54 protein-coding genes and 1 tRNA gene (2 of these 55 running past the window's edge) are annotated in these 57172 nt (G+C 48.9%); 26 read left to right on the top strand and 29 right to left on the bottom strand.

Annotated elements, in window-relative coordinates; all coding sequences use genetic code 11:
- Together uvrC and H6F68_RS23850 are read left to right on the top strand one after the other, a co-directional pair.
- Nucleotides 1–840, top strand: the final stretch of a protein-coding gene (gene uvrC / locus H6F68_RS23855; protein ID WP_190562817.1) for an excinuclease ABC subunit UvrC. 1044 nt of this gene lie to the left of the window's left edge; 840 of the gene's 1884 nt are visible here — the last part of the coding sequence; its start codon lies off the left edge, out of view; it ends in the stop codon at nt 838–840.
- Between the two features lie 926 nt (nt 841–1766).
- Nucleotides 1767–1955, top strand: coding sequence for a replication restart DNA helicase PriA (locus H6F68_RS23850; RefSeq protein WP_190438540.1), 189 nt, complete (start codon nt 1767–1769; stop codon nt 1953–1955).
- 53 nt (nt 1956–2008) lie between these two features.
- Here H6F68_RS23850 and rlmN read toward each other — a convergent pair whose 3' ends face one another.
- On the bottom strand, nt 2009–3121 hold the full coding sequence (rlmN, locus tag H6F68_RS23845) for a 23S rRNA (adenine(2503)-C(2))-methyltransferase RlmN (protein ID WP_399315068.1): 1113 nt from the start codon (nt 3119–3121) through the stop codon (nt 2009–2011).
- 306 nt (nt 3122–3427) lie between these two features.
- Between rlmN and lgt the strand changes: the two genes are divergently transcribed.
- The 4 genes from lgt to H6F68_RS23825 all read left to right on the top strand — a co-directional run bounded on the left by lgt (nt 3428) and on the right by H6F68_RS23825 (nt 6483).
- Nucleotides 3428–4348 (top strand): prolipoprotein diacylglyceryl transferase, encoded by a 921-nt coding sequence (gene lgt / locus H6F68_RS23840; RefSeq protein WP_199300266.1) that lies wholly within the window; start codon nt 3428–3430, stop codon nt 4346–4348.
- 298 nt (nt 4349–4646) lie between these two features.
- Nucleotides 4647–5462, top strand: coding sequence for a precorrin-4 C(11)-methyltransferase (gene cobM, locus H6F68_RS23835; RefSeq protein WP_190562815.1), 816 nt, complete (start codon nt 4647–4649; stop codon nt 5460–5462).
- An 89-nt stretch (nt 5463–5551) separates the two neighbouring features.
- The gene (locus H6F68_RS23830) at nt 5552–6031 is read left to right on the top strand and encodes a flavin reductase family protein (protein ID WP_190438536.1); all 480 of its coding nucleotides are present in this window, start codon (nt 5552–5554) and stop codon (nt 6029–6031) included.
- A 98-nt stretch (nt 6032–6129) separates the two neighbouring features.
- The gene (locus tag H6F68_RS23825) at nt 6130–6483 is read left to right on the top strand and encodes a phenylpyruvate tautomerase MIF-related protein (protein WP_190562813.1); all 354 of its coding nucleotides are present in this window, start codon (nt 6130–6132) and stop codon (nt 6481–6483) included.
- 35 nt (nt 6484–6518) lie between these two features.
- Here H6F68_RS23825 and H6F68_RS23820 read toward each other — a convergent pair whose 3' ends face one another.
- The 4 genes from H6F68_RS23820 to H6F68_RS23805 all read right to left on the bottom strand — a co-directional run bounded on the left by H6F68_RS23820 (nt 6519) and on the right by H6F68_RS23805 (nt 9229).
- Nucleotides 6519–6983 (bottom strand): hypothetical protein, encoded by a 465-nt coding sequence (locus H6F68_RS23820; RefSeq protein WP_190562811.1) that lies wholly within the window; start codon nt 6981–6983, stop codon nt 6519–6521.
- A gap of 97 nt (nt 6984–7080) precedes the next feature.
- Entirely contained in the window at nt 7081–7461 is a 381-nt protein-coding gene (locus H6F68_RS23815) for a hypothetical protein (RefSeq protein ID WP_190562809.1), read from the bottom strand.
- Between the two features lie 153 nt (nt 7462–7614).
- Complete coding sequence (locus H6F68_RS23810) at nt 7615–8559, bottom strand: type II secretion system F family protein (RefSeq protein WP_190562912.1); 945 nt, start codon at nt 8557–8559, stop codon at nt 7615–7617.
- Nucleotides 8560–8647: 88 nt separating this feature from the next.
- On the bottom strand, nt 8648–9229 hold the full coding sequence (locus H6F68_RS23805) for a DUF2808 domain-containing protein (protein WP_190562807.1): 582 nt from the start codon (nt 9227–9229) through the stop codon (nt 8648–8650).
- Between the two features lie 871 nt (nt 9230–10100).
- Here H6F68_RS23805 and H6F68_RS23800 point away from each other — a divergent pair.
- Nucleotides 10101–10619, top strand: coding sequence for a DUF4149 domain-containing protein (locus tag H6F68_RS23800; RefSeq protein ID WP_190562805.1), 519 nt, complete (start codon nt 10101–10103; stop codon nt 10617–10619).
- 116 nt (nt 10620–10735) lie between these two features.
- Here the strand turns inward: H6F68_RS23800 and H6F68_RS23795 are convergent, their stop codons facing one another.
- The 3 genes from H6F68_RS23795 to H6F68_RS23785 all read right to left on the bottom strand — a co-directional run bounded on the left by H6F68_RS23795 (nt 10736) and on the right by H6F68_RS23785 (nt 11982).
- Complete coding sequence (locus tag H6F68_RS23795) at nt 10736–11038, bottom strand: TMEM165/GDT1 family protein (protein ID WP_190562803.1); 303 nt, start codon at nt 11036–11038, stop codon at nt 10736–10738.
- 75 nt (nt 11039–11113) lie between these two features.
- Nucleotides 11114–11569 carry a TMEM165/GDT1 family protein gene (locus H6F68_RS23790; RefSeq protein WP_399315059.1) on the bottom strand — a complete coding sequence of 152 codons (456 nt, stop codon included), beginning with the start codon at nt 11567–11569 and terminating at the stop codon, nt 11114–11116.
- A gap of 56 nt (nt 11570–11625) precedes the next feature.
- Entirely contained in the window at nt 11626–11982 is a 357-nt protein-coding gene (locus tag H6F68_RS23785) for a YkgJ family cysteine cluster protein (RefSeq protein ID WP_190438502.1), read from the bottom strand.
- A 235-nt stretch (nt 11983–12217) separates the two neighbouring features.
- On the opposite strand from H6F68_RS23785, the gene psb30 reads away from it, so the two are divergent.
- Nucleotides 12218–12349, top strand: a complete 132-nt coding sequence (psb30, locus tag H6F68_RS23780) for a photosystem II reaction center protein Ycf12/Psb30 (RefSeq protein ID WP_190438500.1) — start codon at nt 12218–12220, stop codon at nt 12347–12349.
- A 137-nt stretch (nt 12350–12486) separates the two neighbouring features.
- Here psb30 and recJ read toward each other — a convergent pair whose 3' ends face one another.
- The 3 genes from recJ to sbcD form a co-directional block, all read right to left on the bottom strand.
- The gene (recJ, locus tag H6F68_RS23775) at nt 12487–14547 is read right to left on the bottom strand and encodes a single-stranded-DNA-specific exonuclease RecJ (RefSeq protein WP_190562801.1); all 2061 of its coding nucleotides are present in this window, start codon (nt 14545–14547) and stop codon (nt 12487–12489) included.
- Nucleotides 14548–14586: 39 nt separating this feature from the next.
- Nucleotides 14587–15039, bottom strand: coding sequence for a hypothetical protein (locus H6F68_RS23770; RefSeq protein WP_206755554.1), 453 nt, complete (start codon nt 15037–15039; stop codon nt 14587–14589).
- A 201-nt stretch (nt 15040–15240) separates the two neighbouring features.
- Complete coding sequence (gene sbcD / locus H6F68_RS23765) at nt 15241–16548, bottom strand: exonuclease subunit SbcD (RefSeq protein ID WP_399315054.1); 1308 nt, start codon at nt 16546–16548, stop codon at nt 15241–15243.
- Between the two features lie 369 nt (nt 16549–16917).
- Here sbcD and H6F68_RS23760 point away from each other — a divergent pair, with 369 nt between their 5' ends.
- From H6F68_RS23760 to H6F68_RS23750, 3 genes are all read left to right on the top strand, one after another.
- Nucleotides 16918–17202 (top strand): glutaredoxin family protein, encoded by a 285-nt coding sequence (locus H6F68_RS23760; RefSeq protein WP_190562797.1) that lies wholly within the window; start codon nt 16918–16920, stop codon nt 17200–17202.
- 31 nt (nt 17203–17233) lie between these two features.
- The gene (locus tag H6F68_RS23755; RefSeq protein WP_190562795.1) at nt 17234–18724 is read left to right on the top strand and encodes a UDP-N-acetylmuramoyl-L-alanyl-D-glutamate--2,6-diaminopimelate ligase; all 1491 of its coding nucleotides are present in this window, start codon (nt 17234–17236) and stop codon (nt 18722–18724) included.
- A 268-nt stretch (nt 18725–18992) separates the two neighbouring features.
- A complete protein-coding gene (locus tag H6F68_RS23750; RefSeq protein ID WP_190562793.1) occupies nt 18993–20615 on the top strand; it encodes a DICT sensory domain-containing protein in 1623 nt (540 codons plus the stop codon).
- 189 nt (nt 20616–20804) lie between these two features.
- Here the strand turns inward: H6F68_RS23750 and H6F68_RS23745 are convergent, their stop codons facing one another.
- Nucleotides 20805–22475, bottom strand: a complete 1671-nt coding sequence (locus tag H6F68_RS23745; protein WP_190562791.1) for a sensor histidine kinase KdpD — start codon at nt 22473–22475, stop codon at nt 20805–20807.
- 261 nt (nt 22476–22736) lie between these two features.
- Here H6F68_RS23745 and H6F68_RS23740 point away from each other — a divergent pair, with 261 nt between their 5' ends.
- Complete coding sequence (locus tag H6F68_RS23740; RefSeq protein WP_399315051.1) at nt 22737–24170, top strand: TldD/PmbA family protein; 1434 nt, start codon at nt 22737–22739, stop codon at nt 24168–24170.
- 71 nt (nt 24171–24241) lie between these two features.
- Here H6F68_RS23740 and coaE read toward each other — a convergent pair whose 3' ends face one another.
- The 6 genes from coaE to H6F68_RS23710 form a co-directional block, all read right to left on the bottom strand.
- Entirely contained in the window at nt 24242–25027 is a 786-nt protein-coding gene (gene coaE, locus H6F68_RS23735; protein ID WP_190562789.1) for a dephospho-CoA kinase, read from the bottom strand.
- A 119-nt stretch (nt 25028–25146) separates the two neighbouring features.
- A complete protein-coding gene (gene hrcA, locus H6F68_RS23730) occupies nt 25147–26241 on the bottom strand; it encodes a heat-inducible transcriptional repressor HrcA (protein WP_190562788.1) in 1095 nt (364 codons plus the stop codon).
- Nucleotides 26242–26660: 419 nt separating this feature from the next.
- Nucleotides 26661–27017, bottom strand: coding sequence for a rhodanese-like domain-containing protein (locus tag H6F68_RS23725; RefSeq protein WP_190562786.1), 357 nt, complete (start codon nt 27015–27017; stop codon nt 26661–26663).
- 111 nt (nt 27018–27128) lie between these two features.
- The gene (locus H6F68_RS23720) at nt 27129–28268 is read right to left on the bottom strand and encodes a hypothetical protein (RefSeq protein ID WP_190562784.1); all 1140 of its coding nucleotides are present in this window, start codon (nt 28266–28268) and stop codon (nt 27129–27131) included.
- Between the two features lie 204 nt (nt 28269–28472).
- On the bottom strand, nt 28473–30155 hold the full coding sequence (locus H6F68_RS23715) for a GspE/PulE family protein (protein WP_190562782.1): 1683 nt from the start codon (nt 30153–30155) through the stop codon (nt 28473–28475).
- Between the two features lie 162 nt (nt 30156–30317).
- Nucleotides 30318–30617, bottom strand: a complete 300-nt coding sequence (locus H6F68_RS23710; RefSeq protein ID WP_206755553.1) for a hypothetical protein — start codon at nt 30615–30617, stop codon at nt 30318–30320.
- A gap of 222 nt (nt 30618–30839) precedes the next feature.
- Here H6F68_RS23710 and H6F68_RS23705 point away from each other — a divergent pair, with 222 nt between their 5' ends.
- Together H6F68_RS23705 and H6F68_RS23700 are read left to right on the top strand one after the other, a co-directional pair.
- The gene (locus H6F68_RS23705) at nt 30840–32639 is read left to right on the top strand and encodes a DUF3352 domain-containing protein (protein ID WP_190562761.1); all 1800 of its coding nucleotides are present in this window, start codon (nt 30840–30842) and stop codon (nt 32637–32639) included.
- 114 nt (nt 32640–32753) lie between these two features.
- Entirely contained in the window at nt 32754–33485 is a 732-nt protein-coding gene (locus tag H6F68_RS23700; RefSeq protein ID WP_190562759.1) for an alternative oxidase, read from the top strand.
- A 141-nt stretch (nt 33486–33626) separates the two neighbouring features.
- Here the strand turns inward: H6F68_RS23700 and mrdA are convergent, their stop codons facing one another.
- A complete protein-coding gene (mrdA, locus tag H6F68_RS23695) occupies nt 33627–35420 on the bottom strand; it encodes a penicillin-binding protein 2 (protein ID WP_190562757.1) in 1794 nt (597 codons plus the stop codon).
- A gap of 33 nt (nt 35421–35453) precedes the next feature.
- Between mrdA and H6F68_RS29470 the strand changes: the two genes are divergently transcribed.
- Together H6F68_RS29470 and H6F68_RS23690 are read left to right on the top strand one after the other, a co-directional pair.
- A complete protein-coding gene (locus H6F68_RS29470) occupies nt 35454–35588 on the top strand; it encodes a hypothetical protein (protein ID WP_277876153.1) in 135 nt (44 codons plus the stop codon).
- 314 nt (nt 35589–35902) lie between these two features.
- A complete protein-coding gene (locus H6F68_RS23690; RefSeq protein WP_190438459.1) occupies nt 35903–36229 on the top strand; it encodes an STAS domain-containing protein in 327 nt (108 codons plus the stop codon).
- Nucleotides 36230–36253: 24 nt separating this feature from the next.
- On the opposite strand, the gene H6F68_RS23685 is transcribed toward H6F68_RS23690, so the two are convergent.
- Entirely contained in the window at nt 36254–37402 is a 1149-nt protein-coding gene (locus H6F68_RS23685; protein ID WP_190562754.1) for a SpoIIE family protein phosphatase, read from the bottom strand.
- Nucleotides 37403–37610: 208 nt separating this feature from the next.
- Between H6F68_RS23685 and H6F68_RS23680 the strand changes: the two genes are divergently transcribed.
- Complete coding sequence (locus tag H6F68_RS23680) at nt 37611–38039, top strand: anti-sigma regulatory factor (protein ID WP_313930221.1); 429 nt, start codon at nt 37611–37613, stop codon at nt 38037–38039.
- 157 nt (nt 38040–38196) lie between these two features.
- On the opposite strand, the gene H6F68_RS29135 is transcribed toward H6F68_RS23680, so the two are convergent.
- Nucleotides 38197–39012 carry a response regulator gene (locus tag H6F68_RS29135; RefSeq protein WP_190562752.1) on the bottom strand — a complete coding sequence of 272 codons (816 nt, stop codon included), beginning with the start codon at nt 39010–39012 and terminating at the stop codon, nt 38197–38199.
- Between the two features lie 537 nt (nt 39013–39549).
- On the opposite strand from H6F68_RS29135, the gene H6F68_RS23670 reads away from it, so the two are divergent.
- The gene (locus H6F68_RS23670) at nt 39550–40032 is read left to right on the top strand and encodes a hypothetical protein (RefSeq protein WP_190562751.1); all 483 of its coding nucleotides are present in this window, start codon (nt 39550–39552) and stop codon (nt 40030–40032) included.
- A 117-nt stretch (nt 40033–40149) separates the two neighbouring features.
- Nucleotides 40150–40977 (top strand): serine O-acetyltransferase, encoded by an 828-nt coding sequence (cysE, locus tag H6F68_RS23665; protein ID WP_190562749.1) that lies wholly within the window; start codon nt 40150–40152, stop codon nt 40975–40977.
- Between the two features lie 12 nt (nt 40978–40989).
- On the opposite strand, the gene H6F68_RS23660 is transcribed toward cysE, so the two are convergent.
- A complete protein-coding gene (locus tag H6F68_RS23660) occupies nt 40990–41571 on the bottom strand; it encodes an Npun_F5749 family FMN-dependent PPOX-type flavoprotein (RefSeq protein ID WP_190562747.1) in 582 nt (193 codons plus the stop codon).
- Nucleotides 41572–41794: 223 nt separating this feature from the next.
- Here H6F68_RS23660 and nrdJ point away from each other — a divergent pair, with 223 nt between their 5' ends.
- Both nrdJ and H6F68_RS23650 read left to right on the top strand, forming a co-directional pair.
- Nucleotides 41795–44080, top strand: a complete 2286-nt coding sequence (gene nrdJ, locus H6F68_RS23655; protein ID WP_190562745.1) for a ribonucleoside-triphosphate reductase, adenosylcobalamin-dependent — start codon at nt 41795–41797, stop codon at nt 44078–44080.
- 102 nt (nt 44081–44182) lie between these two features.
- The gene (locus H6F68_RS23650; RefSeq protein WP_190438435.1) at nt 44183–44401 is read left to right on the top strand and encodes a hypothetical protein; all 219 of its coding nucleotides are present in this window, start codon (nt 44183–44185) and stop codon (nt 44399–44401) included.
- A 77-nt stretch (nt 44402–44478) separates the two neighbouring features.
- Here H6F68_RS23650 and H6F68_RS23645 read toward each other — a convergent pair whose 3' ends face one another.
- The 3 genes from H6F68_RS23645 to argC form a co-directional block, all read right to left on the bottom strand.
- Nucleotides 44479–44748 carry a GlsB/YeaQ/YmgE family stress response membrane protein gene (locus H6F68_RS23645; RefSeq protein WP_190562743.1) on the bottom strand — a complete coding sequence of 90 codons (270 nt, stop codon included), beginning with the start codon at nt 44746–44748 and terminating at the stop codon, nt 44479–44481.
- A gap of 32 nt (nt 44749–44780) precedes the next feature.
- Nucleotides 44781–45050, bottom strand: a complete 270-nt coding sequence (locus tag H6F68_RS23640) for a GlsB/YeaQ/YmgE family stress response membrane protein (protein WP_190562741.1) — start codon at nt 45048–45050, stop codon at nt 44781–44783.
- Nucleotides 45051–45243: 193 nt separating this feature from the next.
- Nucleotides 45244–46302 (bottom strand): N-acetyl-gamma-glutamyl-phosphate reductase, encoded by a 1059-nt coding sequence (gene argC / locus H6F68_RS23635; RefSeq protein WP_190562739.1) that lies wholly within the window; start codon nt 46300–46302, stop codon nt 45244–45246.
- Between the two features lie 368 nt (nt 46303–46670).
- On the opposite strand from argC, the gene ribBA reads away from it, so the two are divergent.
- The 3 genes from ribBA (at nt 46671) to H6F68_RS23620 (ending at nt 51222) form a co-directional block, all read left to right on the top strand.
- The gene (gene ribBA, locus H6F68_RS23630; protein WP_190562737.1) at nt 46671–48371 is read left to right on the top strand and encodes a bifunctional 3,4-dihydroxy-2-butanone-4-phosphate synthase/GTP cyclohydrolase II; all 1701 of its coding nucleotides are present in this window, start codon (nt 46671–46673) and stop codon (nt 48369–48371) included.
- 35 nt (nt 48372–48406) lie between these two features.
- A complete protein-coding gene (gene trmFO, locus H6F68_RS23625) occupies nt 48407–49810 on the top strand; it encodes an FADH(2)-oxidizing methylenetetrahydrofolate--tRNA-(uracil(54)-C(5))-methyltransferase TrmFO (RefSeq protein ID WP_313930220.1) in 1404 nt (467 codons plus the stop codon).
- A gap of 296 nt (nt 49811–50106) precedes the next feature.
- Nucleotides 50107–51222, top strand: coding sequence for a murein hydrolase activator EnvC (locus H6F68_RS23620; RefSeq protein ID WP_190562735.1), 1116 nt, complete (start codon nt 50107–50109; stop codon nt 51220–51222).
- An 84-nt stretch (nt 51223–51306) separates the two neighbouring features.
- On the opposite strand, the gene H6F68_RS23615 is transcribed toward H6F68_RS23620, so the two are convergent.
- Complete coding sequence (locus tag H6F68_RS23615) at nt 51307–52926, bottom strand: DEAD/DEAH box helicase (protein ID WP_190562733.1); 1620 nt, start codon at nt 52924–52926, stop codon at nt 51307–51309.
- A 396-nt stretch (nt 52927–53322) separates the two neighbouring features.
- On the opposite strand from H6F68_RS23615, the gene H6F68_RS23610 reads away from it, so the two are divergent.
- A tRNA-Arg gene (locus tag H6F68_RS23610) sits at nt 53323–53395 on the top strand.
- A 150-nt stretch (nt 53396–53545) separates the two neighbouring features.
- On the opposite strand, the gene kaiC is transcribed toward H6F68_RS23610, so the two are convergent.
- The 3 genes from kaiC to H6F68_RS29655 all read right to left on the bottom strand — a co-directional run bounded on the left by kaiC (nt 53546) and on the right by H6F68_RS29655 (nt 56525).
- The gene (gene kaiC / locus H6F68_RS23605; protein WP_190438417.1) at nt 53546–55114 is read right to left on the bottom strand and encodes a circadian clock protein KaiC; all 1569 of its coding nucleotides are present in this window, start codon (nt 55112–55114) and stop codon (nt 53546–53548) included.
- Nucleotides 55115–55202: 88 nt separating this feature from the next.
- Entirely contained in the window at nt 55203–55520 is a 318-nt protein-coding gene (gene kaiB, locus H6F68_RS23600) for a circadian clock protein KaiB (protein ID WP_190438414.1), read from the bottom strand.
- 69 nt (nt 55521–55589) lie between these two features.
- On the bottom strand, nt 55590–56525 hold the full coding sequence (locus H6F68_RS29655; RefSeq protein WP_190562731.1) for a circadian clock protein KaiA: 936 nt from the start codon (nt 56523–56525) through the stop codon (nt 55590–55592).
- A gap of 597 nt (nt 56526–57122) precedes the next feature.
- Between H6F68_RS29655 and H6F68_RS23590 the strand changes: the two genes are divergently transcribed.
- Nucleotides 57123–57172, top strand: the start of a protein-coding gene (locus tag H6F68_RS23590; protein WP_199300259.1) for an ATP-binding protein. It continues 3559 nt past the right edge of the window; 50 of the gene's 3609 nt are visible here — the first part of the coding sequence; it begins with the start codon at nt 57123–57125; the stop codon falls past the right edge of the window.

Here is a 57172-nt window from a genome sequence, read left to right as displayed (position 1 = left end):
GGACGCAAAGTTACAATTGTCGCGCCGCAGCGCCAAACCAAAGCTGAGCTAGTTGAAATGGTAGAGCGCAACGCGGAGTACGAGTTAGCCCGAACTCAGCGCTTTGCCGATCGCAATGCTCAAGCGATGTTAGATCTAGCCGAAGTGTTAGATCTGCCTGACATGCCGCGACGGATTGAAGGTTATGACATTTCGCATATTCAAGGTTCCGACGCTGTCGCTTCTCAGGTCGTGTTTGTAGACGGTATACCTGCCAAACAGCACTATCGGCACTACAAAATCAAGAATCCTACTGTGACCACAGGGCACTCGGATGACTTTGCCAGCATGGCAGAAGTGATTCGGCGGCGGTTTCGTAAATATGCCACTGATCCGCAGTTGCCAAGGGTAGGCAATTCAGATTGGCCCGATTTAGTCATGATTGATGGCGGCAAAGGCCAACTCTCGGCTGTAGTTAGCGTACTGCGGGAGCTGAATTTATTAGAAGAGTTGCGCGTGGTCAGTTTAGCGAAAAAGCGAGAAGAAATCTTTTTGCCAGGGGAGTCTTTGCCTTTAACCACAGAAGCAGAACAACCCGGAGTCCAACTGTTGCGTCGTCTTCGGGATGAGGCTCACCGCTTCGCCGTTAGTTTCCATCGCCAGCAACGCAGCGATCGCATGCGCCGCTCTTGCTTAGAAGATATTCCTGGGCTAGGGCATCATCGCCAAAAAGAACTGTTAGCTGCTTTTCGCTCAGTTGACTACATTCGGGAAGCGACCCCGGAACAACTCACAAATGTTTCTGGGATTGGCCCTCAGATAGCTCAGAAAATCTACGACTACTTTCATCCGCAGCCCTAGTTTTCTAGCAAGACGGGTTAAATAAACCTGACCGAACTAGAGTAAGGTCTAGCTCTGCTTAAGTTGTCACTACGTAGCCAAATTGCTGATCGTTGCCTAAATCCTTCTTAAGGAAGAACCATTTTCTTAATTTAGTTTTAATGATTGGTAATAGCTTTATTTGACGCGATCGCTTTGAAGGGTTAGATAAAGTCAGGATCAATATATTCTTTTGAGTTTGCCTTCAAATCTTGCGATTTAGAGGTTAAACATTTGTGCTGACCCAGAAAACTTGTGTTCATTTTCTATAGCAAGAAATCATGACAAAATGCTTGGATCTTCCTGGCAATGCAGTTTGTAGTTTTACTGCCCTTGGCAGCAAGATTGAGGAACAGCTTTGCTCTGCGTAGACGACACCAAAAGACTTATAAAAGCTCAATGCATTATGCTGCTTGAATTATGACGGAACGTGGAGGAGTTTAACTAGGAAACATTTTGTAGTTTTAGTAACAATTGCTTCTATTATTCTCCAATAAAATATTATCCAACGCTCAGTAAACTCATTAAGAAAGTTCATAAACATAAGTAAAATCTCATAAAAAATTCGCAGAATTGTTTAGAGAACTCTGTAATCATCGAAGAAGTTAGTATCGAGCAGTCCCAAATCAACAGCGCTTTTAGCTAATAGCAGTATTGCGGGGATCGCTCTCTCTGTAGGCGATCCCCAAGCTCTGAAATCTAAAATCTAACTAAAGCTTGATTGCCGATCTGCATAAATGCCAACATAATAGAAGAGTCAGGAGACGATGACTTCTGCACTTTTAATCTCAGATTAATTTAGTAAGCTTCGATACATTTTGTTTCGAAAATCTTAGAATTACGAATTTAATTCGTGAACCTTGCCCTTAATCCCTCCTAATTGTTGAGCTAGCTGCGAGAGTATTAAAATGCGTGTTCTAGAAACCTTACAAGTTGTTCGTTGCCCTAATTGTGGTAGTCATGCCGAACGTCATCATCTTTCAGATGATCATTTGACTCGAACCCAATGCCAAACTTGTGATTATTTAATGATTACTTGCACAATCACAGGCAAAGTAATCGAAGCGTATGCTCCTGGCATCTACGCCCGTCATTAGATTTGCACTTGCGATTGCCGCACCGCAATCGCAGCAGCACGGTAGGAGTGACCTTAAGCGATCGCTCCTACTTTTTTTGCCCGCAATTGACCGCAAGCGGCATCTGCTTCCAAACCCCGCGATCGCCGCACACTCGCAGCAATATGATGCTGTTTTAAGCCATTGAGGAAAGCCTGAATCCGCTGTGGGCTAGGGCGTTGATAATCTACTTCACTAATCGGGTTATAAGGAATTAAGTTGACGTGGCTTTGAAAACCTCGTAGATGTTCCGCCAGTTCCACCGCATGTTCTGGGCAGTCATTTAACCCACCCAACAAGATGTATTCAAACGTGACCCGTCGCCCAGTTAGCTGCACATACTCACGGCACTCAGCCAGCAAGTCTTGCAGAGGATACTGTCTCGCACTTGGAATTAGCTGCTCTCTGACTGCTTGATTAGAGGCATGCAAGCTCACGGCCAAAGTGGTTTGTAGCTGGTGTGCTGCTAAACGCCGAATGCGACCCGGAATGCCTACGGTTGAGATGGTCATGGCTCGTTTACCAATGCCCACATCCTCGTTCAGCGATCGCACCGCACCCAGCACATTGTCTACATTGAGCAAAGGTTCGCCCATGCCCATGAACACGATGTTGCTGACTCGTTGTTGAAAGTCTTCTTGAACTGTCAAAACTTGATCGACAATTTCGTGTCGCTCCAGATTACGGAGGAAACCACCTTTACCTGTAGCGCAGAAGTCGCAACCCATCGGACAGCCGACCTGAGAAGACACACAAACAGTCAGACGCTTTTCCGTGGGGATGCCTACGGTTTCAATAATTTGACCATCAGCCAGCCGCAGTAGAAACTTGACGGTGCCATCAGGGGCGGCGGCTCGGTAATGCAACGTCGAGCGCCCTATAGGCACATCAGCGACCGTGGAACGCCATTGCTTGGAGAAGACTGAAATCTCGTCCAGCGATCGCACGCCTTTTTGGTAAATCCATTGGTGTAACTGCTGCCCTCGATAAGCAGGCTGTTGCTGTTGTTTCACCCACTCCGTTAGCTCCGCCACGGAAGCACCTAGCAGGGGGGGTGAAACTACTACAGATGGCATCGGAGTCGCAGTTCCTGATTGACCAACAGTGATAGCCTGTGCCACAGGTTGAGCGGAGTAAATTCTATCCATGCGTTTTCTCAATTTCAGGAGCGACTAGCGTTGTCAACAATTGCAGTTGCGATTCTGACAAACTTTTTATTGTAGAACTTTGGCCTCTCGGTGCTAACTCACGCAACTACATTCTTCCGCTGCCATGTAGGTGAATTAGCTGGTCTAGGGATTTTTATTCTAGCTCAATTGGCCCGTGCAACCTTGGACAGCGCTTTTAATTCAGGCTTCTTGCAGTCAGAATTCCAGGCTAGAGAAGTTGCAGTCCAACTTGGATTCTGCACTCAGGCAGATAAAATCAAGTTTGTAGCTGAATCCTAAAGTCTCATGCCGTTGGATCTGCCGATTTTGTCCCATCTCTGGAGTGGCTGCTATGGGCTTATGGCCTTTGAGTTCAAGTCTCCAGGCCCCATATTAGTTGAGTTGGGACCTCTCACTATTCGTTGGTATGGCCTCTTAATTGCCTCGGCTGTGCTGATTGGGGTCAGCTTGTCCCAAGCTTTGGCGACGCGTCGCCGAGTTGATCCCGATTTGATTGGCGACCTAATTATTTGGTTAGTTGTCGCTGCCATCCCCTCTGCTCGGCTGTATTACGTACTGTTTCAGTGGCAAGAATATGCTCAACGACCAGAAGATATCATTGCCATTTGGAAAGGAGGCATTGCGATTCATGGCGCTATTCTGGGCGGTTTGGTTGCCAGCCTAATTTTCGCCAAGATCAAACGAGTTTCGTTTTGGCAATTAGCAGATTTAGTCGCACCATCTTTGATTTTGGGACAGGCGATCGGGCGGTGGGGCAATTTCTTTAATTCAGAGGCGTTTGGGCGGCCTACGAATTTGCCCTGGAAGTTATTTATCCCTCCCGAACAGCGTCCTATAGGGTATGAGAATGTGGCTTATTTTCATCCCACTTTTTTCTATGAGTCTCTGTGGAACTTTATGGTGTTTGGGATTCTCATCACCTTGTTTTTTCGGGGGCTACGAGGGAAACCTGCGTTGAAGGTGGGGACACTGTTTTTAGTTTATTTGGTCAGTTACAGCTTGGGTCGGTTCTGGATTGAAGGGCTGCGCACAGACAGCTTAATGATTGGCCCGCTTCGAATTGCTCAAATTATTAGTTTGGTGGAAATCAGCATCGGTCTTGCTGGTTTATTTTGGCTCTACCGACTTCGTCGCCCTTTACCGGATGTGGTGGCTGCTCAGGAAACAGAGCCGAAGTTGCGTCAAGAATCGGATCATCTTCCTTAAACTTGGAAATTTAAATAAGAAAAACCCCAGAAGCTGAATGGCTTCCAGGGTTAAATCAGGGTGCATCTACCATTCCATAATCCAACGGCACAGTAGCCAATCCGGATAGTTTGAATTCTGGAGCGATCGCTTTATCAAGTCTTTACGGTTACGCTTTTAGAACCAAGAGCTTGAGGGCACCTGTCCCCAAACCCCCGCTGAGGGACGCAGTCGTCCCTCAGACCCCCTCCAGAGGTAACTTCACGTACGGGGAGGCTCTAGACTGACTCCTCTACAACTAAAGACTGAATCAAGATTTATGACTACGTTTGATATTAATTCTGTTGTCAGCCAACTCCCTGAAACCCAGGATAAATCTGGTCTAGTGCCTGCCGTTTACATTGTCGGGGCGGGTCCGGGTGATCCGGAGTTGCTGACGATTAAGGCGCAAAGGTTGTTGGCGCAAGCGGATGTGATTTTGTTTGCGGATTCTTTGGTACCTCGACAAATTTTGCAGGGTGTGAGAGCTGATGCAGAGTTGATTCGCACAGCTAATAAGACGCTGGAAGAAATTTTGCCGCTGATGGTGGAGCGGGTGCAATCGCAAAAGTCGGTGGTGCGGTTGCATTCAGGGGACCCAAGTTTGTATGGAGCAGTGCATGAGCAGATGCAGGCTTTGGCGGAGGCGGAAGTGCCTTTTGAGGTGATTCCTGGAATTAGTGCGTTTCAGGCGGCGGCGGCGAAGCTGCAAGTGGAGCTAACGGTGCCAGGGTTGGTACAGACAATTATCTTGACTCGGATTAGTGGTCGTACCGAGGTGCCGGAGGCGGAGGAGTTAGCGGGTTTGGCGGCACACAAGGCGAGTCTTTGTCTCTACCTCAGCGCTCGTCATGTGGAAGCATCTCAGGCGAAGTTGATGGAGCATTATGCCGCAGATACCCCGGTGGCAATTTGTTTCCGCATCGGTTGGCCTGATGAAAAAATTCGGGTGGTGCCGCTGAGTGAAATGGCTACGGTGACGCAACAGGAGAACTTGATCCGGACTACGCTCTATGTGATTAGTCCTGCTCTAACAGCAACTCAGGCGCGATCGCGGCTCTACCATCCAGAGCACGATCATCTCTTCCGCCAGTAGGATTCTAGTCAGATTAGAACTGAGCTGTGGTTTTCCTCTCGTGAGTCTGTAATACACTGAGCGATGTAGTGCCAATCAGGTATAGACCCTTGCTAGACGAACAAGCGAAAAAGACAATCCTGCGTAAAATTCCCCACGGGCTCTACATTTGTGGAGTCAAAGAAGGGGAAGAAGTAAATGGCTTTACTGCCAGTTGGGTTATGCAGGCTTCCTTTAAGCCCCCTCTCGTCGTCAACTGTGTCAAACAGGACTCCCGCTCTCACGCCATGATCAAGAGCAGCGGTGTCTTTGTCCTAAGCTTTTTGGAAGCAGGACAGAAAGACCTGGCGCAAAAGTTTTTTCAACCGCAGCGTCGAGTCGGTAACAAGTTCGATGATGTCGAGTTTTACCTCGGAGAAACGGGTTGCCCAATCATTTCCGAAGCTTTGGGATATGTGGAATGCCGCGTAGTTGGTGCGGTCGAGCAAGGCGATCACACGGTTTATGTAGGTGAAGTGATTGCAGCAGGCACTCATCGTGAGGGCGAGCCTCTCTTGCTAGAGAGCACAGGCTGGCAATACGGTGGCTAACACTTTGATTGCTAAGAGGTTGTGAGGGCTGAGTCTTGGGCTTAGCCTAAACAAGCAGCTCATCAGATCGTGAAGTTTAGAATTTTCATATTGTTACTATGCCTTTAATCAAGGTTCAAACTTCTATTTCTGCTCCAAACAAGTCCCAAGTAGACAGCTTACTCAAGCAGTTGTCGGCTGGGCTAGCAAAACATACCGGTAAGCCTGAATCTTACGTGATGACGGCTTTTGAGCCAGAAGTCGCCATGACTTTCGGAGGTACGTCTGATCCTACATGCTACGTGGAGATTAAAAGCGTAGGCACAATGGGACCAACCCAAACCAAAGCGATGAGCCAGGATTTCTCGCAACAAATTGAGCAAGCTTTGGGGATTCCTGCCAATCGCACCTACATTGAGTTTTCTGACGCTAGAGGCTCGATGTGGGGATGGAATGGCTCCACGTTTGGCTAAGGTGAGGCGATCGCTAATTGCACGCTAATTGCACGCTAATTGCGATCTAGTTCTGATTGGTTGAGTTCTCGACACTTTGCCTCTGCTGCCTGAAACGCCTCCAGATAGTCTTTGCCCCCTAACATCGCATCCCCGTAATACTCATAGGGGGCAGGTCCATACACAGGCAGCGGATCGTCCTCTGGATAATCTTCTTTGGCTTCTTCGATCGCAGCTTTCAATTTCTTGACGCTCAAGCGCTGAGCTGGGAAATACCAAATCTCTTCGGGAGCGCGGTTTAGGTGGGGCAACGCGGGATCAACAATAGCATCTTCAACTTCCAGCCAGCAGTGCTCCATTGGCTTGTAGGGTATGCCTGGCAGCACCAGAAATCCTTGCACATAGGCAACTCCTGGAATCAGCAAGGCTGCTTCGTAAGCATTGTCGAAGGAGGTTTTGGCTTTGTGACTAAGTCGCTGAGCAATCTCTTCCGAGAGAGCAGCGTTTAACGGTTTACTCATTCAAACCCTCCTGAGTTTCTCAAACATGGCAGCCCTGCTGGTTGGCAACTAACCCTTGAGAGTGGGTCTAGCTTGGCCCAACTCCATCAATCAAGTCTTAACTTTCAGTTGCAACTTCTGCCTCTGCCTCAGCGGTAGCATTCTCCTCTACTTCTGACTCTGGCTGCACCACAGGCGGCTTCGGCTGAGTAGGTTTTGGTCCCCGCATCAAAGCAGGATTGACCGGAGTTCTGGCGCGATCGTCTTCTTGATCTCTGCCTCTACCTTTTCTTTTGTCTCTGTCGCCGCCTCTACCACTGCCTCTGTCACTGCCTTTATCGTTTCTATCGCTTTTATCGCGTGAAGGCCGACTTCTGCCGCGTTCTTCAGAGTTACGAGTACCCGAATCGGAAGCTTCCGATCCTTGGAACCCTGTTGCATCACTACTGGGATTGTCTGCAACCTGACGTTCAGACTTCTTGATGGGACGTTCTACCATGATTGAGAAATTCTTTTGCTGATGTCGTCTCTTCCACCTGCTAATGTAGCGTACCGTCTACCCCGGCGGATGAGTTTACGGTTTAGTTACCGTGGAAAATTTTTCGCTCTGGCGTTAGATCTGACGGGCGAGAACTCATTGAAGCTGCTCCAGTCAACCTGGTAAGGCATCAAGCAGCGATCGCACCATCTGCATGCCCAATACCAGCACGAACGCTCCCCCCGCTAGCAAGCTCAAGGGACGCAACACTCCCTGAAGCTGCCGAAGTTTTAGCTCTAATTCTCCTTCGTAGTAAGCGGCGAGCTTTTGCAGCATTTCGTCCAAGTTGCCAGTTTCTTCCCCAGTCCGAATCATTTGCAGCGCGATCGCCGGAATCTTGCCTTGCAGACTGCGGCTTAGAGTTTGCCCCCGCGCTATTTGCTGACTGGCGATCGCTAAGGTTTTAGCAAGTTCTGGGTTAGGAATGCGATCGCGAATTAACTCTAAGGCGCTTAGCAATGGCACTCCACAGCTCAAGGGCAGTTCTAGCTCCGTAAAGTACAACATGCTTTGAGCTTCTAGGAGCGGCTTTAGGACAGGCAACCGCCCTAGAGAGCGATACAAGCTCGAAGTTAGCGATCGCGTTCCAAGCAGATAAGCACCAGCTAATAGCAGCCCTGCGGTGGTCCAAAAACCAGGCTGAACCAAAAAATTACGACTACCTTGCGACAAGACCACGAGCAGCAACACCAAACTGCTCACAGTTGCCCCACATGCCAAAGTCACGGAGCGGTAAAGCCGTGCCCGTCGTTGCTGTTGCTCAGCCGCGATCGCTAGTTTGCGACAAGTTGACGCTAAGCTACCGCTGTACTCAGCCATCTGAATCAAAGCCAAAGTCCACAAGCTCCAAACAGGGGGCTTTAGAGTCATCGCAGTTGCCAAATCCTGACCCTGAGCAACATTAGCACTAGCTTGCTGTAGAGAGCGCTGAAAAGCTGCACTACAATCTTTACCCGCCAAATTCAAGCTTTGCTGCACAGGCAATCCTGCATCCAGCAAAGCCGAAAATTGGTGGAAGAAGCTGGCGATTTCTTTGAGCCTGAATTTAGGAGAGAGCACCGCTGCCAAGATTGAAGTTATAAGTGCCAGCTTGGTCTAATTCGCTTAGCTTAGCAAGCGAGTTTGTATTAACTCAGTGGAACGAAACCTAACGAAACCAGCGATCGCGGAGAAACCAAGCATCACGAGAGTCATAAAAGTGCAGTCGGCCAAAGCCTAAAAATTGCCCATGCGCTTTTTCACCTGATGGGAAGGCTGTAACCCCAAACAAGTACACACCACCAATGTTGGGATTGCGTACCGGACGCAGCCCTACCGTCACAGTCTGACCGGGAGGAATCGGCGGATCGAATGCCACTGAGACCGTCCGCGTTTTGCGATCGCCGATTACTTCACTTAAGGCCACCGCTTGTCTCTTGCCTCTAGGTTCACCCACAAAAGCTTGGGTGTCTTTCAGGTCGTAGCGCAAGGCATCAATCCCTTCTCGCTGTGCGATCGTCACTTTCTGGAGAGGTTCTCCTGCATTTTCCGGTACATCCAAGGTGAAGTAGTAAGTGGCTGACCAAGCATAGGTCGCGCTCTGCGTTGTGGTCGCCTTCACCAATCGAGGAGGTTGCACAAAGTAGACCGTACCATCTGCTAGAGTCACCGCCTGCAATGGCAGATTCAAGCTCCAGGTAGCCGTAGCTGCCGTCAGTAAAATCCCTAAACTAGTCGCAATACCTTTCATCGCCCGTCTCCCACCTAGGTCTACCAACTTCCAGGTAGCTTGTTTTGTCTCTACTTCAGTTGTAGATCAGGTGCTGCGATCGCTGCCGTTAACCACAAGCAAAGAGCAAGAACTTAAGTCTAGTATTTAGTTTCTTTGCGGGTTGTTTCTAAAGTTAATTAGGAGTGAACTTCTACAAAACAGCTCACGCTTTCAAAACCTCGGTGCTATTCTAAATTCAGGCACCGAACAGCTCCTCCTCATTCAATCTAATTGATAACTTCTAGGATCTGAAACGGTTAGCCTCCTGCGCTAGTCAGAATGTTTTCTCCAATGTTCGATCTGACTTTGCAAAAGTAGCTGTATTCGCAAGCAATAAGCAGTTCACCAATTTTACAACTCATCAATCTCGTTATTGGTTTCTTGCTTCCCTTCCCTTACAATCAGCACAACTTTTGTAAAGCTCGTTGCAGAAAATTAAGTGCTTCGTCTGAAGTATCTTAAGCGGTGGTTAAGAGTCTACCTCATAGGCTGTGGTAGACGAGTGATAGGTTATTTCAATGATCAAGGAGGTGTTGTAACCTTTCTCAGATCTGACGAGCAGGCTTCTGTCCACCTTTGAAACAAACTTCCTGATTGACTACTGTTGAAGAGTCTGGCAGCCTTCTGTCAGACTCATTTAGTTTTGTATCACTTTTGCGGACGGGTAAATTTACCTCACGTATGATTTACTGACTTACAAACTCAGCAGTTTTTGTTGTTCTGGTTCATTTTTCTAAGCCAAGCTTTTTGGTTAAATGAATCGACTTTAGCCTGAGACAATTCCGATTTATTTCATAGTTGTCAGGAAATAGATTCGCTAAGCTAAAGGTAAGTACATCCAGGAATTTTTATGCATTCAAGCGTAGATAGTTTTAGCATTTCCAATGGCGTAATGCAGCGACCTCAATGGCAGACAGTTGTAATTTTTGCGTTGGCCTTTTGGCTCAGCAGCAGCCTGATTTTGGACCTGGTAATTATGCCAAGTCTCTACGCAGCAGGCATGATGAGCCAACCTGGATTTGCCGCAGCTGGATACGCCATTTTCTGGCTTTTCAACCGCATTGAATTGCTCTGCGCTGCCATAGCCTTGACGGGAGTTTTAGCACTGCGCTACCTACAACCTGCCTACAACCGCAAGGGTTATGCTGGAGCGGTACTTGCCGCCATATTAGTGGCGATCGCTCTCCTTTACACCTACGCTCTCACGCCTCAAATGAGTGCTTTAGGGATGGAGCTAAATTTGTTTAATACGGCAATCGAAATCCCAGTCGGGATGAACCAGTTGCATGGCAGCTATTGGGCCTTGGAGCTACTGAAGTTTGCCTCCGGCGGACTGTTGCTAAATCTTTGCTACCGCGATCGCATTTAGTTGCGTTTTACCTGCTTCACCAGCAGAGGCACAACCTATTTCTAGCCATGAAAAAAGCTCCTGAGCCAATCGGGAGCTTTTGCTTTAGGTGCCTATAAACCTTGAAAATAAATTAGCTAGGAAACTTCCTCTGGGTCTGGAGGTAAATCGGCACTGGGCCATAACAACCGCACCGCCATTAGGGCAAATCCCAAAGCCGCGATCGCCTTAACCAAGCGAGTTGGCAAAAGATGAGCCGCCCCGTGACCCAAAAGCACCCCTAACAAACTGGCGAACAATAAGGCCGCTGCCGTCCCAAAAAATACGGCCCGTGGAGATTTAGAACTGCCACTCAGGGCGATCGCTGCCACTTGACTCTTGTCGCCTAATTCCGACAAAAAAATGGTGATGAAACTCAATCCAAACAGGTGCCAATCCATAAGGTTTTAAGAAATTGCAGGGCAGCGATCGCGAACCGTTGAAATGTTGATTGAACTAGTTTGTTGGAGCAGTACCTAAAAATGCACGACATCCCACAGGAGGGAAACAGAAACTAGCAACAGAGCTGCTCCCGCAGCCGTCTCCAAGGATTTGGGCGACAGCCGATTAGCTAGCCAACGCCCGACCAGCACACCCAACAAGCTAGTCGTAATTAAAGCCAATCCTGCTCCTGCAAACACCATCCAAGGCGACTGGGATTCCGCACTCATTAGTAGCGTCGTTACCTGGGTCTTATCACCTAACTCCGCGAGAAAAATGGTGACAAAGGTAGAACAAAACACTCCAAACCCCTGCCAACGCTCTTGACGATCCTGAGACATATGCGGAGCACTAGCCTGCCGTGGCAGTTCCACTTCTTCAATCAAAGTTGCATGAATCTTAGACTCTGGCCCATTGAGTTGCTCCATCAATGACTGAGCAGCGGGCGAAGCTGGGACAGGCAGACTAGTAGGGCGGGAAGATAATTGCACAGGTAACGCGCCATTTCATATTCTTTTCATTATTATGCTCAGGGTTGCCTGAAAGATCAATGAATCACGCCAATCTCGCGCTCAAATTTCAGCATTTCTAAACTGCGATCGCCATATACCGCTTCGATTTGCTGCTCGCAGCAGTCGATCGCAAAATCGTTGAGTTCTTCTGGCTCAACATCATATAAATCTTGAAACACATCCGCCTGGACTCGACAGAAGCGAGGACGGTCATCATAAACGCTGCACTCACGACTGTCGTGGTCGAAGTGAACACACCAACCATCCTCGCCTACCATGCTGAGATAAAGTGCTAGCTCATCACCTGATAAATATTGGTCCAAATCAGGGCGATCGCTGGGGTCGAGATGACAACAAGCCCCACAATATTTGACACAACGCCAAGTTGGCATAATCTACAAAGTCTCTAGAAACTGGCCCACTGGGTGGCACTGACAATTCAGATCTACCGCCCCCTGAATGAGCTTAGCGGTTTTTGAAGCGAATGGATGGTAGGCCAATTTTGCCTCGCCTGGAAGTATTTAGAGTTTTGTAAACTTCCTTAAAGAAACCAGGTGTTGACAGGTAAAATAAGCCTCAGGCATTCTAACCCAAGGTACAATTCATTGGGTTAACTCGGGAGGAGAAATGGATTTTCTGTCTGGCCTCGCTGGCAACATTAACTTCGAAGCGATCGCGCAACTCACCTTCGTAGCGCTGATCATGCTTGCTGGTCCGGCTGTCATTTTCTTGTTAGCGGCCGGAAAGGGCGACCTCTAGATTTCTATTGTTTAAACCTGAGACCCAGATTTCGGCTTTAAAACAATCGGCAACAAAGTTTTACCTAAAGAGCTTCAAGTAAGAGAGAGTAATAAAGAGCCTGCTTTACAGTAGGCTCTTTTTCTTTGGTGAAGTTCTCAGCCCAAAGCAGACAGAGCCGTTTTAATCAGTTGATAAAAGAAAGGCTGAGAAACGTCTACTGGCTTGGCTTCGGCACCTGGTTTGAGTAGCCAACCTAATTTCTGCCCTTTCTGAATCACAAGCTGCTCCCCTTCCGAATTGGTGATTCTCAACTCTTTGCCTTTTTGCTGTTCGTAGAGACCACAGGTGTATTGACGACCGCTGTAATCAAACTCAGCCTGTTGAGTAGCAACCGTTGCTGGCGATCGCAAGGCATTTTCAGAGCTAGGCAACCGGACACCAACTAATTCCAATTCCACAGTTTGATTGCCTTGCCACTCATTCACTCGCAGCTTGTAGGCAATATCCACTCGATTGGGCAACGGGTAATATTCCCCCCAACGCCATGCTAAAGCCTGGATTCGAGGTTGAGCGATCGCGGCTAATGGCGTATCAGCTTGGCTAACATCCTGGCTCAAAGTCACCTTAAGGTGAGCTTGGTCTTTTCCGATCAGGCGTTGCTCCACTACCCGCACATTTGGAGTCCAGAAAACTGGATCGGGGTTCTGGATGCCGCAGGGATGCAGTACGTCAATTTGCTCGTAAAGCGAAAGGTCAATTTGCTCCAAGTGAGCCTGCACATCGATGGCGAGGAGAGGCTTGAGCTGATCCGGTTGCAGCGAGGCACGGGCAAAAGTCCGCAGGCGCGATCGCAATTCTTCTAAATTCTCGGCTAAGAGCGTAAAACCACCCGCGGCCTGGTGACCTCCATGTTTTTCTAGAATCTCTTTGCAAAACTCCAATGCCTCAAACACATGGAAGTCAGGAATGCTCCGGGCTGAACCACGAATTTTTTGGTCGTCGTCCTCATAGGTGCCAATGAAGACAGGCACGCCGTAACGCTCAACCAGACGAGAAGCCACAATGCCAATCACCCCGTGATGCCAATTAGGTTGCACAATGACCAACACACGATCGTCCTGCAAGTCAATCTCACTGGCTTCATACCAGGCGATCGCTTCCCGCTCAATCTGAGTACAAAGTTGCTGGCGGTGCTGATTAATTTGTTCGCACTGCATCGCCCGCTCCAGAGCAATGCCCATGTCATCGGTCGTTAGCAGCTCAATCACCACTTGAGGATCGGCAATGCGCCCAACTGCATTAATTCGTGGTCCTAAACTAAACCCGATCGCCTCCGGTTTAAGAGCTTTGGAACTACCCAACCCAGCCACTTGAATTAAGGCTTGCACTCCTGGAATCTGGGACTTGGGTAATCGCTGCAACCCTCTTTTCACCCAGCGACGATTTACTCCGGTTAAAGGCGCTAAATCCGCGATCGTGCCCAGGGTAAACAGTTCTAATAGTAAGTTGCCTAAATCTTTCGCGTCCAGTTGCTGAGCGAGGGTTACAGCCAGAACATAGGCTACCCCAACCCCCGCTACACCTCGATAAGGCGAGTCCTCATGAATCAGTTTGGGGTTGAGGATGGCATTGGCAGGCGGGATTTCTGGTGGGACTTCGTGGTGATCGGTGACGATAACGGCTAAACCCAGTTCACGGGCTCTAGCGATCGGCTTGACCGCAGCAATGCCGTTATCTACCGTCAGAATCAGCCGTACCCCTTCGCGATGGAAGTCCTCCACAATCCGCTCATTGATGCCATAGCCTTCACTCATACGGCTAGGAATGGCGTAATCCACCTCAGCCCCTAAAGCCCGCAAAGCCCGCAGTAACAAGGCTGTGCTAGTCATGCCATCAGCATCGTAGTCGCCACAGATAGCAATTTTATGCTGATTGGCGATCGCCTCTTGCAATAGCTCCACACTTACCGCTAAATCTGGGAAATCTTCTAGCGGCGAAGGTAAGACTTGCAAATCCGGGTCGAGAAAAATTTCTGCCTGTCCCGGTGTAGTGATGCCTCGGTTCGTCAGCACTTGAGCCAGCAGCGGTGAAAGCTGAGTTGCCTGCACGATCGCCTCCACCCGTTCCAACTCACGCTCAGCAATTGCCCAGCGCTTATCTGGCAGACGGTGCTCACGATGGGACAGGTGAGGGGAGGAAGGAACGGGTACTAGCACAAATGTTTTAGTTCAAACACGCTCAGCCGATTGTACTAGTTAAAAGATGGCAACACGACCATCGTTTAACAAATACACAGAGCGATCGCCCGGAGGTCTTCCACCTGGCCGGATTTCAATCCGTAGGGTTTTAGGATTCGGCTGAGAGAGTCTGGCTTGCAGAGGCAGCGCCGTTTCGTCCCAGAAGTACACAGAAATATTGGGTTCTGTGCCACCGCCTTGCACAAACTTCAATTCCTGCCCAGGCCGCATGGGAACTGGATCAGTGCCAAAGACTTTTTGAACCTGCACTAAACTCGCAGTTTGATTGACCACTTCCACACTCACCCGCTGCCCTGGTGTGAACTGAAGCGGCTTAGGGCCGCAGCGAGAAGCGCAAGTGCCCGCCCAAGCAGGACTAATAGCTTGAGTTGGGCTAAAAAGTAGCGTGGTCGCCATTAAGGCGGGTGCAAGTAAAACCGTCGGTAAAAGTTTAGCCATAGATTTAGCCATAGAAAGATTGCAGAAATGAGTGGATCTCTGTGGTTGCTCCCATTAGCAGGATGCCGCACTTTAAGACACATCATGCCCATTGGCTGCAAAATTATTGCCGCTTGGGTCTTAACGCTGCAATCATTTGAACTCTCATAGGCTGAAGCCTTGAGCCATTAGAACTGAGCCTGCGCAAGCTACAAGCATTTTATGAGGCTTGGCTTAGAGGAGGCGCAATTGGGTTTCTCCATCTAGTGCTCGGCTGGAACCTGGATGGTTAGCGATCGCTGGCTGTTCATCTAGCCATTCTTCCTCATCAGTGTCTAGTAAACTTTGGGCCGCTTGTAGCAGATCGCCTTGAATATCTTGCAAATCTTCTCGATTCGCTAAATAAGCTTTTAAAGCAGCTAAAGGATCGATGCTACTACCAACTCCTAATTCTGGCAGACGGGGACGAGCCAACTGGCTAACTAGCTCTGGCTGAATCGTGTAGCTATGAGCCATGTGCAGAGCGGCGTGCAAAGGAGCATTATCAATCTCATCCAGTTGCTCAGAGCGAATTTGATAAATCAGCCGCACCACAGCATCCGCGACTAATTCTGGCTTCAATGCTTTTAGGAGCTTGGCTTGCGGATCTTCCGCCTCCGAAACATTCACTTCAATCGTACGAAATGCTCGGACAGGTAAAGCACAAAACTCCAGCTTCGTAGCCCCTCGCTCTACGTCAACCAGCACAAAGCCCTTGTCCTCCTTTTCCTCACTGAAATCTACCCGCTCAATACTGCCGGGATAGACGACAGGCGGCTCATGACACAGGACTTGATGCCGATGTACATGCCCTAAAGCCACATAATCAAAGCAAGACCGAGCCAGCAACGCCAGTGGAATCGTAAACCCCTTACCCACTGCGAGAAATCGCTCCGCCCCATAGAAAGCTGAATCTGCCATCAAATGGCCCAAGAGCACCGTCGGCACCTCTGGATCAAGACGACGTACCTCTCCTTCGAGCGCCACTCGCAGGCGATCGATCAACAACTGATTCACCTCAGCCATTGATAACCCTTCCGTTTCGGGGCGCGTCAACAACGTCGAGCGCGTCAGCCAGGGCAAAGTAATGATTTGAATTGGGCCGTTGCGAGTAGAGATGAGGTGAGTTTCCAAGCGATCGCCCACCACAAACCCTGGCACCCCCAGCGTCCGGTAAATGCAAAGGCTGGCTCCACCCTGCCCCTGCGAATGCTGATCATGGTTGCCTACCAGCAACACCGTCGGAATCTGGGCATCCACTAAACGCCGGAACTGAGTCGCAAACACCTCCTGTACAATCGGCGGCGGCGTCGCATCTGGAAACGCATCCCCACCAAACAGCACCAAATCCACAGGCTCCGCGATCGCTCGATCAATACAACGCCCCAACGTCGCCACAAAATCCTCCAGGCGCGTATTCAACCCCGTCTCCGGATTAACCCGCCCGTGGGAAAACCCACTGCCCATGTGAATATCAGAAAGATGCAGGATTTTAATTGCCACTTAAGTTCTTCCGGGCGCAACGAATGGATGACGAATGGACTGGCTAAACAACAACTTAGCACTAGGCGAAGGATGAAGGGAGAGAGGAGTGAGGAGACAGAAATAGAAAAACAAAAGTTCAGACGTTAAGAAGTAACGATCGCAGGTATCGAAACGCTTACAGTTGAACTCGCCTGGAGGAGGTCTGGAGGACGCAGCCGTCCTTCAGCGGGGGTTTGGGGGCGAGTGCCCCCAAGGTTCGGGCTCCAAATGAAAACCGCACACAAGAAATTACCAAACCGCTAGATATAACGAGACTTTCCTGAAAAAATAAGCTTCATAGCGGATAAACAAAACAGACTTTGCAAGGGCCAAGGTAGAAAACAGAACATGCGATTAATTTTGTACAGTAAACCTGGTTGCCACCTATGCGAAGGACTACAGGAAAAGCTAGATCAAATTCAAAACTTAAAGATTGATTTAGAAATTCGCGACATTACCACCCGTGAGGACTGGTTTCAGGCTTACCAGTACGAAATCCCCGTGCTTTTACGAGTTAATCCCCAACCAACAGGCACGGTGGAAGAACTCTTACCCCGTCCCTCCCCACGGGCGAGTGTGAGCCAGTTGGAGCAAATGTTACAGAAATATTGGCTAGCAGATCAGTCAGAATAGGCCCAGGATGTGCAGGTGAGGAGTTGCTGACATGAAACTACGAGAATTACTAGCAGCAGTACCAGGCGTTACGCAACCGTCTAGTCATGCCGCATTGGAGTCCGAAGTGAAAGGGTTGACCACCAACTCTCTCGCTTGCCAACCTGGAGATTTATTTATCGGCATGCCCGGAACCCGCGTCGATGGTGGCGAATTCTGGCCCAGCGCGATCGCCTCTGGTGCAGTTGCAGCCTTGGTTTCATCCACTGCTGCTCAAAAACGACCCCACACTGAAGCAGAAGATGCTTGTGTGATTCCTGCTTCCGATATGGTGCAAGCCTGTGCTCAAGTAGCCGCCGCCTTTTACGACTACCCTGCTCAAAAACTGCAACTGGTCGGTGTTACGGGTACCAACGGTAAAACTACCACCACTCATTTGATCGAATTCTTGCTCAACGAAGCAAATCTCTCCACTGCCTTGTTCGGCACCCTCTATGCTCGCTGGCCTGGTTATCAAAAAACCGCAGCCCACACCACGCCCTTCGCGATCGATTTGCAACAGAACCTTGCGGCAGCAGTCGCAGCAGGCTGCGAATACGGCGTGATGGAAGTTAGCTCCCACGCCCTCGCCCAAGGTCGAGTGTTAGGTTGTGGGTTTCAGGTGGCCGTCTTCACCAACCTCACCCAAGACCATCTAGACTACCACCGCGACTTAGAAGATTATTTCGCCGCTAAAGCCCTCCTGTTTAGCCCTGGCTACCTCAAGGGCCGAGCCATTGTCAATCAAGATGATGCCTACGGACGGCGCTTAATCGACCAACTGCCCGCAGAGCAAATCTGGAGCTACAGCACCCAAGACTCCAATGCTGACCTCTGGACCAGCGACCTCACCTACGAAGCCAACGGAGTTAGCGGCACCCTACACACGCCCAAAGGAGCGATCGCTTTCCGATCGCCCTTAGTCGGTCAATTTAACTTGGCTAACTTACTCGCTGCGGTCGGCACCGCTCTCCATTTGGGTTTAGAGCTGGAAACCATTGTTGCTGCGTTGCCTCAGTTTGTGGGCGTACCCGGACGGATGGAGCGAGTCCAAATCAACGATGAGCAAGACATTAGCGTGATTGTGGATTATGCCCACACTCCAGATAGCCTAGAAAACTTGCTGAAAGCGGCGCGTCCCTTTATTAAAGAGCGGATGATTTGTGTGTTTGGTTGTGGCGGCGATCGCGATCGCACCAAGCGGCCTCAAATGGGCAAAATTGCCGCTGAGCTAGCCGATTTAGCCATTGTTACCTCCGACAACCCGCGCACCGAAGATCCAGAGCGGATTTTGCAAGACGTTCTAGCTGGCATTCCCACCACCGTGAAGCCTCTAGTGATTTGCGATCGCGCTGAAGCCATTCGTACTGCCATTCTGGAAGCAAAACCAGGAGACGGCGTGCTGATTGCAGGCAAAGGCCACGAAGATTACCAGATTCTCGGCACCGAAAAAATCCACTTTGACGATCGCGAACAAGCTAGAGCCGCTTTAGAACTGCGGTAAAAGCAGAAACTTTCAAGATTGAAATTGAGCGATCGCCTTACCTAGTTTGAGTTACGCATCCCCTTGAGAGCGAACCGCCGTTCGTCCCTAGCCCTATATAGTTGTGCTGAATCTTTAGCACAGTTTTCAGATCCGCGCCCAGAAATGTTGCGAAAGAATGCGAGTAGGTGGCAATTTTTGCAAATAGTCAGTAGATCTGAAAGGAGACCTGGTTTCAGTTCAACCGGATAGGTTGGGTGTTAAGCTGCTGTCACTTTCTTCATACCCCATGAGCTCATCTATTACTCAAGACGTTTCGCTTTACGAACTTGCCCTCCAGTCTGAAGAGTCCCCAGCCCCTTTGCAAGTAAGCCCTGCGACTCTCAAATCTATTGTGAGTTCTGCGATTGACGTTCTGATCGAGCAAAAATTGCCAGCCACCCTTTGGATCAAGCTGCCCCGCGACGATGTTTGGCAAGCCGAAATTAAGCGCTACTGCGAATCCGCCCAGGTTCCTCATACCCTGTATCTCTTTAAAACTTCTAAAGATGAAGTTCTGAGTGCGACCTCTGCGATCGCCAATGGGCAGGGAGAAGCCTATCCGAATCAAGACTTCCCCAAAAGCGCCGAAGAAGCCGTAGATTTTTCTGCTGTTTCTCACTCGTCCTCGGCTTTAGTCACCCTACAGTTAGCCGCCGAAAGCCAACTAAAACGGGAATATTTTCTGTTCTTCCTGTCTCCTCAATTTTCTGGCTTAGTACTGGCTCATCGGCCTCGCTCCTTGCGGCCTACCAAATCAGAGACCTCTACACCAACCAATGCACCTAAAGGTGGAACTGCCGAAAAAGCCACTACAGAAGAAGAGGGTTTAGAGAAAAAACAACCCCTCCTCGCCTGCTGCTCCTTTAACCCAACCACCCTGCAACAAGTTTTTTCAGGCATTAAGCAAGCCGTTACCGTCACCCAAACCCTGCATTCTGAGTCCGCGATCGCCGCCTCTCATTTAGTTGGCAGTTGGGATCAACTCTTGCAGCAAGGACTCACCCAATCCGTAGATTCCAACTTATTCAGCCGTTTTCTCACCAAACAAGTCCAACGCCAAGAAGAAGTTTGGCATCGCTCCACCATTTATCGAAAGCAGGCCGAATCCGCCGAAACATTGCAAGTCCAAAATGAAGAATTGCTTAATGCCTTGCGGCTCAAAGACGAATTTCTCAGCACCGTCGGTCAGGAACTGCGAACGCCCCTGACCAATATGAAAACCGCCCTCACCCTGCTCAACTCCCCCAGCCTCAAACCTGCTCAGCGACAACGCTACATGCAAGTCTTGAGCACAGAATGCGATCGCCAAGGCTCCCTGATTGCCAGCCTCCTCGACCTAGTACAACTCGATCGCGAAATTGAAAACTCCACCATGCAACCCGTTTCGCTCGCCGAAATTGTGCCCGGAGTCGTCAGCACCTATCAGCCTCTGGCCCAAGAAAAAGGCATTATGCTGGCTTACACCGTGCCAGAAGAACTTCCCCTCGTCTCTTGCCTCAGCGCTTGGCTCAAGCAAATCGTGATTAACCTGCTGCACAACGGCATCAAATTCACCCCCAAATCAGGCCAAGTTTGGGTTCGAGCCAAACAACAGGGTGATTACGTCCAGCTAGAATTCCGCGACACAGGCATCGGCATCCCCACCAGCGAAATCCCCAAAATTTTCGATCGCTTCTACCGCGCCCGTCACGTTGCCGGAGAAGACCCCGGCGGTGCAGGCTTGGGCCTCACCATCGTCCAGCAAATCCTCCTCCGCTGCGGTGGTTCCATCTCCGTCAAAAGCAAACTCAGCGAAGGCTCCACCTTCAACGTCCTCCTGCCAATTTATAGAGCGCCTGTGGAAGGAGGAAGGATGAGGGATGAAGGATAAAAAGGAGGAGTCAGGAAGTGAGGAGAGAGGAGTGAGGAGTGAGGAGTTGCGAACCAAAAGCTACCAAAACCCGGACTCGAAACGCCCATACTAAATTTCGTTTGGAGGAGGTCTGGAGGACGCAACCGTCCTTCAGCGGGGGTTTGGGGGCGAGTGCCCCCAAGGCTCGGGTTTGCACCCGAAACCAACTTACGAATGACTCACCTCCAAAGGCAAGAAAATCGTCATTACCTCCCCTTGTTGCGGCTTCTCCCGCACAATCAACTTGCCACCCAAAGCTTGAAACAAATTCTTCGTCACACCCAAACTCAAACTTAAGCTACCCGTCTCAGGCTGAAACATGAGTAACTGCCCAATCGACTTCAAAGCCGATCGCGCCGAATGGCTCGTATGAGTTGATGGGTCAGTCTCTGGTTGCAACTCAGACTGCAACTGAAGCTTCAACTGGCTCCCCGCCAACATCACCTGCACCTGAATATGGCTACCTCCAGGCAAATTGCGAGTAAATCGCTCAATTAAGCTAGTCAGAGCCTGATCCAGCATGGTTGGATCACTCACCACCATCGGCATCTTCTGGGGCAGCAACACCTTCAGCGTCAGATTCCGCAGACTCGCTTGCTTCTCCCAACGCGGAATACTCTGCTGCAACACCTGATCAATAGAAGTCGAAGCCAAAGCCACTGGAGGGCGCTTCACCGCCGACGTTTCTAACTCCACCGCTCGGAAAATCAGACCAAAGCGATCGATTTGTTCATTACATTCGCGATCGATAATTTCCAACCGCTTCAGCACCTCAGGCGCTAAGTCTTTCCGCTTCAGCAATAACCGGGTCAACGTGCGAATCGTCGTGAGCGGAGTTCGTACCTCATGGGCGATCGCCTGCAACAACTCCACATCCAAGTTACTTTTCGGCTCCGCCATCGGTTCAGCCGGAGCATGAACCTCCGAAGGCATTGGGGTTGTCGCCACACTAGCCATTGCCAACTCAGGGAATGGCTCTGCAACCAGATGGACTGTCTCAGAATTAAAGCTATGAGTAGCTAGACGAGAGGAATCTAATGCTTCCGCTTCTAAGTCAATCGGGTCCGGCAAATGTTGCAGCAATAGCTGACTAAACTGCATCACAGTTTTGTAATGCGGAGCTGTAGGCGCAAACTGAGCCACCAAAGCATCCAACCGTTCTACTTGGTGAGGACTGGTCAGTAAAGCGCGAGGCCGTAGCGATCGCCAAGCACTCTGCACCACCTCTGGGTCAAAAGAAAAAGTGAAAGCGGGTGCGCCCGTTGCCTTTTCTCCCAACACCATCACTAAGCTAAACGCTGAGGTTAAAACCAAACAAAATTGTTCTGCCGCCAAGGGATCACCAGGCAACACAGGCAGAGCAGGAGTAGTTTCCAGAACCTCAGATACCTCTTTACTTGATGATGCGGGTGGCAGTTGAAATGGCATCCAAGCAAAGGCATCTAAAGCTTTAGGCGTGAATACCCAAGACGCTAAACGGGCATTGAGGCTGGGTTGCGTCAGGATACAGGATGGCCCTGCGAGAATTAACCCTTGCTTGGCTTTGAGAGCTGAATGCTGCTTGCGGGGAGACTGAACCGTTGCTACAGGTTCTGCCAATTCTGGCAAGGTCGCTTCTAATAAGACGTTAAGGGCTGCGATCGCCGCCCACCATTCTCGCTCGGCCCGCACTCGTTGCCGCGCGATCGACACATGACTTCTACCCGCTTCAGCAGATATAACTGAAACCTCATGTGTCTCGCCATGTGTCTCACGGACAGACGTGGCACCGTTAGTTACCTCATTCGAGGCACTCCTGGCTAATACTTCACTTAAGCTTGGCAATAACCACTGATGCACAACTTTCTAGCCCCCCCAATGCAGTCACTCGTCATGGCACCGAGACTGCGAACACTGCTTAATTTCGCTCCATCTAGTACCAGGTTATCGGTATCAGCCGATCCGAGCTAGGCGTAGAACCGAACTCTTAGGTGTCAATCTCCGTTGCACTGAGGATCTAGGTGGAACCAATAGTTTTTGCTTCGCTGCTAAAATCACCTTGCTAGCTTACAGACACGCCTGGGTAGAGTGGCAGCATTGGTGCAAATAATTGCAAAATGGATGCAGTTTACTCATACCCCGCTCATCATGCCGACTTTGCTCACAGATGCCAAAAGCTTACTTTCTGACTTAGTTGCCCGCTACCGTTCCCAGGTAGATTATCTGGCCATCCGCTTAGAAGAGGCCGAAGGTACCGACATCCTGTTACGGGGAGACAAGATCGAAAGCTTAAGTGAAGGCATTTCGATTGGTGGGCAAGTTCGCGCCTGTCACAAAGGCGGCTGGGGCTTTGCCAGTTTCAATCGGCTTTCAGGGCTGGCAGAGCGGATTGAAGAAGCGATCGCTGCCGCTCGTTTAGTGGGAGATGAAGAAACCATCTTGGCTCCTGTCAACCCAATTCAAGACACTTGTATCCTGCCGCTTACAGGCCAAGATCCTCGCCACGTTTCACTGAATGAGAAGAAAACGCTGTGCGAGTACTATGCAGGCATTTTGCGCTCAGTCGATCCTCAAATTACTACGATTTCTGTGCGCTATGGCGACAGCGCTCAACGCATCCTCTTTGCCACCTCTGAAGGCACCTTGATCGAACAGTCTTGGGTGGATATGGAGATGCGCTTTGCGGCTACTGCCCGCAACGGCGAAACGGTGCAAACAGGCCGCGAGACGACTGGCTCTCGCCGGGGTTATGAAGACTTGTTAGGGCTAGATGCTCAAGTTCGTAGCGCCGCGCAACGCGCAGTAGATGCTTTAGCGTTGCAACCTGTCAAAGGCGGCACCTACACTGTTGTGATCGACCCGATTCTGTCAGGATTGTTTGTCCATGAAGCCTTTGGGCATCTTTCAGAAGCAGATATGGCCTACGAAAATCCTGACATTCTAGAAGTCATGACCCTAGGGCGACAGTTTGGGTCACCAGAGCTGCAAATTTTTGACGGAGCCCAGCCCCCAGGACATCGAGGCAGCTACTTCTACGATGACGAAGGCACCCCCGCAACCACCACGCAGTTGATTCAAGATGGCGTCTTGGTAGGACGACTACATTCGCGTGAGACTGCGGGCAAGCTGGGCGAAGCTCCTACCGGGAATGCCCGCTGCCTTAACTACCACTACCCCCCGATTGTCCGCATGACCAATACTTGGATTGAGCGCGGTAAAACCCCAGTTGCCGATCTCTTCCAAGGCATCAAAGAAGGTGTTTATGCCCGCAACTGGTTAGGTGGCATGACGAATGGGGAGATGTTTACATTTACAGCAGGGGAAGCCTGGATGATTCGGAACGGCGAAATTGCCGAACCTGTCAGAGACGTTACACTCTCTGGCAATGTGTTCACGACACTAGCAGACATTGAAGCGATCGGAGACGACTTCTATTGGGATGAATCGGGTGGCTGCGGCAAAGGCGGCCAAGGCGGTTTACCTGTAGGCTGTGGAGGCCCTAGTCTGCGCCTACGCAACGTGGTTGTAGGTGGCGAAGCAGTCGAAGAGGAGTAACCTAGCATTAGCAGGACGCTTTCGCGCTCAAGCTTGCAGATTTTCAGTTGAAGCGGATGCTCACAAAGGGGTTATGGCTGCAAGAGCCCAGATTTCCCTGGAGATGCTTGTCTAGATGCTGGTGGTGAGGCATCCGCTTGAGGAGTTTGTCGGGTTCCTGCGATCGCCCGATCGACCTGACTCAGTAAATCGTCCAAGGTCGAAGAGTTATCCAGCACGACATGAGCACAAGCTACCTTCTTTTCGATCGCCATCTGGCTATTGATTCTGGCTTGCACTTGCTCTAAGCTCAGGCGATCGCCTTCTGGGGAAGTTTTGGCATCTCGTTCTAGTAAACGCTCAACTTGCTGAACTGACGCACACTGAATCACCCACACCTCAGTGACCAGATCGGTCATGCGGGCTTCAAACAGCAAAGGTACTACCAGCACCACTGTAGGGTAAGCTTCTGCGGGTAGGGCTTGCAATTGCGACTCCATGCGATCGCGCACGTACGGATGAATGCGCTGTTCCAACCACAATCGCTCGGCAGAGCTGCTGAAGATAATCTTACCTAGGCGGCGACGATCAAGGTCTCCATTGGCTAATAGAATACCAACGCCATAACGTTCAACAATTTCTTGAAACACATCTGAGTCTGGGCCAACCGCTTCTCTAGCGTACAAATCGGCATCCAAAATGGTTAGCTGATAAGCAGAAGCTAGATAGTCAGAAACGGTCGTTTTGCCCATCCCAATTCCTCCAGTCAAACCAATTACCCGTTGGTCATGGCTTGGGGTCTGGGAAGCAGATGGCTGGGTCAGCTTTAGATCTGTAGAGCCGCGCTGTTCACGAAGGGTGTTTAAGCTTTGACTCATATCGTGAACCCGTACACTTATGCAAAATGGTTGATTAAAGGCTTTTCGAGCCGTTGATCGGCACTCTAGGAAATTTTAACAAGTGAGATTACCTAGAAGAATAAAAGTTTGGCTCCCAATCAGCTTAAAGTTTCAGAGAGAAAATCAGCTGCCGCTTCTACCATCGCGATCGCATTTTCATACACCATGCGAGTCGGGCCCAAGACTCCTACACTACCAACGGGGACTGTACCTCGGCGATAGGTGGCAGAAATCAGCGTACAAGTACGAATTGGTTCTAGCGGATTTTCCGCTCCAATCCGCACCGTCGCTCGCTTGCCTACTGAGTCAGAGTCAGGGTATTCAAAAATTAAAGGCCATAGTTGATCTTGTTCTTCTTCTAACAGGTGAATAATAGTTTGAATCTGCTGCAATTCCGAAAATTCTGGATGGCGTAACACCTCTGAAACGCCACTGACCAAAATTTGGGTTGTGCGGGGTGATTGAGTTCGCCTCATTAAATCAGCCAGTGAAGCTCGCAAACCATCTGCGTATTGTTCAAATTCTCGACCCAGCTCGCTCCAGTCGAGCGAAGGCAATTCCGCCAGCGATCGCCCCCGCAGTTGATGATTCAAGAAATTGGATAAAATTTGCAACTCTCGCTCAACCAATTCCGGGTCTGCCAAGGCCCCCACTTGATTTTGGGCTGAGTCAGCTTGGGGCAGTTCCATCAAAACCGATTGGGTTTCATAAGCATCTGTCACCACAATCAGCATCACCTGCCTCGGCTCAATCTGCACGATTTGCAAATGGCGCAGTCGAGCCATGTTGGCCTGAGGCATCGTCACCAAAGTCACGTAGCCACTCAGGGTTGCTAAAATTTGGGCCGCGCCTCGGAGCAAAGCTTCAAAACTCCAGCTATCCGAGTTCAGGCGATCGCTAAACAGTTGATCGACTTGGCGAGCCAAAGTCTCGGAAGGAGTAATTAACTGATCAACATAAATGCGATAACCAGAATCGGAAGGAATCCGCCCTGCTGAAGTATGTGGTTGATAAAGCAGCCCCGCCTTTTCTAAATACCCCATCGCGCTGCGAATCGTGGCTGGGCTGACACTCAGGTTATATTCTTCTACCAAAGCTTTTGAACCCACAGGTTCTGCGGTCGCAATGTAGTGACGGACGGTTGCCCAAAGAACCCGTTGCTGTCGATCGGTGAGATTCACTTGTACAGGCATGAGATCGGTAGCTGAATTTAACTGAGCTTCAAAAAATTGTCAAAAAATAAATGATTAAGTTAAGAAGGCCTACAAAAAGGGATTTACTGTTAGTCTTCCGTCTTTCCCGTCTTGGTTTAGAGCCTTAGAACCAGTGATTAAACTGATGATCCGAGTAGCAACTAGACTCTGATCGTTACTGGGATGCCACCAACATAGCAGATGCTTGATTATCTCTTTCGGACTGCTCCGTCAGTAGTAGCAAAAATAACCATCTTCCTGAGGCCTTGGAAGATCCTACTAGCTGCGATCGCTTCCAGCTTTTACTCAGTGACTATAGTCTATTAGTCCTCACTTCAGCAGCCTAAGTTCCTAACCAAGTAGTTGTCGTGTTACAGCTAGCACTTGCCATGAAGAGCAACGACTCGTAACCCAGAACGCTAGTAACGAGGAATTGATGAATCAACTAAAACAGCGTATGCTTCGATGCCACCCTCAACATTCTTGATATTGGTAAAGCCTTGGCTAGCTAACCATTGACACATCTGTGCCGATCGCATCCCGTGGTGGCAAAGCACAATCGTTTCTGCCTGGGGGTCGAAGCGGGCCTGTACTTGCTCTGACCAAGCTGCATATTCACTGAGTGGCAAATTAGTAAAGCCGGAGATGTTGGCGATCGCAACTTCTTGCGGTTCTCGTACATCAACCAACTGCAAGCCCTCAGGTGTTGCTAAGCGTTTTGCCAGTTCCTCAACACTCATTTGAGTAAAAGCTGGATTCGTAGATTGGTTGGTCATGAAATTGCCCGCTTGCTGGATTGCTCAGCCATAGACTCTAAACTGATTTTATCTGGGTTTAGAGCACTCTTGTCAGCTCAGTACTACCAGGTGCTAATGACGACTCAATACTTAACTCGTAGAGCAGAGGAATTCTAAGCGACAGAACGCTTGCCCAGCTTGTAGTGAACAAGGTTGCGTTCCTCGATTGGTGAGCTGCACCATGACTTCAGGAGTTTCTACGGCTCCAGCTTCATTGGTTTGTGCTGTTGGTTCAAACCAAGCCACGGTTAGTTGATGTTGGCTGCGGAGCGCTTTGACTAGCTGGACTTGCACCGCAGAAGTCAAGCCCTTTAGTTGAAAGCCTAATTGACAAACGATGGTCTGTCCCGGTTCTAAAGTAATGCGATCGCAGCGTTTTGATACCCCCAAAAGCCCCTCTTGATAGGGTGCCTGTACCAAAAAATTCCGGGTCAGCCAGCAAGCAACGACTGTGGTTGCTAAGTTTCCGGCAGCTTGCGGGGGGACCAAGGCAGGCGCAACCTTGACAACTGGAAAGCGCATTAAATGAGGTAGTTTTACTAAGTCAACTGCTGGCGTTCTACGAGTGGGCGTAGGTGATGCTGACCATACAACCCTGCTTTGAATCGTGGCCTCTCTTGAAGCTTTGGTTAAAGCAGATGCAGGAGCTTGAGCCATGCCAGGCAAGGGGCCAGACAACGGAGAGATAGATGCCTCAGCTTCTATAACGCTGGGTTGGTTAGCCAATGGAGAGTTCACTGGCTCAGCTTCTTCAAACACGTCAATGAGCACTAGATCGCTGAGAGTCGCGGATTCCTCAACGGGTGGTTCTGTAAGTAAAGGACGAACTGAACGAGGGGTCACCTTGGGCAAATCTCGCTCTAAAGTTTCAGAAAAAGCAGTAACTCTTTGTCCAGCTACTTCTGGAACAGGCTTCTCGGTAGCCCAACCAAAAGGAGAGCGTTTGCGGGTGCTGGCAGACTTATGTAGAGAGGGATGGTTGAGCTTGGGGTCTTGGCGGCGACGCTCTTTGATGTATTGCTGCACAATGGTTTGGCGGTTACGCATGTAGTCTGCCCAGAAGCCAGGCTGGATCTCATCCATCGTCTGAGCCAGGGACCAAATCTCCAACGTCATCATGTTATAAAACGTTTGGTCAGCCTTTTGGAGTTCCTGGACCCAACCTGCGACGTTGCGGCTCGAATTGAGCGGGCTGCTGTCTAGAGTACTAACAGAACTCAACCCCATCATTTGCGATCGCCTCTAATACTTGGGACTATCCTACCCAACTATCCCAGCATAAAAAGACACAGGCATATCTGTTTTATCAAGCCTTTACAGATTTTTTTTAGATTGTGTAACTAGTGCAAACCAAGCCAAAGTACCTAATTCCAGAAATCTAGCTCTAGAGGCAAGTCTTGACCGAAAACGGAGGCAAGCTAGGTAAGGTTCTGGTTAGGAAGTGGCATTAATCAACTTCATATGGCTCATTTGGGGTCGAGCTGTAGTCTTACGGTACAGAGCACTATGAGGTAGAACCCGCAGCACTTCGGTAATCGTGGTCACCCCTGTCGTCACTTTTTCGATCGCAGCAACGCGGAAAGAAGCAAAATTGATCTCGCTGAGGTGACGGTGCAGTTGGGTCATCGTTCCTTCATAGATAATTTGCCGCACCGTATCATCCACATCTAGCAATTCAATAATTGCCTCTCGGCCCAGAAAACCGGAGTTAAAGCATTTTGAGCAGCCTCGGCCCTTACGCCATAACTCTGGGGAGGCTTCTTCTAGGTTTAAGCCGAGCACTTTCAAGTCTGATTCTGTAGGGGTATGAGGTTCAGCACAGTGAGGGCAGATTCGGCGTACCAAGCGCTGAGCCACAATACCGAGCAAAGCGTCACTAATCAAGCCTGGGTCCGGACCAATATCCTTTAAGCGGGGGATGGCACTAGCCGCATCATTGGTGTGTAGTGTTGTTAGCACTAGATGTCCGGTGAGGGCGGCACGAATTCCTGTTTCTGCTGTTTCACTGTCCCGGATTTCTCCCAACATAATGATGTCTGGGTCTTGCCGGAGAATTGCCCGTAGCCCAGCCGCGAAGGTCATGCCTGCAGGTTCATGCACCTGGGTTTGCGTGATGCGTGGCAACACATACTCGACTGGATCTTCAACCGTGATTACATTGACAAATTCCGTAGCTACGGCTTGCAGGCTGGTGTAGAGCGTACTGGTCTTTCCCGATCCCGTAGGACCTGTAAAAATCACCATGCCTTGAGGTTGTTGGAGCCAATTTCTATAGATAGCCAAGGTTTTATCAGTAAAACCCAGTTCGTCAATGCTAGAGAAGGGATTTTGGCGCGGCAGCAGACGAATGACGGCTTTTTCGCCACCAATACAAGGCAGCGTGCTAACTCGCATGTCTAAGCCCAAGTCGGAGTCTTGGCCAGAGGCATATTTTTCGCCCATTCTGGCATCTTGAGGACGGCGGCTTTCTGCAATATCCATATCCGCCATTACTTTCAGCGCCACGATCGCCCGACGGCTGATTTCTAGAGGCAGCGTGGTAATATCGCGCAGAATGCCATCAATGCGATACCGCACTCTCAACCCTTCTGGAGTTGGTTCTAGATGAATGTCGCTGGCTCGGTTGCGTAAGGCTCCAGAAATGATGGTCCGAATCCGACTGATTTGGTCTACTGCTTTAGAAAGGTAGAGTTCGGTGACTTCCCCAATATTTTCTTGGTCTTGTTCCCCAGTGAGGGGATTCACCAGCGGTGTTGAGCTGATGCGGTTGTTATCTAAGTTTTGGCTGTGGAACCAGTTGCGATAGCTTTTATCGGAAATTGGAATAATTTTGATTTCAGTGAACGTGCGATCGCTGAGCTTTCTAATTTCCTCTAAGGGCAAGGCGATCGGACTGCCTAAGAAATAACAGTTACGCCACAACAACAGCGGAATCACGGGTGGTAAAGTACCGCGATCGGGAAACTCGCGCAAAAAGCGATAGCTCACTTCTCGATCGAGCAATTCCAGCCTAACGCCACCCTGAGCATCCACTAGTAGCTGTAGTGCTTCTTCGCAAGTAATTTCCCGGTTCTTTAGCTGATGCCAAGCGGATAGGGAAGCAAAAGGTGTCTGCATAATTTTTTATACGTTAAGCACTTATAAATGAATGCACTAAAGGAATCAGCGATCGCTCATTGAGCTTGGCTTTACTTAGCAAAGCAGCTTACCGTAGCTGAGCAGGGCTAAGCAGTCATCTCTACAACACTAGAATTAATTTATACGAGTCTTATACCTAGCTTAATGTTCTGATGAGGGCGGCGTTGAGTCTGCGTCTGGGTGAGCCTGTTTATGCCGAAGAAATTGTTTGAGTGCTGTTTGGCGGTGGCTCATGAAGCGAGTCCAAAATCCTGGCAGTAGCCCATCCATCGTTTTCGCAATCGACCATACCTCCATTGCCATCAGGTTGTAGAACGAGCGATCGGACTTTTGCAATACTTCTAGCCATTGCTCAAAATCCATTTGAGCCATCAATTCTGGGCTATCTTCCTTCTCTACTTCTGGCGGTGGGTCAAACTGCTGAAAATCAGGCTCTGACATGGCGATCGCCTCTGAATCACGCTCAAGTTTGGCAAAAACTTTGACACTTAGGTGCCCTAGACTGATTCCTACCCTAGCAAGCATTTTCAGGAAAACAGCCGTCGCGAGATTAGTCTTTGGTCTCAGAATGCCCAGATTTATGGCTTGATGGATAATGATCCTGGAATAATGATCCTGGATTGTTTTTCGCTCAATAGCCCTCAAGCAGCGTCTAAATTCACCATGAAGCTCCGCTCATTTTTCTCGGTTCTGGTCGCCAGTGTTCTGGTGCTGCTCTTGGTCGGTGCCAGCGGCTTTTACTGGCTCACAGCTCGCAGTCCGCTTGCCCTCTTGCGAGGCGGATCTACAGACGGTCCCGCAGCAGCCATGTTTGTCCCCAAACAAGCCCCAGCCGTGGTGTCTTTGTTGGTGAATCCAGAGCGCTTGGAGGCGTTTCGCCAAGTTATTGCAGCTCCGGGTGCCCGTCGTCAGTCTAGAGCTGAAATTGAGCAACTAAAGCAAAGTTTGCTCGCGAATACAGGTCTCGATTACAAACAAGATGTAGAGCCTTGGCTAGGCGATGAAATCACTCTTGCCTTAACCTCGCCCGATGTCGATCGCGATGCTCAAACTGGGCAACAACCCGGTTACTTACTAGCGATCGCTACTCAAAATCCAGAACGTAGCCGTGAGTTCTTGCAGTTGTTTTGGCAGAAACGGGTAGCGGCTGGCACCAGGTTGATGTTCGAGCAGTACAAAGGCGTCAAGCTGATTTACAGCCAACCCGAACCCCCAGTAGAGCCACAAAAGCCAGAAACTAAGCGTAAAAAAAATAAGCAACAAGAACCTGATACAGTGCTCACGGTTCAACCTGCAACCACTCTGTCAACCGCTGTGGTAGGCGATCGCTTTGTGTTGTTTGCCAATCAACCGAAGGTGTTGCGAGATGCAATCAACAACGTGCAAGCGGCGGAGCTAGGTTTAGGAAGTTCTCCTGCCTATCAGCAAGCGTTGCAGAGCTTCAAGCAACGACAAATCGGCTTAGTGTTTCTCAATTTGCCTCAGTTGGCGACTTGGTCGAGCCAGGGCACAGCGGGTGCTACGACTGAAGCGAGCAATTTGTACGAAAGTGTCGCGATCGGTCTAGGATTAAGCCGCAAAGGACTCTTGGCAGAAACGGCTTTCTTGGCCGCACCAGGGCAAACATTACCAGCCGCTACTCCTGCGCTATCTAAACCAACTGGAGCTTTGGCGTATATTCCTGCCAGTAGTCCCGTGGTGGCAGCAGGCACAGACTTAGAACAGTTTTGGACGCAAGTTTCTAGCGGAGTATCAAGCTACGAGACGCTGGCTCAGTTGATTAATCAGCCGCTCAACAACCTACGAAACGCTTGGCAGTTGGATCTCCCCCAAGACATTTTTAGTTGGGTGAAAGGGGAATATGCTGTGGCCTTGCTGCCACGTCCAGAACAGCAGCCCGACTGGGTTTTTGTCACTGAAAGAACCGAAGCAGCCACGACCGCGATCGCCAACCTAGATACGCTTGCCAAGGACAAAGGCTTCAGCGTCGGACCGCTAACTTTAGCCGATCGCCCTGTTTCTGCTTGGACTAAATTAGGTTCAACTCCTCTCAAAGCTGCAAGCAAAACTACTACTGAAGGCAACTCCGCTTCGCTTGCCAATGTGATTGCCGCTGAAGTCGAGGGGGTACATGCCACAGTGGGCAACTACGAAATCTTTGCTACTTCTGTAGCAGCGATGGAACAAGCCCTACAAGCTACCAAAGATTCTTTAGTAGATAGCCCTGGCTTCAAGGCAGCGATCGCAGCTCTCCCTAAAGACAACGATGGCTACCTATATCTAGATTGGGCGAACAGCCGCTCGATTCTAGAACAACAGCTTCCGTTCTTGCGTCTCGTGGAGCTAGCCAGCCAGCCGTTCTGGAACCAGTTGCGATCGCTCACCGTTACCAGCCTGGGAGGAGAATCTGGAGTGCGACGGAGTGAAGTCTTCCTCAACTTGAGCGCAACTGACAAAGCTTAAGCTTAAGCTTAGATGCTGGGGATGCCATCAAGCTTGAGAATCGCTAGGATCAAAGGAGGAGAGAACTCTCCCCGCTACTGAAGAAAGCGGACTTTACTCCTTCGGGAGGTTTGCATGGTCAAGTTTGTATTGCGATCGCTGGTAGGCATCCTCGTATTTGTGATTGATACGTTCTACCGCGATCGCCCCTACCAGCGCTTCTACGTTTTAGAAACTGTTGCGCGCGTCCCCTACTTCTCCTATCTCTCGGTCCTACACCTTTACGAAACGCTAGGTTGGTGGCGCAAAGCCGATTGGCTCAAGGTGCATTTCGCTGAAGCCTGGAATGAACTCCACCACTTGCTGATTATGGAATCCTTGGGCGGCAACCGTTGGTGGATTGATCGGTTCTTTGCCCAGCACACCGCTCTAATGTACTACTGGGTGATGGTGGGTCTGTATATGGTCTCGCCGCGCTCAGCCTACTACATGATGGAGCAGATTGAAGGGCACGCCTTCCACACCTATGACCAGTTTGTAGAAGCTCATCAAGCCGAGCTACGAGCTCAACCCGCTCCTGCCATTGCGATCGCCTACTACCGCGATGGCGACCTCTACATGTTTGATGAGTTCCAAACCTGTACGAAGCCAGAGTCTCGACGGCCCTCTGTAGATAACCTCTACGATGTCTTCGTCAATATTCGCGACGACGAAGCCGAGCACGTCAAGACAATGGTGGCTTGCCAGCAACCTGATGCTCAAACGGCTTTGAAGAGCCCCCACAATCTAGAAGTGATTCAATTGCCCCTAGAAGTCGAACTGGTGTTACCCACCACTCCTACACCTGTCACCACTATCGAAATCTAAAATTCCCTCTCCCTAACCCTCTTTCTGAGGAAGAGGGAACTAGATTCTTGCTATCTCTAAGCAGGAAGTGAGGTCAAATTTTGAGGCTGCGTAGGCAGCCTTTGTTTTTGTAAACGCGACTTTAGTCGTCAGGCATCTTAGTTATTTTGGTTTCGCTTTAGACTTGGCTGGGCTTGACGGCTTGAAATAGGTTTTATACATTTCATGAGCGATCGGCACGGCTGAGACAGCACCAAATCCGCCATTCTCTACCACCACCGCGATCGCAATTTGCGGATCTTTCACCGGGCCATAACCCACATACACCGCGTTATCTTCCTGCCCTGGCACCTCCGCTGTCCCCGTCTTGCCCGCAGTTAGTGGGATGGAGCCATCGTTGAGTTGCTTTGCGGTTCCCTGTTGTACTACCGCAATTAAGCCATTGCGGACCGTGGCGATGGTACTGGGAGACAAGCCCACTTTCGCTGGCTGAGTCGCTGGGGTATTCGTTTGGGAGGCTAACAAGTGGGGCTTGACTCGCGATCCTCCATTGGCGATCGCTGAATACATCACCGCCATTTCCACAGGTGTTGCCTGGACCAAACCTTGCCCAATTGACATACTCACCGTATCGCCAGCATACCAAGGCTCGCCATAGAGCTTTTCTTTTTGGGCTGGCGTAGGAGCCGCACCATAGCCTGCCTTCTCAAAACCCAACACCTCAGTCTCACCAACTCCCAAGCGGTGCGCCCATTTAGAAATCTGCTCTGGCCCTGCGGATAAACCCATTTGGTAGAAAAAGGTATTACTGCTAACCGCAAAGGCTTCTCGAAAACCAATCACACCGTAGCCACTACCATGCTCATGAAACTGGAAACCGCCCACTGTGATGTAGGAGGAAGTAGCCAAAGTTGAATCTGGCGAGAACTTACCCGATTCCAAACCTGCCACTGCCGTCACTAACTTAAACGTGCTACCGGGTGGATATCCCTGAAAAGCGCGATTCAGAAACGGTTTGTCTTCCCCTTGCAATCGGTCCCACTCCTTCGAGGCGACTCTACGGGTAAAAATATTGGGGTCGAAGGTAGGACCACTCGCCATCGCCAACACTGCCCCTGTTTTTACATCCAGCGCTACCACAGCCCCCCGCCGCTTGTTCAGCGCTTTCTCTGCCGCTTTTTGCAACTCTAAGTCCAGGGTCAGCTTTACAGATGAACCTGCTTTGGTCGGAGAATTGCCTAACAAACGCAGTTCCTTCCCGCCTGCGTCAACCTCAATCAAGCGGCCTCCCCAGACACCCTGCAACTGAGATTGCAATAAACGCTCCAAACCCATTTGGCCCACAATCATGCCCATCGGATACTCAGGGTGAGCCTTCAAGTCATCTGCGGTCGCCTCACCGATATATCCCAACGCGTGAGCACCCAGATCACCATTGGGGTAGTTACGCGCTGATTCAGGTCGAATTTCTAGACCTGGCAACTCTCCAATTTGCTCTGCGAGTCGGGTAAAGGCATTAGGGCTAAGGTTTTGGCTGATCCGGACAGGCATGGCTGAGTGGTAGCCCACATCCTGGAGTTTTTTCAAGATCTCAGCAGCCGGAACATTCAAAATGGGTCCTAACTGAGTGGCCCATTGTTGCCACTGAGCCTGGGTTTGGTATCTGGGCCAAAGGTAAACAGCCCGCGAGACTCGGTTAGCCGCCAGCAATTTGCCCTTACGGTCTAGCAGATTGCCTCGATCGGCGGGGATCGGAATCAAGCGAATGCGGTTTTGGTCGGCCAATTGGCGATTTTGTTGCCCTTGAATCAACTGGAGTTGAACCAAGCGCAACATACAGGCTGACAGTAAAGATGTCATCACCAGAGTCAACAAAATTCCACGACTGGTGCGCTCTTGAATATTGTTGACGAAGCGAGTTGCAGAGGATGAAGAAAAGGAAAGTCCGGTAGCCATCTTGCCTGAACTAAATCGGTTGTTGGGGAATCGATGCGAAAATTAAAACAACGTTGGAACTGCCACAGAGCTACACAGGCCACCTTGGAAGGCGATCGCTCATCTTGGACTGATCCTGCTCCCTGTCAACTTCCAGAATCCGAAGTGGCTCATCCGGAATTTTGCTAATAAATCGTGCTTGAGAGTTAGCGCAAAACTAAGGTTGTTAGTAGCGCCTAAGCTGCTACTTTAGAAAACCCAAAATTTACTCTTACCCATCGGCTGGAGCCAGCGTCAAATCATTGTGCCTCAGCGCATCTGTCAGCGGGTCGAAAGGATGGAGTCAGGAGTAGTTCGCACTTCAGGTGTAGGGATGCTGAAAGGATTTTGACTATTTTGGGAGCTATGTGGGAAAACTAAACACAGAGAATCCAGCTAACTTGGTAGACTCCTCTTAGTTGTACGAAAGTCACTAACCTCTAGTTCCATATTGGGATTTAATTATGAGTCCTGTGCTTAAAGTAATTCAGCCTGTCGGTATTCTTGATGGTACGCAAGTCAATCATCTCCGTCAGGAAATTAATAACGCTGTAACAGCAAGTACAGATATTGTCTTAATTGATTTAGAAAATGTTACGTTTATGGACAGCTCTGGCTTAGGAGCTTTAGTCATTGCGCTGAAGAGTGTCCGTTCGGCTGGGGGTAAGCTCTTTCTTTGCTCGATCAATGACCAAGTCAAGATGCTGTTTCAATTAACGAGCATGGATCGAGTCTTTGAGATTTTTCCGAATCGAGCTGAGTTTAATCAGGCAGTTTTATTGCCTAATTAGATAATCAATTAAGCAGCATGATCTTTAGGGAGAGCCTTGAGCGAAACTAACTTGAAGCAACGATAAGTCGTCATCAAATGTTTCTTTCGCACCGATCGCTCGAACTGAGCCTAAGACTGTATCTAGACTGATATTGTTGGCCTGACTCAAGTCGCTTAGTAAGCCAACGAAGCCATCTAAGGTCCAAGTTTCACCATCAGGCTGATTAATTTCATAAATGCCATCGCTAAAAATGTAAAGGCTACTTCCAGCCTCGACTTCACAGCGATCGCTCACATATTGAGCATCAGAAAACATACCAATTGGTAAACCTGCTGTTTTCAAGCGTTTAGCTGTGGTTGTAGCGTCAGCTTCGCCTGAAATTAAGATAGCTGGAGGATGGCCTGCACTCGCGTAAACCAATTGCCGCTTCGTTTTGTTATAAACACCGTACCAAATGGTGAAGTACCGTTCGTTGTGCCCACTCATTTGGAAGGTTTCATTTAACCCAGTCAGGACTCGATCGGGTAAGTAGAAGTTGACACCAGGCAAGGATTGCGATCGCAGTAAATTTAGCACCGAGATTGAGGGTAGAGCCGATCCTAAACCATGACCCGATACATCTAATAAATAAATTGCTAAATAATCGGGGTCCAACCAAAAATAGTCAAAACAGTCACCGCCTAATTGTCTAGAAGGAATAAAACAGGTATTGATCGCAGGAGATCCGAGTAAAGGAGGGGGCAATAGCGATCGCACATAATCAGCTGCTTCTGCTAGTTCAGCTTCCAGAAGCTGCTTCTGGGTCTGGAGATCTTGAGTGAGCTGATGCAAGCGTAATCCCGCTCTTACTCTTGCCTTCAACTCGTTCATTTCAATCGGTTTAGAGAGAAAGTCATCGGCACCGGAATCTAACCCTCTCACGCGATCCTCGACTTCCCCGCGAGAAGTCAACAAAATAAAAAAGGTTGTAGACAAATCTGGGTTCGCCTTCACCTGGCGGCAGACTTCTAACCCGTCTCGTCCTGGCATCATCCAATCGCAAATGATGAGAGCCGGACGGAGTTGCGAAGCTAGCTCACTTCCTTCTTCACCATTGCGTGCTAGAGCTACCTCATAACCTTGTTTTTGCAAATTTCTCATTAAAACTAATCGAATTACAGGATCGTCATCTATGACTAAAATTCGAGGCATGGGGGATCGAAGTTATTGATATTTCTAGAATGCGATGAAGGGAGTTAGGGTGCAATGACTAGAAACACGACTAGAAACAATAAGTTACTGACGTCAAGGGAGTAAATCACAGCTCCATAACAAACTTTTCAATATTATGACAACATTCTTATGCCATCACAAATTTACAGCTACTTACTACTAGGCTATCGGTTCTAAGAGGTCTAAAGTGCACCAGAAACATCACTTACGCGTCAATACAGATCTCAACGAGCTAGTTCAAGTTCTCTCTTGGTTCGAGACATTCAATCAACCCCATATTCCTAAATTAGTTTGGCTACAGTGCCAAACTGCTCTAGCAGAAGGGCTCACGAATGCCATTCGACATGCTCATAAACATCAACCTTTAGAAACTCCTATTGATATTGAAGTTAGTTCGTCTGCTAATGCTTTAGAGATTCGAATTTGGGATTGCGGTCCACCTTTTGACTTCAATGCCAAACTGGAACAAGTTGATGACAAAGTTGACTTTGATTCTTCTAGTGGTCGTGGATTACAAATCTTAAAGTCAGTTGCGGATAAGCTCAGCTACAGCTCTACGGAAGACAAGCGCAACTGCCTCCTAATTGTAAAACACTATGCAGCCAACGAAATTTGAAGCTTTTCTAAAAGTACTAGAAATTTAAACTTAACCAAGTTTAAATTTCGTAAGTTAGGAAGGAGTTTCAAGGCAATTTTTACTTCACTTACTAAAAATTGTCAACATTAAACGAATACAGTTCACAGAAATAACAAAATCTATCGCTTTCTCCTCACTAACTATTCTTTTGGACAAATTTTTCTATTGAGGTCAAAGCCTGCTCAATTTCGGTCAGAAGCTGGGCAGTTCCTTCTAGTTTTTGCCGACGTGCTTGCTGTTCTATCTCCGCTGCTGCTGCCTGCATTGTTTTGGCTCCTACATTGGCGCTAGCACCTTTAATATGGTGAGCGGCCTGCTCAACTTCCCAATAATTGCTTTCCGCGATCGCTGTTGTGACTGCCTTTAAATGGACTTGAGCATCTTCAACAAAGACAGTTAACAACTCTATTTCAAATTCGTAACTATCATCAGACATTTGATGGAGATGTTCCCAATCCAACGGTGGGTTTGAGCCATCTTGATCAGGTGAAGCTGCTGGGGCTGGGTGCTCTAGCGGCACCTCTGAGGTTGACCCTTGACTCCGCGCCGTGAAAATCTTTTGGCTCCATTGTTCTAGCTTGAGCGCCAATTCATCTTTACGAACAGGCTTGCTCAAAACATCATTCATCCCCACCGCCAAGCATCTAGATTGCTCCTGTGGTGTGTTGTCCGCGTTCATTGCCAGCACTACTACGGGCAAGGGGCGATCGCCTACAGCATCTACTTCTAAGCGACGAATTGCTTCAGTCAAAGCATAGCCATCCATACCTGGCATTTCACAGTTAGTCAGTATGAGGTCGTAGTCAGACTCAGCCATGCGCGCTAGCGCCTCTTGGCCACTAGCGCTCACATCAGCTAGGTAGCCCAAGCTTTTGAGCTGGTACAAAGTGACTTTTTGATTAACTGGATTATCTTCAACCAGTAAAACTTTTAAGCTGGAGTCATTATTCATATTAATTTTTGAGCGAGATATCTAGAAACTTTTCAGTATACCTAAAGCTTTTTTGAATGTTTCTAGGATAGGCCATGAATGCATAGACCTTGGTTTGCTAGCCGTCTTTCTTGAGAGTGCCTGACTCGCAGCTAGAAACATATCAGCAGAACCGTAGTTTAGAGCCTGCACCCTAGGTCATTATAGTTAAAATTGATACATAAACTGATAAATTAATTACTGAGGAGCAAATTCCGCTACAGTGAGTTTGTAGGCCTTTTGACTCAATCTCCTAGAAACCAAGCGGCTAAGGCTACAAAGAATATCAAGCCAAGCCAGTGAGGAACTTGTATTAGGCTCAAGGTTCCTAGAGGCAGCAACACCAATGCATTTGCCAGTAGCAAACCAGCAAATACCAGGGTCACGATAATAATTGCGAGCATAGTCTATCCGATGGCATGAGCAGGGCACTTGAGTGATCAATGCTTCGTCACTATTTAAGTAGCTTCGGTAATCTGCACACTTAAATTTATTAGGGTTATATGAGAGGACGTTGCTATGTCAATTTCAACTGCATTTAAATTCACAACCTTAGGCTGCTTTATCTTACTAAGTGCTGCAAAAGTAGTGCCTGTTTTAGCGGAATCAGCTAACTTTCGCACCTTAAATCTTTCTCCTGGCTTCTCGCGTGCCGCTGGAACTGCACGAGGCTTCACAGGGGGCTCTTATTCTTTACCTTCGATTGCTAACAGCGATCGCGAGGGAAAGCGTTGCTTGGGATTTGGCGATACCCAGCCTGATCACATTATGGTGTTGCAAAAGGATTTTTCGCGGCTACAGCTCCAAGTAGATACTCAAGGTAAAGACACCACCTTAGTTGTGAGAGGGCCGAATAACACTATTTTGTGTGGAGATGATACAGGCTCCAATAAGGATGCTAGCGTCAGTCAGGCAAAGTGGTCTGCTGGTACCTATGAGATTTGGGTAGGTACTTTTGATGCAGGCGCAAAGTGGAAATATACACTCACAGCGCAACAATAAGTTGGGACTAGTTTCAAAGCGGCATCAGGGACACTGAGGTTATGGGAACCACGCAGCGAAGAACCCTAGGAACGCTAAGATAGTGAGTGGCCTGTCTTGCCAATGAGGGTGACACTCGTGCTAGCAACCCTAATCACTGACTTCCGCATTATTTTTGAGCGTGACCCAGCGGCTCGTAACTGGTTGGAAGTTTTATTTTGCTATCCAGGTCTGCAAGCATTACTTTTTCATCGACCAGCTCATTGGCTATATAAGCTTGGAATTCCGTTCTTTCCCCGGTTAATCTCTCACCTGGCGCGTTTTCTGACGGGAATTGAGATTCACCCAGGCGCGACGATTGGTAAGGGCGTTTTTATTGACCACGGTATGGGAGTAGTGGTCGGTGAAACGGCGATCGTAGGGGATTACGCCTTAATCTACCAAGGCGTAACGCTAGGGGGTACAGGGAAGGAAAGTGGCAAACGTCACCCAACTCTGGGCGAAAACGTAGTCGTAGGAGCAGGCGCTAAAGTTTTAGGCAACATCCAAGTCGGTAGCAATGTCAGAATTGGGGCGGGTTCTGTAGTGTTGCGGGATGTACCTTCAGATTGCACTGTCGTTGGCGTTCCAGGTCGAGTTGTCTACCGGGCTGGTGAGCGTGTTGGGCCACTAGAGCATGGCCGCTTGCCAGACTCTGAAGCCGAAGTTATTCGAGCTTTGGTCGATCGCATTGAACTCATGGAGCAACAGTTGCAATTGCTGCAAGGTCGGCAAGCTTTGACAAATAGCTATTACCGCGAAGTAAGTGAGCCAAATTACGCGATCGCTGTCCCTGTTGGTTGCTCCAATGCTGCTGAGCCAGAGCAGTCCAATCAAGAAACGGAACCTGAAGTCAGTCAAACTTCACCTAGCTGCCGATTACGCGACAAGGTGATTGAGCAATTTTTGGATGGCGGCGGTATCTAACAAAGGAGTTGCTTAGGGGTTGATCGCCTGAGCAGACCAGACTTGATTTTGGTTGCGCTGGTAGAGACAACGGTTTTGGGGTTCTCCGCGCAGCTCTAGATGATCTACTCGCTCTGGTTCTAGGAGCAGTAAGCAAAAGTATGGCAATGGCTCTGTAGCGTCGGGGGGCTGAGGTGCAAATGCAGCAGCATCCGCTCTTGGTTCTCCCGGTGTAGGCCAAGCGAATTGTAGACGCGCTGCATCCGAAAGCTCTTGCCACGCGGTTTTTCGTGCTTGTTGTAGTGCTGAATCCGGATCAGTAGCGCGGATTAAGGTGAGAGTCCCCGCAATCCGAAACTGCTCCCTGGTTTTGATGAAATACCAGCAGGCTTCTGCTTTGGGATTCTGCTCAATTTGCTCTGTCTTCTCGCTCCGAGTATCAGTCACAAACTTCAATTGGTCCGTGTCATCCAAAAAGCCCCGAAACACTACGGTACGGTTGGCAGGTTGACCGTTGAGTTGAATGGTGGCCAATTGTAAGAAACGAGCCTCGGGCTGACTATGGTTGCGATGTAAGGCACGAGAGAGGGGCGATCGCCAAGGCGCAAGGGACATTGCAAGCTTTCTAACGCGACTTTAAGATTTCAAGTATTGCAGAGATTCAAGATCTGCACCGCACTCCCAAGTGAAGTTCAACCGATATATACTAAAGTGCTCTGCTTGAAGCTCTTTTGAGCAGTAAAGCGCTATCGATAGTGCAAATTTCTATTTGTTTTAATTTCTCAGCGCTATATCTGTAAAATATTCGGTTTAGGCTCATAACAGCGGGACTTTATCTATGGTTCAAGATCTAGAGCGGGTACGCCCAACTAGCCAATTCCCTGAAACAGCACCCACGGCTAACGCAGTGTTCTTTAGGACTTACAGCCGTAGAACCGACGGTCGGCGTGAAACCTGGGAACAAGTCTGCGATCGCACAATTGAAGGCATCGCCAAACTGGGTAAGCTCACCGACGCCGAAGTAGATTTGCTGCGACGGATGCAGTACCAAATTAAAAGTTTGCCATCCGGTCGTTGGCTGTGGATTGGGGGCACCGACTGGATCGAGAAACCAGAAAACTTTTCCGGCGCTTATAACTGCACCAGCACCAACGTGATTGATTGGCGAGCCTTTGGCTTAATGATGGATCTCGCCATGCAAGGCTGCGGCACAGGTGCCATTTTAGAACCAAAATATATCAACCGTTTACCCGCCATCCGCAACCGCTTAAATGTCACCGTTGCAGGCGAAATTGGCACCACTCCCGCCGAGCAGCGCCGTGCCACTACAGAAGTCAAGATTGAAGGCAATCAAGTTCAGATCAATGTCGGTGATAGTCGCCAAGGTTGGGTTAAGTCCTATCAGTCCTTGCTCGAACTCTCCAGCAGCGATCGCTTCTCTGGTGAAGTCCAAGTAGTCGTAAATCTGAGCGATGTCCGTCCGGCGGGCGAAACCTTAAAAGGTTTTGGTGGTGTTGCAAACCCGATCAAGCTCCCCGAACTCTACGATCGCTGTGCCACGATCTTGAACCGCGCCGTGGGTCGCCAGTTAAACTCGGTCGAATGCTGCCTGCTGATTGATGCTGCCGCTGTGACGATTGTCGCCGGAAACATTCGGCGCAGCGCAGGTATGCGTCAAGGGGATAGCGATGATGCAGAATTTGCAACAGCTAAGGATAACCTATGGCAGCAAGATACAGAAGGCAATTGGCGGATTGACCCAGAACGGGATGCCCTACGAATGGCAAACCATACAAGAGTGTTTCACCGCCAACCCTCTGAGCAAGAGTGTATTGAGGCAGTTCGCAAACAGTTCTACTCTGGGGAAGGCGCGATTCAATACGCACCAGAAGCGATCGCCCGCTCTAACTGCGACTTGTTGCCTACACCAGAACTAAAAGCAGAATTCTTGCAAGTATATGAGCGGGGTGAGATTCAGCAATGGCTACAAAATCGCTACCCTCAAATATCAACCGAGGAGATTGAGCACCGTCTAGGACGTTATGGTTTAAACCCATGCGGTGAGATCACTGGAGCCGACTTCCACTGCAACTTGGCGGAGGTACATCTTAACCAGCTAGATCCCCATAATCCAAAGGAACAAGAAGAAGCTTTTACCGCTGGAGCGCTTTCTGTGGCGGCGCTGTTGAATCATCAATTTGCGGAAGAGCGCTATCAATGGTCACGGGAAGTTGACCCGATTGTTGGGGTTTCTTTCACTGGGCTATTTGACTTCTTTGTCAGAGCTTTTGGTGTGGACTGGTTGCACTGGTGGGAAGCAGGCAGACCCGATACAGTGGCTGGCTTAGAGTTTAAGCAGAAGGAGCAAGCCTATCTGTCGCGCTGGAAAGAAGTTGTGCATCAGGTAGTGTGGGAATACTGCGATCGCCACGACATCAAGCGTCCTAACCGTTGCACCACTGTGCAGCCTTCCGGTACTAAATCATTACTGACTGGCGCATCTCCCGGTTGGCACCCACCCAAAGCTCAACGCTACATTCGCCGGATTACGTTCCGCAAGAATGATCCTGTGGCACTGGCTTGTATTGAATACGGTTACAGCGTGGTGCCGTCTCAGTCTGATAAAGACGAAAATGGCAACCTGCTGAATGATCCTTTTGACCCACGAGTGACCGAGTGGTTAGTCGAAATTCCAGTGGAAGTGCCTTGGGCCAACTTGCCAGGAGCCGATCAAATCGCGATCGAGAAGTTCTCTGCGGAAGCGCAATTTGATTTCTACATGCAGGTGCAGAAGCACTATACCGCCCACAACACCAGTGCCACGGTGGAGCTGCGAGAAGATGAAGTAGAGCCTTTGGCAAAACGGATTTACGAGGCGATCGCCAACCAAGAAGGCTACATTAGTGCGGCCCTTCTAGCTCGCTTTGATGCGCCTTTCCCCCGTTTACCTTTCGAGAAAATAGATCAAGAAACTTATGAGCAGTTACAGCAAGGGGTTCAGGCACGCCGCAGAACTGACAACTTCTATACAGCCCTAAGCCGCTACGACTCTGGAGAAGCCACCGTTGAAGGACCAGCAGGTTGCGATAGCGACAAATGCATGATGCCTGAGACAAAAAACTAGGGGAGCGTTACGCTAAGAGTGTTGTTGCTGCTGTTAATTTCGACAGGGCAAAATCACTTTTTAATCTAGTTCTGCAAAAGGTTTCTTGTCAGGAGTACTTCCATGTTTGTTGATGAACTTACACCCATTTTCAAAGAATTAACTCGACAGCCAATGGCTTTTCTAGGAGGACTAGTTTCTGGTGTTTTTCGGCTAAACCTAGCTGATGACCCAGTCAAAAGCTGGCTAGATCAACAAGCGGGTACTTCAACTCACACCACATTCAATCACGAGACCCCGAACGGTCGGAATAATGGTCCCCAGTCGATTTCGATCGATTAAAGTCCATTTAGAGCCCATAAAAAAAGAGTCAGCTTTGAGTCTGGCTCTTTTTTATTTGTAGTCTGAAGCATGCTTACCTAAGCAGCGCGTCGAGTCAATAAGCTCCATAGGAAAAGGGCAATCACTGCGCCTAGAACTGCCAGAAATATACCCCCTAATGTCAGCCCAGTAGCAGCAAACTGGAAGGTTCCGGTTTGCAGGAAGACGCCCAAGCTACCACCAACTAAAGCCCCAATAATTCCTAACAGCATAGTGCCGACAATACCGCCACCTTGATGGCCTGGATAGATAGCTTTAGTGATCGCGCCTGCAATCAGTCCTAAAACGATCCAAGCAATAATGTTCATAATTTTTTCCTGGAAGTATTAGGAATTTGCCGCTAAACTGCACGTCTAGTAAACAAGTTCCAGAGCCAAATCGCGACAATTGCACCTAAAACTGCGACAAAAAGTCCTGGCAGGCTAAAGCTAGTTGCAGTTAGTTGTAGGCTGCCAGTTTGTAATAGCGTGACTAATGTTCCGCCAACGAAAGCCCCTACAATGCCAATCAAAATGGTGCCTAGAATTCCACCCGCTTGATAACCCGGATAAATTGCTTTAGCGATCGCACCTGCAAGCAATCCTAAAATAACCCAAGCAATAATATTCATAAGACAATGATTTCCTAAGAAATATTATTCTTACCGAATTAACTAATAGATTAGCCACTTCAAGATTAAGTAGCATCTGTCAGTAGATGTAACCTTAAAAACTTAAAAACAGTCACTAAAAAGGAGTAGACATTAACACCTACTCCCTAAAAGCTTTGAGTTTTAATTTATTTTCAGTCGCAGTAATTTGGCTTTAAGGATAGAAACTTAACTGAGGTAACCCTAAGGTTTCATTCCAGCCCATCATCAGGTTCAAACACTGAACGGCTTGACCTGCTTGGCCTTTCATCAGGTTGTCGATCGCAGACATCACAATAATGCGATCGGTGCGTGGGTCTACTTCAACACCGATGTAGCAGAGATTGGTGCCAGTGGCCCACTTAGTTTGCGGATATACACCACTTGGCAATATTTTCACCCAAGGCGAGGAGCGGTAAAAAGCCATATAGATTGTGAGCAAATCCTCACGGACCAGGCCTGGGTCACGCAGCGTTGCATAAACGGTAGACAAGATCCCGCGCACCATGGGGATGAGGTGGGGCGTAAACTGTACCAACACCTCATGACCCGCCAAATCACTACAAACCTGCTCAATCTCTGGTGTGTGGCGGTGGCGAGCCACTCCATAGGCAGAGAACGAGTTATCCGCTTCTGCCAAAAGGAGATTTGTTTTGGCTTGTCGGCCACCGCCAGAAGTACCTGACTTAGCATCAATCACAGCCGTTTCAGGCACAATTAACCCTTGCTTCAACAAAGGAGAGAGCGCCAGTAAGCTAGCTGTGGGATAACAGCCTGGACAACCCACCAACTGAGCTTCGGCAATGCGATCGCGATACAACTCAGGCAAACCGTACACCGCTGTTTCTGCGATCGCCTGATCGCTGCGCGTCTTACCGTACCAATTCTCGTAGGTTTCTAAATTGGAAAATCGGTAATCTGCGGATAGATCTAAGACTTTGCAACCTTTTTCCAATAAAGCGGGTGCCATTTGGCAAGCTAATCCATTGGGCAAAGACAAAAAGACAACCTGACAGCGTGCCGCAATCTGATCGAGATCAATCGGCTCGATGATCAAGTCAACTCGATGATTGAGGTGGGGGTAAAGCTCACCAAAGGCCTTTCCCGCACTGCTCTCTCCACCCAAGTAAACAAGTTCAACTCCTGGATGATCAATCAGAAGTCGTACTAGCTGTACGCCGCCATAACCCGACGCGCCAATAATCCCAACGGGCACGCGTCCTACATCACCCATGATATTTGGCCTTATTTGAGGTTCAACAGTAAACGCTTAACTTTTGCTGCATTGTAGTACCTAAAGCAGCAAGTTGGTCTACACAATCACCATGATTTTTTCAAGTTATTAGCGCCTCTGATTAGCCCTATCACCTTCGGCTAATATTGAATCTCTAGTATCAGAAGCTACCCCTCTAAATTGCCTTCTAGTAGGGCATAATCTTCCAGGTTAGTCGCCTGAGTTAAGGTGCTAGTTTCACCCGCGCGACTTGGCAGAAAACCGAGGTTACCAGGGCTTTTGCAGCACTCTACCTCGCTAAACAGACTACAATCGAAGCATAGGTAAGCTTTAAAAAACTTTACGGTGTCGTTACTTTGAGTTTCTCCGTGGAATCGCCTCAAACCGCCTCAACCCAACCTTTCAAGTTTGATGCTATTGATGCTGCTTTGGCTGACCTCAAGGCAGGGCGTGCCATTGTCGTAGTTGATGACGAAAACCGGGAAAATGAGGGCGACGTCATTTGTGCCGCTCAATTTGCGACACCTGACATGATCAACTTTATGGCAGTGAAAGCGCGAGGGCTGATTTGCTTAGCGATGACGGGCGATCGCCTCGACGAACTTGACTTGCCCTTGATGGTCACGAACAACACAGATAGCAATCAGACTGCCTTTACCGTCAGCATTGATGCGTCGCCCCAGTTAGGAGTCAGTACTGGAATTTCTGCCGAAGACCGGGCTCGGACCATCCAAGTTACGATCAACCCCTCTACTCGCCCCGACGATTTGCGTCGTCCCGGACATATCTTTCCAATTCGGGCGCGCGAAGGTGGTGTGCTGAAGCGGGCAGGTCATACTGAGGCAGCGGTTGATTTGGCTCGCTTAGCAGGGCTGTACCCATCGGGTGTGATCTGTGAAATCCAAAATCCCGATGGCTCAATGGCTCGTTTACCAGAGCTGATCGAATATGCTCGCACTCATCAACTCAGAATTGTTAGCATTGCCGACTTAATTAGTTATCGCTTGCAGCATGAGCGGTTTGTCGGTCGAGAAACCATTGCCGAACTGCCAACAGAATTTGGTAACTTCCAGATTTACGCTTACCGCAATGCCCTCGATAACTCTGAGCATGTGGCGATCGTCAAAGGCGACCCCAGCCAGTTTGGTGACAAAACGGTAATGGTGCGGATGCACTCGGAATGCCTGACGGGCGATGCACTGGGTTCTCTGCGTTGTGACTGCCGTATGCAACTCCAAGCCGCCCTGAAAATGATTGAGAACGTGGGCCAAGGTGTTGTAGTTTATCTGCGCCAGGAAGGTCGCGGCATTGGCTTAATTAATAAGCTCAAGGCCTACTCATTGCAGGATTTAGGGCTAGATACCGTCGAGGCGAACGAGCGTTTGGGATTTCCCGCTGATCTGCGGAATTATGGCGTCGGAGCTCAAATTCTCAATGACTTAGGCGTGAAGAAAATCTGTCTCGTCACCAACAACCCCCGCAAAATCGCTGGGTTAAAGGGTTACGGTTTAGAAGTTGTCGATCGCGTCCCTCTACTCATTGAAGCGACTCCCTACAATTCCACCTACCTAGAAACCAAGGCCACCAAGCTAGGTCACATGCTGTTGCAGACCTACTTGATGACGGTGGCGATTCATTGGCAAGATCAGCCCAAGTCTGCCACTGAGCGTTACGATCGCCTAGAAAAGTTGCGGCACTTAGTAGAAGCTCACGATTTGCTACTGCAAGAAGAAGCTCGTCCTGTCGCGATCGCCCTCTTTGGCAAGCCTTCGCTCACAGTGCATGTAGGCTTTGACCAAGCCAATGTTGCTGCTGCCGATTGGTATCAGCAACCTACTCATCCTTATGTCCAAGCGATCGCCAGAATCTTGGATAATCTAGCCAATTGGCCGCAAATTCAAAAAGTGGAGTTTCTCATTTCTCCCGGTTCTGACCCGCTCAAGAGTTTGCAAGTGCAGCTCGATCGTCACGCCTTTGCCTTAAGCCAATTGCCTTCTGCTGTCTGTGACCAACTAGAAACGCAAGTGATTTATAGCTTTTCCACAGACGCTACTTCATCCGCTGCCTAAAGATTTTGCTGCTTAAAGATTAGGAGAGTAATTCAGTGCATAGTTCGCTCAGCACCACTGGCACCCCACCGATCCATGTCATTGGGGGAGGCTTAGCCGGGACAGAAGCGGCTTGGCAAATTGCTCAAGCTGGGATTCCCGTCGTTTTGCATGAGATGCGACCGGAGCGCTTAAGCCCAGCCCACCACAGCGAACACTTGGCCGAGCTAGTCTGTAGCAACTCTTTCGGTGCCCAATCCAGCGATCGCGCTGCAGGTCTCCTCCACGAAGAATTGCGTCGCCTGGGTTCCATCATCATTGGCAAAGCCGATGAGCATGCCGTTCCTGCGGGGGGAGCTTTGGCGGTCGATCGCGGTCAATTCAGCCAAAACCTGACAGAAACGCTCGCCAATCACCCACTGATCGAGTTACGCCGAGGAGAAATCCAGGATATTCCCAGCGAAGGGATTGCCGTCCTCACCACTGGCCCGTTAACCAGCCCCGATTTGGCAGAAGCGTTGCGGCACTTCACGGGGCTGGAGTACATGAACTTTTTTGATGCGGCCAGTCCCATTGTGGTGGGGGAGTCGATCAACTTCGACATCGCCTTTCGCGCCTCTCGCTACGATCGTGGGGAAGCTGCTTATCTGAACTGCCCGATGAACCGGGAGCAGTATCTCCACTTCTGGCAAGAACTATGCCAAGCTGAGCAAGCGGAACTCAAAGACTTCGATCGCGAAACTGCCAAGTTCTTTGAAGGTTGTTTGCCGATTGAAGAAATGGGCAAACGAGGCGAAGATACCATGCGCTATGGCCCGCTCAAACCTGTAGGCTTATTTGACTCCCGCAGAGGCGACTTCCGCGCCCCGGAGAACCAAGTGCATCGACCTTACGCGGTCGTGCAACTGCGCCAAGAGGACAAAGCAGGGCAGCTTTGGAATATGGTCGGTTTCCAAACCAATCTGCGTTGGGGTGAGCAGAAGCGAGTCTTTCGCCTGATTCCAGGGCTAGAAAATGCCGAATTTGTCCGTATGGGAGTCATGCACCGCAACACCTTCATCAACGCACCAGAACTGCTAACACCCACTTTGCAATTCAAGCAACGGCAAACTCTACTCGCCGCTGGCCAACTCGTCGGGACGGAAGGCTATACTGCGGCGGCGGCTGGTGGTTGGTTAGCGGGAACCAACGCGGCTCGTTTAGCTCATGGTCTAGATCCGATCGCCCTACCGGGGACTACGATGATGGGCGCATTGTTCGAGTTTATTAGCTCTGCTTCGCCCAAGCATTTCCAACCCATGCCGCCCAACTTTGGCATTCTGCCTGAGCTAGAAAAGCGCATCCGCAATAAGCAGGAGCGTTATGGTTGCTATCGCGATCGCGCCCTAGCCGATCTATTCAGTTGGAGCACGCAACATCAAATTTCGCTAGGCCAGTCAGAATGTTTGGCTAGCGTCTAACGCTGGCGCTCGGTCATTAGAGGATGAAAGGCGATCGCCAGATTGACCAGGAAGCCAACTAAAAAGTGACACGACTAACCTGAAAATCTGCTACTAGTAGTAGGTCAGTTTTCCTGCTCTATCTCGGCCCGCTTGCCCTAATTTGTGTGACGTTGATTCAGCTCCTCAACCTTAATAGTCTTCGAGCTTGGCTAAGTTTGGCCAAGTGGTTTAAATGCGCTCTGGTTTTCAGTTTAATTTGCAGCTTTTGGCTGAGCGGTTTAGCGGCTCCAACCTACGCGACTCCCCTAGCGTTCATGCAAGTTCCTCAGTCGGTGGCTCAAACTGATGGAGCACTAGAAACATTACAAGAGCAACAAAAAGCAGTCGAAAAGCAGCGCTCAGAGATTCAAAAAGAGCGCGATCGCGTTCAGAAACAGGAAAAAGCAGCCAAGAATCGGATTGGCACGCTTCGCCAAAACCTGCAAGTGACAGATGTGCAAATCAAAGACAATCAATATCGGTTGCAGTTAGCCAAAAAGCAACTCAAAGAATTGCAAGCAGATTTAGCGATCGCAGAACGCACTTATCAGAAACGCCAGTCTGCGGCAGTAGCTCGCTTACGATTTCTCCAGCGTCAGCAAGGCAGCCAAGGTTGGGCAGTGCTGCTACAAAGCCAAAACTTGAATGATTTTTTAGATCGTCGCTACCGCTTGAGAAAGGTGTACCAAGCCGATCGTAACGCTTTAGCCCAACTTACTGCTGAGTCTCGCGATCTTGTAGCCCAAAAGCAGCAAGTGGAACAGCAAAAAAATCAAATTGCCCTCCTCGCTCAGCAATTGTTAGCCCAACAATCAGAGTTGCAAGCTCAAACCCAGTCAGAACAAGAATTAGTGGAGCGGCTCCGTTCTGACCAATCGGCTTTAGAGGCGGCAGAAGCCCAACTAGCTCAAGATTCTGAGGATTTAACTCAACTGATCTTGCAGCGGGTGGCTGAACAAAGAGCCAAAGACGCAGCAGCGGGGCGAGGCAGCATTGTGATTCGGGGGACAGGTCTGATGAGTGTTCCCTGTGATGGCCCGATCACCAGTAGCTTTGGCTGGCGGACGCACCCGATTTTAGGCTATGAGCGGTTTCATTCTGGCATTGACTTTGGTGCGGACTATGGCAGTACGATTCGAGCTGCTAATGCCGGAATTGTGATTTACGCAGGTTGGTATGGCGGCTACGGCAACGCTGTAGTCATCGACCACGGCAATGACATCACGACCCTTTACGGACACGCTAGCGAACTGTATGTAGCTGAGGGACAGGTGCTGCAACGAGGTCAGGCGATCGCATCTGTTGGTTCTACAGGACTCTCAACGGGGCCACACCTACACTTTGAAGTCCGGCAAGCTGGAGAACCTGTAGAACCGATGGATTACTTTTGATGCCTGAATAAACGCGACCTAACCCCCAGCCCCTTCCCTGAAGGGAAGGGGAGCCAGATTCGCTGAATCGCACGAATAGAATAGCTATCCAGCAACTGGTTCTAGTTCAGCTTCGCTACTTTGTTCATCATTGACTCGTCTCAACGATGCTTTGTTAAACGCTGGGAACTTGAGCTGAGGGTATTGAGCTTTGGCTTGGCGTAGCTCCTCAAAAATGGGGTCATCCAATCCCGTGACCACGCACCAAACCCGCGATCGCGTTAGAGCCACAAAAGCTTCATTGCGCTTATGCAGTTCGCTTTCTTGTTTCCAAGCTAGCGGTCGAGTGGCACAGTGAAAGCGGCAGGCATAGACTTTCCAAGCTTCGTTGCCTTTGGCGCGATGGATATTGGCTAAAGTCACCTGTCCAGGCCGCACAAATTCATTACGATTTGGCTCTCCACCCGCTACGAAACCTTTGACACCATAGGCGGTCAGTTTGGCTTGAAAGCTTTGCCAATACTGCTTCTCATTCTCCCCAACCAAAGCTGTAATTAAAATATCACTGGGTTGAAGGCCGTGCCGCAAGTCATTCACAATTTGCTGGGCGATCCATTCTTGTTCTTCGGCTTCTGCGGCAAAGGTTTGTAGGCTTAGCAACTCCGCGATCGCTTCCCGCGCTTCAAAATTTTCTTGGTCAATCGGATGCAGGTTTTTATCCGCAGGTCGGGCGATCGTCACTTGTTGCCCTGCCTGAACACTAGCATCGGTAAAGTCACCCTCCAGCACTTCATAGCCTAGCTTTCGCCACTCTGCTTGGTTGCTCACTCCTTGCAGCGGTCCCTCAGCTCTTAGTAACCCCATGTTGACAGCTTGCGCCACCATCAGTAGCAGTTGGGGCGTACGATAGCAGCGGTTGAGATTTTCAGACTTACGAATTGTTGTTCCTTCATAGAAAAAGGAGTGATTGCGTCCCAAACCTAAATCTACAACTGGAGACCCATCCGCCTCACGGCCAAAAACTTGGGCAGGTTCTGGCACCGTTAAAGAACCCATTCCCTGCGCCTCGTCATAAGCCCAATACAGGCGCTTCGGTGCCGTTAGGGTGTTGCGAACTAGCCGATAAAAAGCAAACGGCAGGTCTTGGCCTTCATCAATAAAAACTGCATCATACAAACAAGGCACCGGAACTAATTGCCGCTCCAAGCCATTACAGACATACTCAAACGCTTGAGCAGGTGAAACCTTACCAATTTCTTGTTCTACATCTTTTACATTTTTGGGCTTGATGCCAGCAGCGATCGCCAAAGTACGATAAAAACCGGGCTGATCTTTAGCGCCCCAAGCATGCAAAACCTTGAGCTTATCCCAGTTTGGCGCTCTGCCCGTCAGCTCTTGGTAATAGCGCCCGATCCGTCCTTCAATAATTTGTTGGTAAAGCGATCGCGTAAAAAAGACAAAAGCAATATTCCAATCCGGATGCTCCGCATGAATTTTGGCTGCTCGTTTAGCGAATAAAACTGTTTTACCTGTACCTGCTAATCCTCGAAGCCGCTGAGGTCCATCTGGATATTCAAAAGCAATTTTCTGTTGTTCTTCATCTAAAACTTTGACTCGCGATTCTAAGTTCTGGATCACCCGAATTGGGCTATTAGCCGCAGTTCCTTCGGGAATTTCTCGTGGCAACGTGACTGGCAAGATTTCGACAGTAGTTTGGTGAGTCATAATTTACGTTCATCAGGGTAGATGCAAAACCCAGCGAAACTTAGCAGAAAAAGTTCAGAAGCCTTCTCCACATCAAGCTTGCTTAGTTATTTAGTTTTCGAAATAATTTCAGTAGTTTTAGCGTTACTTTTGGTTGAAAAAGCTGCTTCAACACAGACAATATCGAAACCTTGAATCAGCAGAAAACTACACGGCAGCTTTGCTTAACATGCCCCGCCGCAATAGTAAATAACGGAGAAACTTTTAAGTTTTCAAAAATTTTGTAGATCACTCAGATCAACCTTGCTGTCAAATTTGGACTAGAGGTTGAGTGAGCTATTGGCCGCTGTTAGTCCACAGATTTCAGATTTTTCTGATTTGCGATCGCTTTACGTGATACAATTACAAAGGAAATTAGGGCATGTAGCTCAGTGGATAGAGCATCAGGTTCCGGTCCTGAGGGTCGGGGGTTCGAATCCCTCCATGCTCGCTTTATTTGAAGCGACAAACTAAACGATCTTGGCGAAATGCTTCTCTAGTTCTGCAAAGAGAAGCATTTCGCCAAGATATGCTTTTTAGGAATTTGAGGCCAAAACCTAGGTTGTGGAGATGTTACAGTCTATGCTTCACAACCTGAATTTTACAGTTCTAAATCACTCTCAGTTTTATCCTGCACGCCTTTGACAATCCGAGATAACTCTGTTTTCTCGTCGAAGGCTACGCGAGTAGGCGAACCACTAATAATGCCTTCATAGTTGCGGAAAGAATCTCGAATCTCTGGTCCCTGCTCGCTGATGGTATATTCTCGAATCCCTTTCTCATGCCAGGAGCCGCGCATCTTAAAGACATTAATTGCTCGCGCCATCTCACCCCGAATTTCTACATACTGCAACATTAAGATCGTGTCAGTAATCGTAGAAATGTGAGAATCAGTAATTGAATGTGACCCCATAAAGTGATCAGTGGTGTTTGTAAAAAAGCCAGTAATTTCTTCCTGCTTAGCAAAACCTGTCACCCCAATGACAAACTGACGAAACGCATTATTGCTGACGCCACGAGCTAAGGCTGAGAGAGAATCAATAGCAATCCGCGTCGGTTTAAAGTCAGCAATTTCTGACTTAATAATTTGAAGATGATCTTCTAGCCCGGCTGATTCCGGATAAGCACATCGGATTTTCAATAAGCCTTTTTGTTCTAGATCCTCAAAATCAGTTCCCCAAGAATAAGCATTACGAGAAAGTTGAGCCCGCGACTCCTCGTAAGCAAACAGCATGGCCCGCTCATTTCGCATGCAACCTTCTTGCAAAAACTTGCTTACCAACAAAGTTTTGCCTGTACCTGTCGCTCCGGTTGCAAGAATAATCGAATCCTTAAAAAAGCCACCTCCACACATTCTGTCTAGCGTCTTGACTCCCGAGGAGACTCGTACGTTAGAAGAGCGTTGGGTAAGCCGCATAGCACCTAGCGGGAAGATATTGATACCCTGATTTGTAATGGTAAATGGGTACTCCCCTTTCATGTGGGTCGTGCCACGCAGTTTCAGAATCTCAATAGTGCGCCGCCGCCGTTCACCTTCTAAAACGTTGCGGACGATCGCGACGTTATCGGACACAAATTCTTCCACCCCAAAGCGCGCGACGGGGCCGTACTCTTCGATCCGCTCGGTCGTCATGATGCTGGTTGCGCCTAACTGTTTTAGCCGGGCCACTAAGCGAAAAATTTCTCGCCGTACCACCGAGGCTGCATCATACTGCTGAAATACAGCCGTAACAGAATCAATCGAAACCCGCCGAGCTTTGTATTTACGAATTGCGTATTGAATACGTTCAATTAAAGCAGAAAGATCAAAATTGCCAACCACATCCTGACCTTCTGGATCAGGTGAAGCATCTAAAATAAAAAGCTTGCCGTCATCAATTAGTTCTTGAAGATCCCACCCAAAACTGAAAGCGTTTTTAATAATATCCGCAGGAGACTCTTCAAAAGTAACGAAGACACCCGGCTCATCAAATAAAGTAATTCCGTTATATAAAAACTGCACTGCCAGCAGGGTTTTACCGGTTCCAGATGTACCACTAACTAATGTAGTCCTGCCTACCGGAAGACCTCCATGACTGATGTCATCGAAGCCTTCTATCATAGTACGAATTTTTTTGACCCCTACTGATAATAGATCTTCTTTCTTTCGAGTTTGATTATCTGGATTCATAGCCTTTTAAGTTTAGCTTTTGAAGTCTGCTCTAAAAGTTCAGCTTTTCTGGGAGAGAAGATAGATCAGTAAAACTCAATTCTAGGGATTACTCGAAGTTAGAATCATCCTCGTGCAACTCATCGTATAGGAGATCTAGGCCAATCAATACTCTCTCACGATCAGACAAATCCCCCACAATTTTGCGGACAGGCGGTGGCAAAATTTTAGCTAGGGTTGGAGTAGCCAAAATTTTATCTTCTTCGGCTAGTTGGGGATTTTTTAGCACATCAATCACTTTCAGAGCATAGACTCCTTGAAATTCTGTCTCCAAAATATTATTGAGAGTCTTTAAAGCTCGAATCGAATTGGGGGTATTGCCAGCAACATACAATTTGAGGATGTAAGTTTTTTTCAAGGAACTCATGAATTTGGTCTACTCACTTCTAGCAGGCTTAAGCAATGGTTTCTAAAAACAGAGATAGACAAAAAATCATTAGAAATCTCTGGGGATGGAGCGGCGGTACATCTCACATAGGTGAGCAATTGTATCAATTAAGGTGAGACGATAGTCGAGCAAGATGTCATCACTTCGGCCTTCTAGTTTTAACTGCTTCGAGAATTCATCGATTAACTCCATATGAACTTCCACGATTTGCGAGACTGAAACATCTGCAAAGAAAGCCATGTTAACAAAGTCATCAATTTTTTGGTTGAGTTGCTCTTCCCCAGAAAAGTAGATTAAAACAATATTGCTATAGTTTGACTTCAACTTTTTCAAAAATTTTTGTTTTTCGTCGGGGGGCAAGTATCGCAGAAAGTTTTTGGGTTCTCTTTTGTAGTAAGCACTTAAATATCCCAACCGCTCTTTCAATTTTTCAGTTAAACGCCGCTGTTGCAGCATTAGAGAGTTTTGGCTAGTTAGCTCAACCACAACGTCGGAAGCAGGTTGGAGGCTGGGAGTGTGGTGCGTCGGCGACAACTTTAAGAACTGAACGATCGCTTGGTGGATCAACTGAACCATGCGATCGACCTCAGTAATCGATACTTCTACGGTTGCGACGTGGTATGTGCAGCTTAAACTGGTTTGATGAGTTTGGGCAGTATTGGGCTCAGGCGGAATTGATTCAGTAGGATTTAGAGTTTCTAGCTGTTCAGATTCATGACTCGGTGTCACTGTCTCAGATTTCAGTACGACAGCAGGCAATAGGATCGCTCTTCCTTGAAGCTGTTCAACGAGAGAATTGAGGTTCGAGCTTGCTTGCAAAATTAAGCAGTCAATCTGTTGTTTTTCTAGCTCAATAAAATCAAACAACTCTTTTTCAGAGCTGAATTGGGTAACTCTATAGCGATCGCCACTTAAGAGTGCAGTTAGAGATTGAGCGAGGTCACCAGAATTCAGCAGAGTTGAAATTGACAGTTGAGGATACACAACCGCGCCAGCTTGAAAAAACTAAGTGGATACAAATTACTACTAAGTCTTATTAGCAATACCAAAAATAATAATTAACAAAAGCAATGAGTTAAGGAAAGTTGAATGAGAATTTTTTCGTCAAAGCAGGTAGCAATCTTAACTAATCTTAACTCCAAATGCAGCAACAACCGTAATCAATTGTAATTAGTTATTCCGTTGCGCTTTGTTGAGGAGCGCCATAATGAAGCAATACTGTCAGAATTGGAATTTTCGAAGCTCATAGCCTAGTCAGGCCCAAACCAATCACTGATCCCAAATATTTGTTAGGTGATAGCTTTGATCTACAGACAGTAGATTACCAATTTTGCATTGTTGTATCCCACCGTTGCTCATTGCTTCCATAAACCAGAAATAGTCGTTCAATAGGGACTTATTTATCGCTTCAGGTTACCGCCCTTGCTACCGAGCCAACCCATTGGAGCTAGTCTCCATTAATTAATGCACACGACTCCTCTCAGTTCGTTCATTGAATCAGTTTCAACCTGTTCCCAGTCTGCTACTGTGTCAGCGGTTTTGCGCCTTCTGAATCAAGCGAGCTGCGAGCGATTAGTCGTCGTGAATGAAAGAAAACAACCGATTGGCTTGCTCAATTGGCCTGTTCTAGT

It is taken from the genome of Trichocoleus sp. FACHB-262 (assembly GCF_014696035.1).
In the GTDB taxonomy this organism is placed as follows: domain Bacteria; phylum Cyanobacteriota; class Cyanobacteriia; order FACHB-46; family FACHB-46; genus Trichocoleus.
The sequence above is the reverse complement of the archived record's forward strand: the minus strand, read 5'-3'. Positions and strand labels throughout refer to the sequence as shown.

What these genes read in the sequence shown, in the direction of transcription:
- H6F68_RS23850 (WP_190438540.1), top strand. Translation starts at nt 1,767, where the DNA reads ATGCGTGTTCTAGAAACCTTACAAGTTGTTCGTTGCCCTAATTGTGGT.
- rlmN (WP_399315068.1), bottom strand. Translation starts at nt 3,121, where the DNA reads ATGGATAGAATTTACTCCGCTCAACCTGTGGCACAGGCTATCACTGTT.
- lgt (WP_199300266.1), top strand. Translation starts at nt 3,428, where the DNA reads ATGCCGTTGGATCTGCCGATTTTGTCCCATCTCTGGAGTGGCTGCTAT.
- cobM (WP_190562815.1), top strand. Translation starts at nt 4,647, where the DNA reads ATGACTACGTTTGATATTAATTCTGTTGTCAGCCAACTCCCTGAAACC.
- H6F68_RS23825 (WP_190562813.1), top strand. Translation starts at nt 6,130, where the DNA reads ATGCCTTTAATCAAGGTTCAAACTTCTATTTCTGCTCCAAACAAGTCC.
- H6F68_RS23820 (WP_190562811.1), bottom strand. Translation starts at nt 6,983, where the DNA reads ATGAGTAAACCGTTAAACGCTGCTCTCTCGGAAGAGATTGCTCAGCGA.
- H6F68_RS23815 (WP_190562809.1), bottom strand. Translation starts at nt 7,461, where the DNA reads ATGGTAGAACGTCCCATCAAGAAGTCTGAACGTCAGGTTGCAGACAAT.
- H6F68_RS23805 (WP_190562807.1), bottom strand. Translation starts at nt 9,229, where the DNA reads ATGAAAGGTATTGCGACTAGTTTAGGGATTTTACTGACGGCAGCTACG.
- H6F68_RS23800 (WP_190562805.1), top strand. Translation starts at nt 10,101, where the DNA reads ATGCATTCAAGCGTAGATAGTTTTAGCATTTCCAATGGCGTAATGCAG.
- H6F68_RS23795 (WP_190562803.1), bottom strand. Translation starts at nt 11,038, where the DNA reads ATGGATTGGCACCTGTTTGGATTGAGTTTCATCACCATTTTTTTGTCG.
- H6F68_RS23785 (WP_190438502.1), bottom strand. Translation starts at nt 11,982, where the DNA reads ATGCCAACTTGGCGTTGTGTCAAATATTGTGGGGCTTGTTGTCATCTC.
- psb30 (WP_190438500.1), top strand. Translation starts at nt 12,218, where the DNA reads ATGGATTTTCTGTCTGGCCTCGCTGGCAACATTAACTTCGAAGCGATC.
- H6F68_RS23770 (WP_206755554.1), bottom strand. Translation starts at nt 15,039, where the DNA reads ATGGCTAAATCTATGGCTAAACTTTTACCGACGGTTTTACTTGCACCC.
- H6F68_RS23760 (WP_190562797.1), top strand. Translation starts at nt 16,918, where the DNA reads ATGCGATTAATTTTGTACAGTAAACCTGGTTGCCACCTATGCGAAGGA.
- H6F68_RS23755 (WP_190562795.1), top strand. Translation starts at nt 17,234, where the DNA reads ATGAAACTACGAGAATTACTAGCAGCAGTACCAGGCGTTACGCAACCG.
- H6F68_RS23750 (WP_190562793.1), top strand. Translation starts at nt 18,993, where the DNA reads ATGAGCTCATCTATTACTCAAGACGTTTCGCTTTACGAACTTGCCCTC.
- H6F68_RS23740 (WP_399315051.1), top strand. Translation starts at nt 22,737, where the DNA reads ATGCAGTTTACTCATACCCCGCTCATCATGCCGACTTTGCTCACAGAT.
- coaE (WP_190562789.1), bottom strand. Translation starts at nt 25,027, where the DNA reads ATGAGTCAAAGCTTAAACACCCTTCGTGAACAGCGCGGCTCTACAGAT.
- hrcA (WP_190562788.1), bottom strand. Translation starts at nt 26,241, where the DNA reads ATGCCTGTACAAGTGAATCTCACCGATCGACAGCAACGGGTTCTTTGG.
- H6F68_RS23725 (WP_190562786.1), bottom strand. Translation starts at nt 27,017, where the DNA reads ATGACCAACCAATCTACGAATCCAGCTTTTACTCAAATGAGTGTTGAG.
- H6F68_RS23720 (WP_190562784.1), bottom strand. Translation starts at nt 28,268, where the DNA reads ATGATGGGGTTGAGTTCTGTTAGTACTCTAGACAGCAGCCCGCTCAAT.
- H6F68_RS23715 (WP_190562782.1), bottom strand. Translation starts at nt 30,155, where the DNA reads ATGCAGACACCTTTTGCTTCCCTATCCGCTTGGCATCAGCTAAAGAAC.
- H6F68_RS23710 (WP_206755553.1), bottom strand. Translation starts at nt 30,617, where the DNA reads ATGTCAGAGCCTGATTTTCAGCAGTTTGACCCACCGCCAGAAGTAGAG.
- H6F68_RS23705 (WP_190562761.1), top strand. Translation starts at nt 30,840, where the DNA reads ATGAAGCTCCGCTCATTTTTCTCGGTTCTGGTCGCCAGTGTTCTGGTG.
- H6F68_RS23700 (WP_190562759.1), top strand. Translation starts at nt 32,754, where the DNA reads ATGGTCAAGTTTGTATTGCGATCGCTGGTAGGCATCCTCGTATTTGTG.
- mrdA (WP_190562757.1), bottom strand. Translation starts at nt 35,420, where the DNA reads ATGGCTACCGGACTTTCCTTTTCTTCATCCTCTGCAACTCGCTTCGTC.
- H6F68_RS29470 (WP_277876153.1), top strand. Translation starts at nt 35,454, where the DNA reads ATGCGAAAATTAAAACAACGTTGGAACTGCCACAGAGCTACACAGGCC.
- H6F68_RS23690 (WP_190438459.1), top strand. Translation starts at nt 35,903, where the DNA reads ATGAGTCCTGTGCTTAAAGTAATTCAGCCTGTCGGTATTCTTGATGGT.
- H6F68_RS23685 (WP_190562754.1), bottom strand. Translation starts at nt 37,402, where the DNA reads ATGCCTCGAATTTTAGTCATAGATGACGATCCTGTAATTCGATTAGTT.
- H6F68_RS29135 (WP_190562752.1), bottom strand. Translation starts at nt 39,012, where the DNA reads ATGAATAATGACTCCAGCTTAAAAGTTTTACTGGTTGAAGATAATCCA.
- H6F68_RS23670 (WP_190562751.1), top strand. Translation starts at nt 39,550, where the DNA reads ATGTCAATTTCAACTGCATTTAAATTCACAACCTTAGGCTGCTTTATC.
- H6F68_RS23660 (WP_190562747.1), bottom strand. Translation starts at nt 41,571, where the DNA reads ATGTCCCTTGCGCCTTGGCGATCGCCCCTCTCTCGTGCCTTACATCGC.
- nrdJ (WP_190562745.1), top strand. Translation starts at nt 41,795, where the DNA reads ATGGTTCAAGATCTAGAGCGGGTACGCCCAACTAGCCAATTCCCTGAA.
- H6F68_RS23650 (WP_190438435.1), top strand. Translation starts at nt 44,183, where the DNA reads ATGTTTGTTGATGAACTTACACCCATTTTCAAAGAATTAACTCGACAG.
- H6F68_RS23645 (WP_190562743.1), bottom strand. Translation starts at nt 44,748, where the DNA reads ATGAACATTATTGCTTGGATCGTTTTAGGACTGATTGCAGGCGCGATC.
- H6F68_RS23640 (WP_190562741.1), bottom strand. Translation starts at nt 45,050, where the DNA reads ATGAATATTATTGCTTGGGTTATTTTAGGATTGCTTGCAGGTGCGATC.
- argC (WP_190562739.1), bottom strand. Translation starts at nt 46,302, where the DNA reads ATGGGTGATGTAGGACGCGTGCCCGTTGGGATTATTGGCGCGTCGGGT.
- H6F68_RS23620 (WP_190562735.1), top strand. Translation starts at nt 50,107, where the DNA reads ATGCAAGTTCCTCAGTCGGTGGCTCAAACTGATGGAGCACTAGAAACA.
- H6F68_RS23615 (WP_190562733.1), bottom strand. Translation starts at nt 52,926, where the DNA reads ATGACTCACCAAACTACTGTCGAAATCTTGCCAGTCACGTTGCCACGA.
- kaiC (WP_190438417.1), bottom strand. Translation starts at nt 55,114, where the DNA reads ATGAATCCAGATAATCAAACTCGAAAGAAAGAAGATCTATTATCAGTA.
- kaiB (WP_190438414.1), bottom strand. Translation starts at nt 55,520, where the DNA reads ATGAGTTCCTTGAAAAAAACTTACATCCTCAAATTGTATGTTGCTGGC.